General features: G+C 68.5%; 31 protein-coding genes, 2 tRNA genes, 1 pseudogene and 1 riboswitch. Of the genes and pseudogenes, 22 read left to right on the plus strand and 12 right to left on the minus strand.

Going from position 1 to position 45,469, the window contains the following annotated elements:
- A pseudogene (locus tag AC1D1W_RS10070) lies at positions 1-307 on the minus strand (glycosyl transferase); the annotation flags it as partial.
- A 367-nt stretch (positions 308-674) separates the two neighbouring features.
- Here AC1D1W_RS10070 and AC1D1W_RS10075 point away from each other — a divergent pair.
- Together AC1D1W_RS10075 and AC1D1W_RS10080 are read left to right on the plus strand one after the other, a co-directional pair.
- Entirely contained in the window at positions 675-1,478 is an 804-nt protein-coding gene (locus AC1D1W_RS10075) for a VOC family protein (RefSeq protein ID WP_476943581.1), read from the plus strand.
- 374 nt (positions 1,479-1,852) lie between these two features.
- Complete coding sequence (locus AC1D1W_RS10080; protein ID WP_476943582.1) at positions 1,853-6,406, plus strand: ExeM/NucH family extracellular endonuclease; 4,554 nt, start codon at positions 1,853-1,855, stop codon at positions 6,404-6,406.
- 183 nt (positions 6,407-6,589) lie between these two features.
- Here AC1D1W_RS10080 and AC1D1W_RS10085 read toward each other — a convergent pair whose 3' ends face one another.
- Complete coding sequence (locus tag AC1D1W_RS10085; protein WP_476943583.1) at positions 6,590-8,812, minus strand: FAD/NAD(P)-binding protein; 2,223 nt, start codon at positions 8,810-8,812, stop codon at positions 6,590-6,592.
- Positions 8,813-8,896: 84 nt separating this feature from the next.
- On the opposite strand from AC1D1W_RS10085, the gene AC1D1W_RS10090 reads away from it, so the two are divergent.
- The 4 genes from AC1D1W_RS10090 to AC1D1W_RS10105 all read left to right on the plus strand — a co-directional run bounded on the left by AC1D1W_RS10090 (position 8,897) and on the right by AC1D1W_RS10105 (position 14,788).
- Positions 8,897-11,191, plus strand: coding sequence for a prolyl oligopeptidase family serine peptidase (locus AC1D1W_RS10090; protein WP_476943584.1), 2,295 nt, complete (start codon positions 8,897-8,899; stop codon positions 11,189-11,191).
- Between the two features lie 148 nt (positions 11,192-11,339).
- A tRNA-Ser gene (locus AC1D1W_RS10095) sits at positions 11,340-11,427 on the plus strand.
- A 171-nt stretch (positions 11,428-11,598) separates the two neighbouring features.
- Complete coding sequence (locus AC1D1W_RS10100; RefSeq protein ID WP_476943585.1) at positions 11,599-13,245, plus strand: phytoene desaturase family protein; 1,647 nt, start codon at positions 11,599-11,601, stop codon at positions 13,243-13,245.
- Positions 13,246-13,318: 73 nt separating this feature from the next.
- A complete protein-coding gene (locus tag AC1D1W_RS10105) occupies positions 13,319-14,788 on the plus strand; it encodes an MFS transporter (RefSeq protein WP_476943586.1) in 1,470 nt (489 codons plus the stop codon).
- Here the strand turns inward: AC1D1W_RS10105 and AC1D1W_RS10110 are convergent.
- On the minus strand, positions 14,733-16,913 hold the full coding sequence (locus tag AC1D1W_RS10110; protein ID WP_028278123.1) for a RecQ family ATP-dependent DNA helicase: 2,181 nt from the start codon (positions 16,911-16,913) through the stop codon (positions 14,733-14,735). The two genes, AC1D1W_RS10105 and AC1D1W_RS10110, sit on opposite strands and share 56 nt — an antisense overlap.
- 124 nt (positions 16,914-17,037) lie before the next feature.
- Between AC1D1W_RS10110 and AC1D1W_RS10115 the strand changes: the two genes are divergently transcribed.
- From AC1D1W_RS10115 to AC1D1W_RS10135, 5 genes are all read left to right on the plus strand, one after another.
- The gene (locus tag AC1D1W_RS10115; protein WP_476943587.1) at positions 17,038-18,456 is read left to right on the plus strand and encodes a phosphomannomutase/phosphoglucomutase; all 1,419 of its coding nucleotides are present in this window, start codon (positions 17,038-17,040) and stop codon (positions 18,454-18,456) included.
- Positions 18,457-18,458: 2 nt separating this feature from the next.
- Positions 18,459-18,944 carry a hypothetical protein gene (locus AC1D1W_RS10120; RefSeq protein ID WP_028278122.1) on the plus strand — a complete coding sequence of 162 codons (486 nt, stop codon included), beginning with the start codon at positions 18,459-18,461 and terminating at the stop codon, positions 18,942-18,944.
- 20 nt (positions 18,945-18,964) lie between these two features.
- Positions 18,965-19,414, plus strand: a complete 450-nt coding sequence (locus tag AC1D1W_RS10125) for an RrF2 family transcriptional regulator (RefSeq protein ID WP_028278121.1) — start codon at positions 18,965-18,967, stop codon at positions 19,412-19,414.
- Positions 19,415-19,681: 267 nt separating this feature from the next.
- Entirely contained in the window at positions 19,682-19,903 is a 222-nt protein-coding gene (locus AC1D1W_RS10130; protein ID WP_476943600.1) for a CBM96 family carbohydrate-binding protein, read from the plus strand.
- 1,014 nt (positions 19,904-20,917) lie between these two features.
- Entirely contained in the window at positions 20,918-22,078 is a 1,161-nt protein-coding gene (locus AC1D1W_RS10135) for a globin domain-containing protein (RefSeq protein WP_243181823.1), read from the plus strand.
- A gap of 150 nt (positions 22,079-22,228) precedes the next feature.
- Here the strand turns inward: AC1D1W_RS10135 and AC1D1W_RS10140 are convergent, their stop codons facing one another.
- Positions 22,229-23,626, minus strand: a complete 1,398-nt coding sequence (locus AC1D1W_RS10140) for an FAD-binding oxidoreductase (protein ID WP_476943588.1) — start codon at positions 23,624-23,626, stop codon at positions 22,229-22,231.
- A gap of 258 nt (positions 23,627-23,884) precedes the next feature.
- A complete protein-coding gene (locus tag AC1D1W_RS10145) occupies positions 23,885-25,720 on the minus strand; it encodes a phosphoenolpyruvate carboxykinase (GTP) (protein WP_028275179.1) in 1,836 nt (611 codons plus the stop codon).
- Positions 25,721-25,997: 277 nt separating this feature from the next.
- Between AC1D1W_RS10145 and AC1D1W_RS10150 the strand changes: the two genes are divergently transcribed.
- A tRNA-Arg gene (locus tag AC1D1W_RS10150) sits at positions 25,998-26,071 on the plus strand.
- Positions 26,072-26,219: 148 nt separating this feature from the next.
- Here AC1D1W_RS10150 and AC1D1W_RS10155 read toward each other — a convergent pair.
- Positions 26,220-26,948, minus strand: coding sequence for a FadR/GntR family transcriptional regulator (locus AC1D1W_RS10155; protein ID WP_028275178.1), 729 nt, complete (start codon positions 26,946-26,948; stop codon positions 26,220-26,222).
- A gap of 165 nt (positions 26,949-27,113) precedes the next feature.
- On the opposite strand from AC1D1W_RS10155, the gene AC1D1W_RS10160 reads away from it, so the two are divergent.
- From AC1D1W_RS10160 to AC1D1W_RS10180, 5 genes are all read left to right on the plus strand, one after another.
- The gene (locus AC1D1W_RS10160; RefSeq protein ID WP_476943589.1) at positions 27,114-28,649 is read left to right on the plus strand and encodes a dihydrolipoyl dehydrogenase family protein; all 1,536 of its coding nucleotides are present in this window, start codon (positions 27,114-27,116) and stop codon (positions 28,647-28,649) included.
- A gap of 88 nt (positions 28,650-28,737) precedes the next feature.
- Positions 28,738-29,496, plus strand: coding sequence for an ABC transporter ATP-binding protein (locus AC1D1W_RS10165; protein WP_476943590.1), 759 nt, complete (start codon positions 28,738-28,740; stop codon positions 29,494-29,496).
- Positions 29,493-31,529, plus strand: coding sequence for a YhgE/Pip family protein (locus AC1D1W_RS10170; RefSeq protein ID WP_476943591.1), 2,037 nt, complete (start codon positions 29,493-29,495; stop codon positions 31,527-31,529). Before AC1D1W_RS10165 ends, AC1D1W_RS10170 begins: the two co-directional genes overlap by 4 nt.
- Positions 31,526-32,158: a TetR/AcrR family transcriptional regulator gene (locus AC1D1W_RS10175; RefSeq protein WP_243181818.1), complete on the plus strand. Its 633-nt coding sequence runs from the start codon at positions 31,526-31,528 to the stop codon at positions 32,156-32,158. Before AC1D1W_RS10170 ends, AC1D1W_RS10175 begins: the two co-directional genes overlap by 4 nt.
- A gap of 17 nt (positions 32,159-32,175) precedes the next feature.
- A complete protein-coding gene (locus AC1D1W_RS10180; RefSeq protein ID WP_476943592.1) occupies positions 32,176-32,832 on the plus strand; it encodes a hypothetical protein in 657 nt (218 codons plus the stop codon).
- 71 nt (positions 32,833-32,903) lie between these two features.
- On the opposite strand, the gene AC1D1W_RS10185 is transcribed toward AC1D1W_RS10180, so the two are convergent.
- The 5 genes from AC1D1W_RS10185 to AC1D1W_RS10205 form a co-directional block, all read right to left on the minus strand.
- Entirely contained in the window at positions 32,904-33,503 is a 600-nt protein-coding gene (locus AC1D1W_RS10185) for a hypothetical protein (protein WP_476943593.1), read from the minus strand.
- A 137-nt stretch (positions 33,504-33,640) separates the two neighbouring features.
- The gene (locus tag AC1D1W_RS10190; RefSeq protein WP_243181815.1) at positions 33,641-34,168 is read right to left on the minus strand and encodes a SixA phosphatase family protein; all 528 of its coding nucleotides are present in this window, start codon (positions 34,166-34,168) and stop codon (positions 33,641-33,643) included.
- A 55-nt stretch (positions 34,169-34,223) separates the two neighbouring features.
- Entirely contained in the window at positions 34,224-34,427 is a 204-nt protein-coding gene (locus tag AC1D1W_RS10195) for a dodecin family protein (RefSeq protein ID WP_018774263.1), read from the minus strand.
- Positions 34,428-34,654: 227 nt separating this feature from the next.
- Complete coding sequence (locus tag AC1D1W_RS10200) at positions 34,655-35,518, minus strand: winged helix-turn-helix domain-containing protein (protein ID WP_243181814.1); 864 nt, start codon at positions 35,516-35,518, stop codon at positions 34,655-34,657.
- 569 nt (positions 35,519-36,087) lie between these two features.
- Positions 36,088-37,104 (minus strand): hypothetical protein, encoded by a 1,017-nt coding sequence (locus tag AC1D1W_RS10205; RefSeq protein WP_476943594.1) that lies wholly within the window; start codon positions 37,102-37,104, stop codon positions 36,088-36,090.
- 240 nt (positions 37,105-37,344) lie between these two features.
- Between AC1D1W_RS10205 and AC1D1W_RS10210 the strand changes: the two genes are divergently transcribed.
- From AC1D1W_RS10210 to AC1D1W_RS10220, 3 genes are all read left to right on the plus strand, one after another.
- A complete protein-coding gene (locus AC1D1W_RS10210) occupies positions 37,345-38,085 on the plus strand; it encodes a response regulator transcription factor (protein WP_079551963.1) in 741 nt (246 codons plus the stop codon).
- 21 nt (positions 38,086-38,106) lie between these two features.
- Positions 38,107-39,717 carry a sensor histidine kinase gene (locus tag AC1D1W_RS10215; protein WP_476943595.1) on the plus strand — a complete coding sequence of 537 codons (1,611 nt, stop codon included), beginning with the start codon at positions 38,107-38,109 and terminating at the stop codon, positions 39,715-39,717.
- Between the two features lie 184 nt (positions 39,718-39,901).
- Positions 39,902-40,061: riboswitch (cyclic di-AMP (ydaO/yuaA leader) on the plus strand.
- Positions 40,061-40,912: an aggregation-promoting factor C-terminal-like domain-containing protein gene (locus AC1D1W_RS10220; protein WP_476943596.1), complete on the plus strand. Its 852-nt coding sequence runs from the start codon at positions 40,061-40,063 to the stop codon at positions 40,910-40,912. (Overlaps the previous riboswitch by 1 nt.)
- A gap of 158 nt (positions 40,913-41,070) precedes the next feature.
- On the opposite strand, the gene AC1D1W_RS10225 is transcribed toward AC1D1W_RS10220, so the two are convergent.
- Positions 41,071-41,673, minus strand: a complete 603-nt coding sequence (locus AC1D1W_RS10225) for a hypothetical protein (protein WP_476943597.1) — start codon at positions 41,671-41,673, stop codon at positions 41,071-41,073.
- Positions 41,674-41,879: 206 nt separating this feature from the next.
- On the opposite strand from AC1D1W_RS10225, the gene AC1D1W_RS10230 reads away from it, so the two are divergent.
- Positions 41,880-43,310 carry a bifunctional glycosyltransferase family 2/GtrA family protein gene (locus tag AC1D1W_RS10230; RefSeq protein WP_476943598.1) on the plus strand — a complete coding sequence of 477 codons (1,431 nt, stop codon included), beginning with the start codon at positions 41,880-41,882 and terminating at the stop codon, positions 43,308-43,310.
- A complete protein-coding gene (locus AC1D1W_RS10235; RefSeq protein ID WP_476943599.1) occupies positions 43,307-45,385 on the plus strand; it encodes a glycosyltransferase family 39 protein in 2,079 nt (692 codons plus the stop codon). The genes AC1D1W_RS10230 and AC1D1W_RS10235 overlap by 4 nt, the downstream gene beginning before the upstream one ends.
- The last annotated feature ends 84 nt before the right edge of the window (positions 45,386-45,469 follow it).

Consider the following 45,469-nt stretch of genomic DNA (forward strand, 5'->3'; position numbering starts at 1 on the left):
GCCGAACGTAAAACGTGGTTTTGCGGTCAATAAGGCGGAGGAGAAACACCTCCCGGACGGAGATGCCCTCGGGCAGCTCTACGTTGTGGACAGTTCGCACTATGGGCGTCCTAGCCAGTGCGAGCCTCCCGAGGAGAGCCAGCGTGAGCACCTGTCGCCCGAGTTTCTTCAGCGGACTATGACCGCTGACCAAGATTTCAGGCCAGTGGATGTGGAAGACGTCGTACTTGGCAAAGAGAGCAGCGCRCCAGCTGAAGTTAATGACGCTGATATCGGGCAGTTCTTGCAGGCCGCCGGCCAGTTGCACCAAATAGGGATTGGTCGTGGATCGCGGCGCTGGGAAAGACTGCAGGACTGTTAGCGAAGTGTTCAATGGTCACCTCTCGCATTCGAGCAACATTAATGCGACACCCCGCCATTGGCATGCGGCGTGGTCGTATCCTCTCACAATCTGGCCAAATTGCTAGACACTGCAGCGTCGGGCATCAAGGTGGCCATGGTTGGGTCCAGCGTCAACGACACGCCGGCGTTGGCCGATGCCCCAACCCCTCGCTCGACCCACCTGTTGAAACTATCCGTGCACCGTCATAGTCTCTGTGTCTCCACCCCATCTCCACACAAACCAGAGTCCGGCGGGGGCACGTCAACGGCCGCCACAGAGAGCAGGAGCTTCCATGCCCACACCCGAGCACTCCAACGGCGCACCATGTTGGATCGACCTCATGACATCCGATGCCGAGAAGGCCAAGGCGTTCTACGGTGCGCTGTTCGGTTGGACGTACCAGACCGGCGACGAAGCAAAATACGGCGGCTACATCACCGCCTGGAAGGACGGCAAGTCCGTCGCCGGCCTGATGCAGAAGCAGGAGGATCAGGCCGCGTGGCCGGACATGTGGTCCACGTACCTGCGCTCGGAGGACGCCGCCGCCACCGTCAAGGCTGCAACGGAACACGGCGGCCAGGTCTACATGCCGCCCATGGACGTCCCCGAACAGGGCAGCATGGCGATGATCGCCGACGCCACGGGCGCATCGGTCGGCGTATGGCAGCCGGCTGAGATGAAGGGCTATGAACTGGCGGCCGAGCCCGGTGCTCCGGCGTGGCACGAGCTCCACGCCAAGGACTACGCCGCCGCCGTCAAGTTCTACCAGGACGTGTTTGGCTGGGACACCGACGTCATGAGCGACACCCCGGAGTTCCGCTACACCACCCTGGGCGCGGGCCCGGCAGCCAAGGCCGGGATCATGGACGCGTCTGCCTACCTTCCCGCCGAGGTCCCGTCCAACTGGCAGGTTTACTTCGCCGTGGAAGACGCCGACGCCTCCATCGATACGGCAGTGTCCCTCGGCGCCAAAGTCATCGACGGGCCGGACAACACCCCGTTCGGCAGGCTCGCCACACTGACCGACCCCACGCGCGCGTTGTTCAAGATCGTGGCTGACACCGGACAGGGCGGGCAGTCCGCCACGGACGCCTAACCGGCCAGGACACCAGAGCTCTTCCCACCTAATTACAAAAATTGTTGTAGGAAATACCGGCCAGAGCCTTCCCTGAGGGCTACTGGCCGGTATTCTGCTGTGGAGCGTCCGGTGGAGGCACCCGGACACAACTCACCCGCATCACCAGTCACCATTGCCCGGGGCTTTCGAGCCGCTCCGGGAAGGCTGCGGCGCGTCCCGCTGGGGGGCGTCCCGCCGAATGCACGTTTAGTCCATACGTTGTTCATTCACCCCTGTTTGGATGGGCCCGGCACGACTTGACCAGGAGTTCTGGCCGGCCACTGTCCGCTGCACCCTGCGGACGCACTGCACCCTGCCCTTTACCCGGGGCACCCTAATGAGAGTTAGAGCGGATGAAACTAACACCCTGGAAAACAGCGCTGGGCTCAGCGCTGTCGGCGGCGCTGATAGCAGCCCCACTGGCGGCGGCCGTGCCGGCTAACGCCACCGAACCGTTGCCGGCAGCAGCCGGAACCTCGCCGGTGGTCATCAACGAGGCCTATCTCAGCGGCGGCAGCTCCGGCGCTGCCTTCAAGAACAAGTTTGTCGAGCTGTACAACGGCTCCGACGCGCCGGTCTCACTGGAGGGCTGGAGTCTCCAGTACCGCTCAGCCCCGGGCACCGGCGCGCCGAGCTCGGTGGCGGTCCTGGCCGGCAGCATTCCCGCCAAGGGCTACTACCTGCTCAAGGGCGGCAGCAACGGCACGGCCGGCGCCGACCTGCCGGCCGCCGACGCCACCGCTACCGGCTTCAACCCGGCCGGTGGCGGCGGCACGATCGTGCTGGCCAAACAGGCCGCAGCACTCAATCCGCTGCCGACAGGCTCGGTCATCGAACCGGCCAACGTCGCGGACCTCCTCGGCTACGGCACCTCCAACACCTTCGAGGCCCAGGCGGCCGCGGCGCCGTCGGGAAACACCGACGTCAAGAGCATGAACCGCATCAACGGCGCGGACACCAACAACAACGCCGCCGACTTCGCACTGAACGCCGCCATCACGCCGACGGCGGCCAGTGGCGCTGCCGGCCCCGTGGACCCGCCCGTGGACCCTGGCACTCCCCCGGCCGCCAAGACCATTGCCGAAATCCAGGGCACCGGCGCCGCAAGCCCGCTGGCAGGATCCTCGGTCACTACGCGGGGCCGGGTCACTGCGACGTTCCCCACCGGCGGCTTCGCCGGCTACTACGTCCAGACCCCCGGCACGGGCGGCGATCTCACCCCGGCCAACCACGCGGCGTCGGACGCGGTGTTCGTCTACTCCCCGTCCACGGTCGACTCCGTCAGGATCGGCGACTACGTCGAGCTCACCGGCGCTGTCAGCGAATTCTTCGGCATGACGCAGTTGAACGTCGCCGCGGCGGCCGATCTGAAGAAGCTCACCGAGGCCGCCCCCGAGGTCAAGGCCACCGGCTTCGCGCTCCCCGCCGACGAGGCCTTCCGTGAATCCCTCGAAGGCATGCTGCTCACCCCACAGGGCCCCGTCACCGTGGCGGACAACTTCTCGCTGAACCAGTACGGCGAGATCGGCCTGGCCGGCGGCACCACCGCGCTGGAGCAGCCCACCGCCGTCGCGTCCTTCGGTTCTGCGGAGTACACCGCCACGGCCGCGGCGAACGCCGCCCGCGGCATCAAGCTCGACGACGGCGCCACCACGAACTTCCTCAAGGACGCCGCCACCAAGGCCCAGGTTCTCCCGTACCTGACCACGGCCGATCCCGTCCGGGTCGGCGCGCCGGTGACGTTCAAAACCAACGTGGTGCTCAGCTACACGAACAGCGCCTGGAAGTTCCAGCCCCTGACGCAGCTGACGGCCGCCAACGCGGACACCGTGCAGCCGGCCAGCTTCGGCGCCACCCGGGCCGGGACCCCGGCCGCCGTGGGCGGCAATCTCAAGCTTGCCTCCTTCAACGTGCTGAACTACTTCCCCACCACCGGCGACCAGATCTCCGGCTGTACGTTCTACCCGGACCGGGACGGCAACCCCATCACGGTCAAGGGCGGCTGCGACGTCCGCGGCGCGGCGAACGCGGAGAACTTCAAGCGGCAGCAGGACAAGATCGTCGCCGCCATCTCCAAGTCCGGGGCCGACGTCGTCACGCTCATGGAGGTCGAGAACTCGGCCCAGTTCGGCAAGACCCGGGACGACGCGCTCGCCAAGCTGGTGGATGCGCTGAACATCGCCACCCCGGGGATCTGGGACTACGTCCGCACGCCGGCCAACGCACCCCCGCTGGCCGACGAGGACATGATCCGCACCGCGTTCATCTACAAGTTGGCTGCCGCCGAACCGATCGGCGAATCCATCATCCACAACGACACGGTCGCGTTCGCCAGCGCCCGCAAGCCGATGGCCCAGGTCTTCAAGCCCGTCGGCGCCGCCGATGACAAGAAGTTCATCGCGATCGCCAACCACTTCAAGTCCAAGGGCTCCGCCGCGACGCCGGAGGACACCGACAAGGGCCAGGGCGCCTCGAACCTGGCCCGCACCGCCCAGGCCAAGTCCCTGCTGGCATTCGCCGACGAACTGCAGAAGTCCAAGGGCACGGACAAGGTCTTCCTGATCGGCGACTTCAACTCCTACGCCAAGGAGGACCCGATCAACGTCCTCACGGGCGCCGGGTACGTCAACCAGGATGAGAAGGCCAAGAACGCCGACGGTTCCGCCAAGCACTCCTACCTGTTCGGCGGCCTCGTGGGCTCGCTGGACCACATCCTCGCCTCCCCGGCGGCCAACGCCGCCGTCACCGGCGCGGACATCTGGAACATCAACTCCGTGGAATCCGTGGCGCTGGAGTACAGCCGCTACAACAACAACGTCACCGACTACTACGCTCCGGACCAGTTCCGGGCGAGCGACCACGATCCCGTGGTGGTGGGTCTGAACTTGCCCGTCACCCCGGCCAGCGTGGAGCTGAACTTCCTGGGCATCAACGACTTCCACGGCCGCATCGATTCGAACACCGTGTTCTTCGCAGGGACCATCGAGAAGCTGCGCGCCGCCGCCGCCCCGGGCGCCACCGCGTTCATCTCGGCCGGCGACAACATCGGCGCCTCGCTGTTCGCCTCGGCCATCGCCAAGGACCAGCCGACCATCGACGTGCTGAACGCCCTGGACCTGCGCACCTCAGCGGTGGGCAACCACGAGTTCGACGGCGGCTGGGCTGACCTGCGCGACCGCGTCACCGCCGGCGGGACCAACGCCAAGTTCCCGTACCTGGGCGCCAACGTCTACGCCAAGGGCACCACCACCCCGGTCCTGCCGGAATACACGGTCCTGGACATGAACGGCGTGAAGGTCGCCGTGATCGGCACGGTCACGCAGGAGGTGCCGTCACTGGTCACGCCGTCAGGCATCGCGGACCTTGAATTCGGTGACCCCGTCGACGCGATCAACCGGGTCGCGGCGAAGATCAAGGCGGACAAGCTCGCCGACGTCATCATCGTGGAGAACCACGACGGCGCCGGGTCGGGCGCGCCCGACGGGGCCACTTTGGAGCAGGAAATCGCCGCCGGCGGCCCCTTCGCCAAGATGGTCCAGAAGGTCACCCCGGATGTGGCGGCGATCTTCAACGGCCACACCCACAAGCAGTACTCCTGGGACGCACCCGTCCTGGATTCGGCCGGCCAGCCCACCGGCAAGACCCGCCCGATCGTCCAGACCGGAAACTACGGCGAGTTCATCGGCCAGATCCAGCTGACCATCGACACCAGAACCATGTCGGTGACCGGGTACAAGGCCGGCAACGTCCAGCGCACCACGAGCGCCGCGCAACCGGCAGCGGATCTTGTGGCGCAGTACCCGCGGGTCGCGGCCGTCAAGGCCATTGTGGACAAGGCCCTGGCCGACGCCGCGGTGGTCGGCAACCAGCCTGTCGGCAAGGTCACGGCGGATATCACGACGGCGTTCGCCGGTTCCCCGGCTGTGCGCGATGACCGGAGCAGCGAGTCCACCCTCGGCAATCTGGTGGCGGACTCCCTGGTCGATGCGCTGAAAGCGCCGGACCTCGGCGCCGCCGAAATCGGCGTCGTCAACCCGGGCGGCCTGCGCAACGAGCTGTACTACGCGCCCGACGGCACCATCACGTACGCCGAGGCCAACGCCGTGCTGCCGTTCGTGAACAATCTGTGGACCACGTCCCTCACCGGTGCGCAGTTCAAGACCCTGCTGGAGCAGCAGTGGCAGACCAACCCGGACGGCACGGTTCCCAGCCGTGCCTACCAGCAGCTGGGCCTGTCCAAGAACGTGAACTACACCTACGACGCCGCCCGCGCCGCCGGTGACCGGATCACCTCGATCCGGGTCAATGGTGCACTGATCGACCCGGCGAAGTCCTACCGGATCGGGACGTTCAACTTCCTGGCCACCGGCGGCGACAACTTCCGCATCTTCAAGGAAGGCGCGGGCACCAAGGACTCCGGGCTCGTGGACCGCGATGCCTGGATCAAGTACCTGCAGACCCACAACCCGGTCTCGCCGGACTTCGGCCGCCGCTCCGTGGCTGTCGTGAACACGACGGCGGCCGAGGTCAAGGGCGGCGAATCCATCACACTGGCGGTTTCAAAGCTGGACCTCACCTCGCTGGGCAGCCCGGTGAATGCCTCGCTGCGCGCCGAGTTCACCGACGCCGCGGGCACGGTGACGGCCCTGGGCACGGTACCAGTGACCGCCGGCGCCGCTCAGGTGGACGTGAAGGTTCCGGCCGGAGCCGCCGCCGGCGCGGGCACCCTGGTGCTTACCGCCGTCGAATCCGGCACTGTAGTGAAAACGGCGGTGAAGGTCGCGGCCAGCGTCCCCGTCCCGCCGAAGTGCACGCCGCCGGTCAAGCCGACCAGGCCCGAGGATCTCGTGGGCCAGGTGAACTACGGGACAGCCATGGCCGCCTACCGGAAGTGCCTCAAGGGCTGATGCCTTAGCCCGGGATCCCCGGTCCCCACCACGGCACATGCCCTCCCCTGGCCCGCAGCACTGGACATAAGCACCACGCATCCACTGCCCGGCCCCAGGGGAGGGCCTGTCCATTCTTGGAGGCAGGCAAGCCGGAGGGCATGCCCACTTTTGAGCGGCTCCTGAGCGGCGGGCGGGTGCGGGCTAGGGGGCCAGGATGTCGCGGGCGATCTCGTCGGCGTCGCGCAGGGTGCGCTGTCCGCTGCGGTAGACCGGGCCGGTCTTCGGCCGGGCCTCGGCGGCGATGGCCGTGCCCCATTGCGTGGCGGAGAGCTGAAGCCCGAGCACGTAAAGCCCCGGCGTCACGGACCCGTTGGCACCGAGCGGGCGGTACGGATGCGGGACGACGTCCAGCCCCGAAGTCTGCACCGGGGTCCCCTCCACGCTCATCATGAGGCGCGGCCGCACCAGCCCCTCGGCGAGCAACTGCTCCAGCAGGGGCGAGGAGTTGACGGCCACCCGGTTGGCCGGTGCCAGCGCCTCGATCATCGCCGCCGCGGACACGGCCCCCGCCCCGGAACCGGTCACAGCCACCGCCCCTGAACCGGACACAGCGTTCTCCGTCCGGTCCCATATCGCACCGGCCTTCGCCGTCCCTGAGGCAGCACCGAGCACGCCGGCACTGCCCACAAAGCCGCGGACCCCAGCACCGCCCGCGGCAGCACCACCGACGCCGGCAGGCTCCATCGCAGCACCTTCCGCCCCGCCGTCGGCGCTTTCATCCATTCCGCCGCCCACCCATGGTGACGTCGCGGTGAACATCCGGGCCCGCCGGTCCACGCCGAACTTGGGGTCAGGGCCCACGAAGCGCACGATTCCCGCCCGGGCCAGTGCCGCGAGCTGCGCGGAGCGCAGCGCGGGCGGGCCGCTCGCCAGGCCTTCCACGAATGATTCGAACCAGCCCCGGAGGCCCGCGACCCAGGATTCGTCCGTGATGCCACTATCGGCCACAGCGGTCTTGAGCACGGCCCGGCCGTGGTGCAGGGCGCCGATCGCCATCTTCACCGGATCGTCCTCGCCAAGGGCCGAGCGCCGGGCGTCGTCGAGCAGGTAGTCGACGACGGCGGCGTCCAGCTCGGCTCTGGAGTCAAACGAGCGCCCGGCCAGGGGCGCCGCGAGGCCGAGCAGGTCCAGGCGGTGGGATGCCCGGACATGGACGGCAATCACCGATTGCGCGGTGTGCTCCCACTTGGCGGTCGAGTGGGCGTGCGGCCGCAAAGACTCGTCCAGGGCGCGCAGGAACTCGGCCGGGCCGGTCAGGATGGCATCGGGCTGCGAGCGCGCGAGCGTGGAGTAGTAGGCCCAGACCGCGTCCCGGTGCAGGAGCGGCCAGAGGTCGTAGTCAAAGGAGGGCCGGATTCCGGAGTCGGCGAACTTCGCGATCGCGCCCTCAGTGCAGTAGCGCAGCCGGACCGTTCCGGGGTAGTAGCCGGTGAGTGTCGCCTTCGCCCGGTAGGGGGTGCCGCGGCGTGAGGCGGCGATGATGAGCGGTTCGCGGCCGGACGGCAGATACGTCAGTTCAGCGGTGCCCTCCCCGGCAACGAACCGGCCGCCGCGCCCTTCCGTCAGCTGTCCCATCACGTCAAAGAAGTTCAGGCCCATGCCGCGCACCAGGACAGGTTTGCCTCCCGGCACCCGGGACCAGTCGACGTCGGCGGGCGCCGCCGGCGGCACGTACAGGAGACCAAGTTCCTCCGCCGCGGAAAGCAGCTCCCGCTGTTCAGGGTTCAACCGCGCGTCGAGGTGGCCCACGGCCAGCACCACGGAGTCGACGGTAAGTATGGTGCCGTCGTCGAGCACGACGTCGAACTGCACCGAAGCGTCCTCCGCGCCGGCCGGCCCGGAGGCGGCCAGGTCCGGGCCCGGCGCCGCGGCGGCCTCCGCGCCGGCGTGGCGGACGGACGTCGCCGTCGCCGCGTGGAAGTCCACGCTGACGCCGGCCGGCAGCACGGTGAGCAGTTCCTCGAGGGTGGACCGCAGGTAACGGCCGTAGAGGGCCCGGCTGGGGAAGTCCGCCTCGCCGAGCCGTGAGAGCTCGGCACGTTCGTCGTCAGTGAGCGAAGGGTGCGGGTGGGCCTGCTGGAGTTCGCGCCACTGGTCGAATGTGCGCCCGGCCAGGGGCGGCACGAGTTCCGGGTCTTCGGGGACCACGGTGGGATAGAAGGACTGCGTGTTCATCAGGTACAGCCGCGACTGTCCGGGCTGCCAGACGTGCCCCGGGCCTGCCGGGTAAGGGTCGACCACGTCGATGTGCAGGGTGCCCGCGGAGCCGGCGGAGGCCCAGTTGGCGAGGAGCCGTTCCAGCACGCTCGTGCCCCGGGGACCGGCGCCTATCACTGCCGTCCGGATGCTTCGAGATATGCCCACGGCATCCAGCGTATCGGCATCCCGGCCGCCGGCTTGACCTCCGTGTGACTTGCCACTGCCGCACCGATGTTCTTGGATGGGAAAATGACCACCACAGAAGCTGACCACCCGTCCGCGTCCGGCGAGGCCACCGGCGCCCTCCCGGCTGGAGGGACTTCCCCCGAACCCGTCGACGAGAACATCTGGCTGGAGGACATCTACGGCCAGGAGCAGCTGGCGTGGGTCCGTGAACAGAACGCCCGCACCGAGGAGCTCCTTGAGGACGCCGACTACGCCGATCTGGAAGGCCGGATCCTGGAGGTCCTCGACTCCACCGACCGGATCCCCATGGTGGGCAAGCACGGCGAGTGGTACTACAACTTCTGGAAGGACCGGGACAACCCCCGGGGCCTGTGGCGGCGCACCAGCTGGGACAGCTACCGGGCCGGGACCCCCGAGTGGGATGTCCTGCTGGATGTCGACGCCCTCGCCGCCGCCGAGGGCCAGGACTGGGTCTTCCACGGCGCCAACTTCCTCCGCCCGGCCCCGGGTGAAGCCCACCGGCGGGCCCTGCTGGCGTTCTCCCCCGACGGCGGGGACGCCAACCGCCACCGGGAGTTCGACGTCGAGGCCCGCGGCTTCGTGGACCCGGCCGACGGTGGCTTCGACCTCCCGACCGGCAAGGGCAACGCCTCCTGGCTGGACGGGGACACCCTGCTGGTCGCCACCACCGCCCACGATCTGCCGCGGACCACCTCGTCCTATGCCCGCACCGGGGTGAAGCTGCGCCGCGGCGAGTCCCTGGCCCAGGCCGAGCAGCTGTTCGACATTCCCGAGGACCACATGATGGCGATCGTGGCCCACGACTCCACACCGGGCTTCGAACGCACGTTTGCCGTCGACTGGATCAGCTTTTTCGAGAAGAACACCTCGGTGCTGCGCGATGGTGCGTGGGTGCAGATCGACGTGCCGGCGGACGTGAACCTGAGCTCGCACCGTGAATGGCTGTTGTTCCGCCCGCAGCGTGACTGGACCGTCAACGGCACCACCCACCCGGCGGGCTCCCTGCTCGCGGCCGGCTTCGAGGACTTCCTCGCCGGTTCCCGGGACCTCGCCGTGCTCTTCACGCCCGATCCGCACACCTCCCTGCAGTCCTGGAGCTGGACGCGGGACTTCCTGCTGCTGAACCTGCTCCGGGACGTGTCCTCGGAGATCCACGTCCTGGATCCGCGGCGCCCCGGCACGGACGCCGCCTGGGCGGCCACCGTGCTGGACGCCTGCCCGCCCCTGCACGACGTCAATGCCTTCGCGGTGGATGACGAGGACGACGCCGAAGGCTCGGACGACGACGGTACCGGCGGCGCCGCCTCGGTCGCCGAAGGCGAGGCGCCGGGCGCAGGGAACGACTTCTGGCTGGTGGCCACCGGCTTCACGACGCCGACCACCCTGACCCGCGGGACACTCGCCCGCGACAGTGACTGCGGGGCTGCCGAAGGCGTGACCAGCACGCACGAAGTGATCCGGACCTCGCCGTCGTTCTTCGACGAGGCCGGCTACGAGGTCCAGCAGCACTTCGCGGCCTCCAGCGACGGCACGAAGGTTCCGTACTTCCAGGTGGCCGCCAAGGACCTGGTGCTGGACGGCCAGAACCCGACCCAGCTTTCCGGCTACGGCGGCTTCGAGATTTCGCGGACGCCGGCGTACAGCGGCGCGATCGGCCGGGCGTGGCTGGAGCGGCGCACGGCGGAGTCCAGCGGCGTAGAGGGCGAGGGCACACACCGCCGCGGCGGCGTCTACGTGGTGGCGAACATCCGCGGCGGCGGCGAGTACGGGCCGGACTGGCACCGCGCCGCGCTGCAGGGCAACCGCCACCGGGCGTACGAGGACTTCGCCGCCGTCGCGAAGGACCTGATCTCCCGCGGCGTTACGTCCCGTCAGCGGCTCGGCTGCGTGGGCGGCTCCAACGGCGGACTGCTGGTGGGCAACATGCTCACCCAGTACCCGGAGCTTTTTGGTGCCGTGTCCTGCGGGGTCCCGCTCCTGGACATGCGCCGGTACACCAAACTGTCCGCGGGCTATTCCTGGATCGGCGAATACGGCGACCCCGACGTGCCCGAGCAGTGGGAGTTCCTGAAGACGTTTTCGCCGTACCACCTGCTCAAGGACGGCGTGGACTACCCGGAGACGTTTATTTGGACGGCGACTTCGGATGACCGGGTGGGGCCGGTCCAGGCCCGGAAGATGGCGGCCCGCATGCAGGCCATGGGCATCCCCAACGTCTGGTTCCACGAGGCCCTCGAGGGCGGCCACGCGGGGGCTTCGGACAACCGGCAGGCGGCGGCCCTGCAAAGCCGCAGCCAGCATTTCCTGTGGCGGGCCCTCGCCGGCACCGAGGAGTAAGGCCCGCACCCAAGCAACGCGGAGTCACTTAGCGCCCATCCGGAGGGCCCCGCATGGGCCGGATCTGACCCCGCGTTGCTCTGGAGCGGGCCGTTTTGCACTGCGTGGCACCTTCTGCGTATCCTTGGTTGGCTAGTTATTAGCAATTGGAGACGTGCCAGAGCGGCCGAATGGGCTTCACTGCTAATGAAGTGTGGGGCACAACTCCACCGGGGGTTCAAATCCCCCCGTCTCCGCGTTTGGCCCCGGTCCTCGGACCGGGGCCTTTTGCGTTCCCGGGCAGATCAGGGCGGATCGACGTCGTTCATTCGCGCTGGTCTGCCCCCGGCAGTCACGTCCCCCGCCCCGGCCCGTCCGGTGGCCGGACGCCTCACGCCGCCGGCGGATCCGGATGGCAGGATAGGCCCATGTCGAGCAACACGGAATTTGACGCCATCATCGTCGGCGGCGGCCACAACGGACTGGCCGCGGCCGCGTACCTGGCCAAGGCCGGGCGGGACGTCCTGGTCCTGGAAAAGCTGGAACACGCCGGCGGCGCAGCGGTATCCGCGCACGCGTTCGACGGCGTCAACGCCCGCCTCTCGCGCTATTCGTACCTCGTCAGCCTCCTGCCCCGGCAGATCATCGACGACCTCGGCCTGCGCATCACGCTGGCGCGGCGGCGCTATTCCTCTTACACCCCGGACCCCGCGGATGGCAGCCGGGCCCTGCTGGTGGACAACGGCGACGAGGCCGCCACGGCCGCTTCGTTCGCCGCCGTCGGCGCCCCCGACGGCGAGTTCGGCGCCTTCACCGCGTTCTACGCCGCGTGCCGGCAGCTCACGGAGGCTCTTTGGCCCACCATGACCGCGCCGCTGCTGGCGCGGTCCGACGCGCGGGCCCTCGCCGCCCGGGCCGGGGCCGACGCGGCGTGGGAGGCCATGATCGAACATCCCATCGGACAGGCGATCCGCCGGGAGCTGGGCAGCGACCTGGTCCGCGGTGTGGTCCTGACGGATGCGCTGATCGGTACCTTCGCCCGGGCTGACGATGAGGACCTGCAGCAAAACATCTGCTTCCTCTACCACCTGATCGGCGGCGGGACGGGGGACTGGGACGTACCGGTCGGCGGCATGGGCGCGGTCTCCGGCGAGTTGGAGCGGGCCGCGCGCGACGCCGGTGCGACCATCCTGACCTCCGCGGAAGTCACCGCCGTCCGGCCCGGCGGCGCCGTGGGCTACCGCCACGGCGGGCAGGACCACTCGGCAACTGCCCGGTGGGTGCTGTCCAATGTGGCGCCGGTGGTCCTCGACCGGCTGCGCGGCCTGCCTGCCGCCGGCTTGTCAGCCATCGCCCCGGCCATTTCAGCGGTCGCCGCCACCAACCCGAACCACCGCCGCGAGGGCGCGCAGGTCAAGGTCAACCTGCTGCTCAAACGCCTCCCCCGGCTGCTGGACGGTTCCGTGAGCCCCGAGGCCGCGTTCGGCGGGACGTTCCACATCAACGAGACCTGGTCCCAGCTCGACGCCGCCTACAGCACCGCCGCGGCCGGATCCGTGCCCTCGCCGCTGCCGTGCGAAATCTACTGCCACTCGCTGACCGACCCCAGCATCCTGTCCCCGGAGCTGCAGGCCGCCGGCGCCCAGACGCTGACCGTCTTTGGCCTGCACGTCCCGGACCGGCTGGTCACGGCGGAGAACAATGAGGACCGCCGCGCCGAACTGCAGGCGGCCGTCCTGGCCTCCCTGAACTCCGTCCTGGCCGAGCCCGTCGAGGATCTGCTCCTGACCGGTCCGGACGGGCGGCCCTGCATCGAAACCAAGACCACCCTGGACATTGAACGCGCCGTCGGGATGCCCCGCGGCAATATCTTCCACGGCGGCCTCGACTGGCCGTTCGTGGAGGACGGCGAACCGCTGGACACACCGGCGCGCCGCTGGGGCGTGTCCACGGACGATCCGCAGATCCTGCTCTGCGGCTCCGGTGCCCGCCGCGGCGGCGCCGTCAGTGCGATCGGCGGACACAACGCCGCCATGGCCGTGCTGGAATCGGAACAACCGCTGAGCCATGGGTGAACCAGTGCAATGGGTGAAACAGTGCAATGGATGAGCCGGCGCTATGGGTGAACCGGACCGTGGGGACACGCGCATGAACGCCTCCCAGCGGGGCGCGGACCCGGCCGGGGGCAGCTGGAGCCCGCGGCTGGCCCTGCTGGTGGCCGCGACGTTCTTCATGGAATTCCTCGACGGGACCGTCCTGACCACCGCCATACCCAGTATCGCCGCCGATTTCGCGGTGCCTGCCGCCGACGTGAACATCACCATGACCGCCTACCTGATGACGGTGGCGATGGGCATCCCGCTCAGCGGCTGGCTCGCGGAGCGGCTCGGTGCCCGCCGGGTGTTCTGCCTCGCCATCGCCATCTTCACGGCCGCGTCACTGCTCTGCGCGCTCAGCCAGGACCTGACCATGCTCACGCTGAGCCGTGTCCTGCAGGGTGCCGGCGGCGCCATGATGGTCCCGGTGGGCACGCTGGTGGTGCTCCGCGGCACCCCGAAGAAGGATCTGCTGCGCGCGACGGCCTACCTCGTGTGGCCCGGGCTGCTGGCCCCGGTCCTCGCCCCGCTGGTGGGCGGAGCGCTGACGACCTACCTGTCCTGGCACTGGATCTTCCTGGTCAACCTCCCCCTGGGCCTGGCGGCCTTCCTGGCCGCGCTGCGCCTGGTACCCCGAGTCCGCGGCGACAGCACGCGGCGCCTGGACTGGCTCGGACTGGTCCTGACCACGCTCGGGGTGGGATCCCTGCTGGTTGGCCTGGAATTGATGGGTGGCCGGGACGCCGGACTGCTGGCGGCCGCGGCGATCGCTGCGGGCCTGCTGTTCCTGGCCGCCGCCGCGGCCTGGATGCGGCGGACCAGCACGCCGCTGTTCAATCTGTCTGTCTTCGGCACGCGGACGTTCCGCGCGACGGCGACGGGAGGCTTCGTGTACCGCCTGACCATCAGCGCGGTGCCGTTCCTGCTGCCGCTGATGTTCCAGGTCGGTTTCGGCTGGGACCCGCTGCGCGCCGGGGCGATGGTGTCGGCCGTGTTCGTGGGGAACATCGGGATCAAGCCCGCCACGACGCCCCTGATCCGGCGTTTCGGGTTCAAGCCCGTCCTGGTGTTCGCGTCTCTGGCCTCCGCAGCCACTTTTGCGCTGTGCGCGCTGCTCGACGCCGGCACGCCGGAACCGCTGATTGTCGCGGTGCTCGTGGCCAGCGGGGCGTTCCGCTCGATCGGATTCTCGGCGTACGCGTCCGTGCAGTACGCCGACGTCGTCCCGGCCCAGCTGCCGTCCGCCAACGCAGTCTCCGCGACGCTCGTGCAGCTCGCCACCGCGGCCGGGATCGCGGTCGGGGCACTCCTGTTGCGGGTCTTCGAGGCAGGCAGCCGCGCGGGATCCACGGGGGTCGCCGGTGATCCGGCGGCGCCGTACCGGGCGGCGTTCCTGGCCATCGCGGTCCTGATGCTCCTGAGCACCCTGGACAGCCTGGCGCTCCCCCGCCACGCCGGTGCGGAGGTCAGCCGGCCTGGCCCAGCACCAGCGGCAGAACGGCGCCGGCGCCCGCGAGCCTGAGGGCCCGCCCGGAGACGGTCAGGGTCCAGCGGCTGTCCACGAGGTCGTCCACCAGCATGACGCTCTGGCCACGGATTCCGGCCAGGGCCTCCTCCAGCTCCGGTCCCACCACCAGGCGGTCCCAGACGCCGGCGAGCCGGTAGGCGCTGTTCCCGCCGCGGCCGCCGGTGGGTCCGCCGTGGTTGAGCTGCAACTGGCCCAGATATGGGATGCGGCCGATCTCCGAGATCCCGCGGGCCAGGGAATCCACCAGCAACGGCTTCCCGCGGGAGGGCAGGCTGATGATCGCGGCAGGCCGGCCGGCCCCGCTCCAGCCAGCGGTCCGGGCATCTCCGGTGCCCCACTCCCGGAGCACCTGGACGCAGGCCTGCAGCATACCCGGGTCCACGGGCCGGTCGGGCGCACCGGCGGCGAAGGCCTCCCGCAGGGCCCCGCCCCAGCCAAGGTCCGTCAGACGCGCCAGCACCCGGCCGTCCGCGAGGGCCTCATCCGGCTTGATCTTGCCCTTGACCGGCACGCCAAGGCGGTCCATGCCGCTGGGCCACTGCAGCCGCGGTTCCAGGGCGACGCCGGCCCGGCGCAGGGTTTGCCCGGCGGTCTCCGTGGCGTCCTCGGCGATGTCGGCGCGGAACCAGCGGCCCGCGCAGTTGTCGCAGCGGCCGCAGGCGCGGGCCGTTTCGTCGTCCAGCACCGAGGTGATGTATTCCATCCGGCAGCCGGCCGTGTCCTGGTAGATGACCATCGAGTCCTGTTCATCCACCCGGGCCTCGGCGATCCGGCCGTACCGCTCGGCGTCGTAGTTCCACGGCTGTCCCGTGGAACGCCAGCCGCCGCCGACGCGTTCGACGGCGCCGTCCACGGCCAGGACTTTCAGCAGCAGCTCCAGCGGGGTGCGGCGGAGGTCCACCCGGGCCTCGAGCGCCACCGTGGACACCGCCGTGCCTGCCTCGGCGAGGGCCGTCAGGACCGCGGCAGCCTTCTCCTCGGACGGCATGGACGCCGTGGCGAAGTACTGCCAGATGTCGCGGTCCTCGGATCCCGGCAGCAGCAGGACGTCGGCGTTCGCCGCACCACGGCCGGCACGGCCCACCTGCTGGTAGTACGCCACCGGCGACGACGGCGCGCCCAGGTGCACGACGAAGCCGAGGTCCGGCTTGTCGAAACCCATGCCGAGGGCGGAGGTGGCCACGAGCGCCTTGACCTGGTTGTCCTTCAGGAGCTGCTCGGCGCGTTCCCGGTCCGCGGGGTCGGTGCGGCCGGTGTAGGCGAGGACCTCGTGCCCCGCCTCGGCCAGGAGGCGGGCGGTGTCCTCGGCGGCGGACACGGTGAGGGTGTAGATGATGCCGCTGCCCTGCAGATCCTGCAGGTGGGTCAGCAGCCAGCCGAGGCGTTCGCGGGAATCGGGCAGGGTCAGGACACCGAGCCGGAGCGAATCCCGGCCCAGGGCGCCACGGATGGTGAGCACGTCCTTGCCGAGCTGTTCCTCGATGTCATGCACCACCCGGGAGTTGGCCGTGGCAGTGGTGGCGAGCACCGGGACCGTGTCCGGGAGCTGCGTGATGAGGTCCGCGATGCGCCGGTAGTCGGGGCGGAAGTCGTGGCCCCAGTCCGAGATGCAGTGGGCCTCGTCAATCACCAGCAGCCCGGTCCGGCGGACGAGCTCGGGCAGCTGGTTTTCCCGGAAGGACGGGTTGGTGAGTCGTTCCGGCGAGACCAGCAGGACGTCCACTTCATCGGCGGCGAGCTGCTCGCGGACAGTGTCCCAGTCCAGCTGGTTTGCGGAGTTGATCGCCACCGCCCGCACCCCGGCCCGCGCCGCGGCCGCGACCTGGTCCCGCATGAGGGCCAGGAGCGGGGACACGATCAGGGTGGGCCCGGCGCCGCGGCGGCGCAACAGCAGGGAGGCGACAAAGTACACGGCCGACTTCCCCCAGCCGGTGCGCTGCACCACCAGGGCCCGCCTGCCGCCGTCGACCAGGGCCTCAATGGCCTCGAACTGGCCGTCATGGAACTCGGCTTCAGGATGGCCCACGAGCTCCCGCAGTACGTTCTGGGCCTGTTCCCGGGTAGAGGATGTGGTGCCGGCTAGGGCAGTGCTGGAAAGGGCGTTCTGGTTACTGGCCATTGCTTCAGTATCCCAGCCCCCTCCGACAGCCACGAAGCCGGTACCCGCTATGTGCACAATCCAGGCGTGCAGACAACGGTGCGGACAGGCCGGCGCGTCAGGGCCGCAACGTAAGATAAGACGCGTGAATACGGATAAGACAAAGACTTTTGACCTCTCGACCTCGTTCAAGGCCTACGATGTGCGCGGAATCGTGGGGCAATCCATCACCGCGGAGATCGTCGAAGCCGTCGGTGCCGCCTTCGTCGACGTCCTGGAACTCACAGGGCAGACCGTGCTGGTGGGCGGGGACATGCGCCCCTCTTCCCCCGAGTTCGCCAAAGCCTTCGCGAACGGCGCAGCCACCCGCGGCGCCAACGTCCAGCTGCTGGACCTGATCTCCACCGACGAGCTCTACTACGCGTGCGGGGCCCTCAACGCCGCCGGCGCCACGTTCACCGCGAGCCACAACCCGGCCGAATACAACGGCATCAAGATGGCCAAGGCCGGCGCCGTGCCGATCTCCTCCGAAACCGGGCTCATGGAAATCCAGGCCCGCGCCGAGGAATACCTCAACGCCGGCGCCATCCCCGCGGCCGGCAGCACTGGCCTGATTGGCGTGCAGGACGTCCTCAAGGGCTACGCGGAGTACCTGCGGTCCCTGGTGGACCTGCGCGGTTCCCGGCCGCTGAAAGTTGTGGTCGATGCCGGCAACGGCATGGCCGGTCTCACCACCCCGGCCGTGCTTGGCGATGCCCTGCTGCCCAAGCTTCCGCTGGAGATCGTGCCGCTGTACTTCGAGCTCGACGGATCCTTCCCGAACCACCCGGCCAACCCGCTGGAGCCGGAAAACCTGCGCGACCTGCAGGCCGCCGTCGTCGAATACGGCGCGGACATCGGCCTGGCCTTCGACGGCGACGCCGACCGCTGCTTCGTGATCGACGAGAAGGGCGAGCCTGTCTCGCCGTCGGCCATTACCGGCATGGTGGCCCGCCGCGAAATCGCCCGCGCCCAGGGCCTCGGTGAAGACACGCCCACCGTCATCCACAACCTGCTGACCTCCCGCGCGGTTCCCGAACTCGTCGAACGCCACGGCGGCCGGCCCGTCCGCACGCGCGTGGGGCATTCCTTCATCAAGGCCGTCATGGCCGCGGAAGGGGCCATCTTCGGCGGGGAACACTCGGCCCACTTCTACTTCCGCGACTTCTGGAATGCCGACACGGGCATGCTGGCCGCCATGCACGTCCTCGCCGCCCTGGGCGAACAGGAGGGCCCGCTCTCCGAACTCGGCCGCGAATACGAGCCGTACCGGTCATCCGGCGAGATCAACTCGGAAATCGAGGACAAGGCCGCCGCGGTCGAGCGGGTCCGCGAGGACTTCCACGACGAGGACGTCGAGGTCGACTACCTCGACGGCAGCACCTTCATCGCCACCGACGGCAGCTACTGGTTCAACCTGCGCCCGTCCAACACAGAACCGTTCCTGCGCCTCAACGTTGAAGCCACGGACGCCGCCACCATGGAACGCGTCCGCGACCGCGTCCTGGCGCTGGTCCGGGGCTAGCGGTGGCAGTACACCCGGAAGAATCCGCCAACACCGGATCCTGGCGCGAGTCCGTGCCGGACGCCAGCGCCACGGACCTGGAGAACCTGCTCGGCACCGGCGTCGGTGCCGCGCAGGAGCAGCTGGAACGCAACGGCGGCTTCCTGCCCTTCGCCCTGGTGGTGCAGAACGACGGCGAAGTCCGGCTGGTGGCAGTCACACCCGCGGACGCGAGCGACGGATCGGACGCCGACTTCGACGCGGACGCCATGATCCGGGACCTCCACGAGTTGCTCCGGCAGCACCGGGAGGAGTTCCGGGCCGCCGCCGTCGTCTGCGACATCACGCTGCTCGAGGAAGACTCGGACGCCATCCACGTCGCGGCAGAGCACCAGGACGGCTCTCTCTTCGCCGCCGTACTGCCCTACGCCGCGAACGCCGGGACGCACGAACTCGAATTCGGCCAGCTGGCCGCCGATACCAACGAGCCCGCCGTCTGGGTGGACTAGACCGCCCTTAGGCTGGGGATATGAAGATCAATGCGTTCGCCGATGTGAGCCTTCGCGCTTTGCTGGTGCTCGCGGCCGTTCCGGACGGCGGGCTCCTGACCACCCAGAGCATCGCCGACGCCGTCGGCACGCCGTACAACCACGTCAGCAAGGCGATGGCGAAGCTGCGCGCACTGGGCCTGATCGACGTCGAACGCGGCCGCAACGGCGGATCCCGGCTGAGCAGCGCCGGCCGGACCGCAACGGTCGGCCAGCTGCTGCGGCAACTCGACACCCGTTTAGACCCGGCCGACTGCGTCGCCACGGGCGGGACGTGCCCGCTCATCACCGAATGCCGGCTCCGGGCCGCGCTGGCCCGAGCCCGCGAAGCCTTCTACGGCGAACTCGACGGGATCGTGATCGCGTCACTGCCGACCTCCCGGCAGATGGCGCCCGTCTTTGCAGCGATCGGGCTGCGCCCGGGGCTTTAAGCGGCCCGGCAGGTTCGGGCCGCTTACCGGCGGGAATCCGGCCCAATCTGGGGAAAACCTTTGGTTTGGCGTCCAAACGCCCTTCCTGGCGGGCCTGCCCATTGACTTCAAGCAGGCACGGGGTGACAAAGTACCCCTAGGGAACGTCACCAAGCCGGTATTTTTTGTCTTTCCGGCCAGTCGAAGGCCGCTGATGAAAAGTATCCGCTGGTTTGGCGCTGCCGGCGCCGCGGCGCTCCTACTGACGTTCATCACCGCCCCCAAACACTGACCGGCGCGATCCTGCGCATCCGCACCACCAGCCTGGCCTCCGCCGGCTCCGCCAACACCCTCAACGTCCGCTCAGCGGCCGACTCCTGGTCCGAGACCGGCACCCTCTACGCCAACCGCCCCGCGGTTTCCGGGCCCACCCTCGGGTCCCTGCCCGGCGGCACGGCCGCCGACACGGCCTACTACATTCCCCTGGACACCAGCCTGATAACCGGCTGAACCGGGTCCCGGACCCTGGCCCTGACCGGCACCGACAGCTCCTGGTTCTGGTCACGCCAGGCCTCCGCCACGCTGCGCTCCACCCTCACCTACACGGACGGAACCCCGCCCGACACCACCGCACCCGGCGCGCCCGGGACCCTGGCCGCCACAGCCACCGGAACCACCATCGCCCTGTCCTGGACCGCGGCGACCGACAACACCGGCGCCACTGGCTACACCGTCCACCGCTCCACCGCTCCACCGCGGCAGGCTTCACCCCCGCCACCACCAGCAGAATCGCCGACACCACCGGGCTCAGCTACACCGACACCAACCGCCCCGCCGGAACCTGGTACTACCGCGTCACCGCCACCGACGCCGCCGGCAACACCGGCCCCGGCTCCAACGAAGCCACCGCCACCACCCAACCCGGTGCCGGCGGGACTGCGACCGTGCTGGCTGTCGGCGACATCGCCTGTGCCCCCGGCTCAGTTGTCACCACCTCGGCGTGCCGCCATGGCGACGTGGCCGCGGTGGTCGCGGCCCAGTCGCCCGACAGGTTCATCGCCCTTGGGGACCTTCAGTACCAGAACGCCACCCTTGCCGAGTTCATGGGGGCCGGCGGCGGCGCTCTCCCCCGACCGGGATCCGGTCCTTTACCGCGGGCGCCGGCGGGGCGGATCTCCAGGCGTTGTCGGCCAACACCGACCCCCCCTCCTGACCGCAATGGTGGCCCGTGGCCGAAGCGCCTTCGGGCCGCTCAAATTGACCCTGAACGCGACGTCCTACTCCTGGCAGTCCCTCCCCCTTCCCGGCATGACGTTGACGAACGTGGGCACTACCGGTTCCTTTTCCGGCAGCGACACTTGCCACTGACACCCGCCTGCGCCCGCCGCCGCCACGCCCGGAAGCCCGTCGATTTGGAATAGATTTCTACGCAGTGTAGAACTGAGGCATAGATATTTGTATTTGAAATGCAAGTATCGTCGCGGGCCCGACTGAAGAAGCCGGGCCACTACCTCAGGAGTCAACATGCTCTCGGACAAGTCCTTCCCCGTCATCGAGGCCACCCTGCCGCTGGTCGGTTCCCGGATCGGGGCCATCACCCCCAAGTTCTACGCCCGCCTCTTCGCCGCCCACCCCGAACTGCTGGACGGCCTGTTCAGCCGCTCCAACCAGCGCTCGGGCAATCAGCAGCAGGCCCTGGCCGGAAGCATCGCCGCCTTCGCCAGCCACCTGGTGAACAACCCGGACACCCTGCCGGAGACCGTGCTGTCCCGGATCGCGCACCGCCACGCTTCCCTCGGCATCACCGAACCGCAGTACCAGGTGGTCTACGAGCACCTCTTCGCCGCCATCGCCGAGGACCTGGCCGAGGTCATCACCCCGGAAATCGCCGAAGCCTGGACCGAGGTCTACTGGCTCATGGCTGACGCCCTCATCAAGCTCGAGAAGGGCCTCTACGCCGCACAGGCCAACGCCAAGATGTGGACCCCCTGGAAGGTTGCCGCCAAGACCCCGGCCGGCACCGGTTCCATGACCTTCACCCTGGAACCGGCCGACGACACCCCCATCACCGCGGCGCTGCCGGGCCAGTACGTCAGCGTCAAGGTCACGCTTCCGGACGGGCTCCGCCAGGTCCGCCAGTACTCCCTCTCCGGTGACGCCGGCACCAGCCGCAGCTTCACCACCAAGCTCGACGACGGCGGCGAGGTCTCCCCCGTGCTGCACAACAACGTGGCCGTGGGCGACGTCATCGAAATCTCCAACCCCTACGGCGAAATCACACTCGCGGCGGGCGACGGCCCCGTGGTCCTGGCCTCGGCCGGCATCGGCTGCACGCCCACGGCGTCCATTCTGCGCTCCCTGGCCGAGTCCGGCTCGGACCGCCAGGTCCTGGTCCTGCACGCCGAAAGCACCCTGGACAGCTGGGCGCTGCGCTCCCAGATGACGGACGACGTCGAACGCCTGGACGGCGCCGACCTGCAGCTCTGGCTCGAGCAGCCCGAAGCCGGTTCCAACGCGGGCTTCATGTCCCTGCGCGAGGTGGACCTCCCGGCCAACGCCTCGCTCTACCTGTGTGGCCCGCTGCCGTTCATGAAGAACATCCGCAACGAGGCCATCAACGCCGGCATCCCGGCCACGAAGATCCACTACGAGGTCTTCGGCCCGGACATCTGGCTCGCCAGCTAAAGCACTCATCGGCTGCTCCGCAACGGCCCTTTTGAGGGGTCAAAAGGGCGTTTTCGGAGCGATCGATGAGAGTTCGACGGCGGCCCGGCATCTTTCGCAATAAAGGTGCCGGGCCGCCGTCGTGGTTAACCTGGCCAGGCCTGTCCAGGCTCAGCCTGCGGCGGGCACCCCGGTGATCGCGTGGCCGAAGCGCAGGAGGTTGCCGGGGTCGTACGTGGACTTCGCGGACCGCATCCGCTCATATACCTCAGGAGACCACGCCCGGGCCCGGTCCTCCTCGTCGCCCGGCTCGCCATCGAAATTGACCAGCGTGTACCCGGTGGAGTGGGGAGCCATCGCGGCCAGGATCCCGCTGATGGAGGCCGATACGGCCTCGGCAAGGGGCGGTATCTTGAACCCGACGAGGAACAGCAGGAAGGCCGCGTCCCGCCCCGACACGGCGTCCGGCAACGCATCCGGCACTGCAGCAGTCCGCGCCAGCGCGCCACCGAGCGGCCGGACCTCCACCAGCAGCAGCGGGCAGTCCGAACCGTCCCCGGTGAGCTCGAGCAGGTCAGCCACGGCATCGTCGCCGAAATCCTTCAGGAGCGCGCCGCCGTCCATGAAGGGCAGCGGGTCCGCCGGGTCCATGTGGATCTGGTCAACGTCGAGGTAGCTCATGGGCCCGGCCGTGTCCATCAACGGGGTCGAGACCGCCCGCATCGGGGCCAGCAGCGCGTCGCCGGCCTCGCGCTTGCCCAGGAAGGCAAAGCGCAGGTGCACGACGAACTGGTTCCGCAGCGGCTCGGGAACGAAGTCCATATCCGGAAGCCGCAGCAGCGAGATCGAGGGTGAGGCCTCTTCGGGCAGCGTGGGCAGCCAGTGGCGGAAGGCAGCCAGGACGGTGGCCGCATCTGCCCCGGGATAGATGATGCCGCCGCCGTAGAAGTCACTGAACGGAAAGAGACTGAACTCGAGGGCGGTCACGATCCCCAGGTTGCCCTTGCCGCCGCGCATCAGTGCAAACAGCTCGGCCTCGGCGTCGGCGTCGATCCGCCGCAGCGCGCCGTCGGCCGTGACAATCTCCATGCTGCGGACATGGTCCGCCGCGAAGCCGTGCGCGCGGCCGAGCACGGGCAGCCCGCCGCCGAGCGTGTAGCCGACGACGCCGACGTCGGTGCTGGAACCGTGCAATCCGACGAGCCCGTGCGGCACGCTGGCCTCCAGGAGGGTGCGCCACTTCACCCCGGCGCCGACGCGTGCGGTGCGTTCATCCGGATCGATCTGCAGGTCCTGCAGCCTGCGCGTGTTGATGAGCAGGCCGCCATCGATCGCCGATTCGGCGCCGTGACCGGTGGACTGGACGGACACGGGAAGCCTGCGCTCGGCCGCCCATTTAACCGCGGCCACGACGTCCCGGGCATCTGCGGCCCCCAGAACGACGTCGGGCCGGTGCACTGTTGCGACGTTGAAGGCGAACGTCTCCTCCGCGAATTCGGGGCTGTCCGGCAACGCGACCGGGCCRCTGACAGCGCTGGACAAAGCATCGATGTCGTCGTTGACAAGCATGAGGAACTCCTGAATCTCGCTTACCGCGAGCAGGTCGGGGGCGCGGCCGCACCCGCCCGGAATGCCCCCAGCGCACGCTCCAATCGGCGGCCGGCCCGGCTGATGGAATGCGGACAAGCCTAGGGATCCGGCCTGACGCGGCCTAGGGACCTAAGTCCCGGCGTCACGCACCCAACGAAAACGGCGGCCCCGCATCTTCCSGGAAGATGCGGGGCCGCCGTCGCTATTGCACTGTTATAGGTGCTGTTGTGCCGGCTGCTACTGCTCGGCAGCCATGCGCTCCTTCAGCCCTGCGAGTTCGGCGCGCAGCGCCTCGGGCAGCGAGCTGCCGAAGTTGGCGAACCACTCCTCGATCGAGGCCAGCTCGGTGGTCCACTCCGCGGGGTCGACGCGGACGGCCTCTTCAACCTGGGCCGGGGTCATGTCCAGGCCCTTGAGGTCGATCGCGTCAGCGGTGGGGACGAACCCGATGGGGGTCTCCACGGCGTCGGCCTTGCCCTCGAGGCGTTCGATGGCCCACTTCAGGACCCGGGCGTTGTCACCGAATCCGGGCCAGGCGAATCCGCCCTCGGAATTGCGGCGGAACCAGTTGACCAGGAAGATCTTGGGCAGCCGCTCCGGGTTAGCCTTCGCGGACAGGTTGACCCAGTGGTTCAGGTAATCGCCTGCGTCGTAGCCGATGAAGGGCAGCATGGCCATCGGATCCCGGCGGACAACGCCCACGGCACCGGCTGCCGCGGCGGTGGTCTCCGAGGACAGGGTGGAGCCCATGAAGATGCCGTTGGACCAGCTGCGCGCCTCGGTGACCAGCGGGATGGTGGTCTTGCGGCGGCCGCCGAACAGGATCGCGGAAAGCTCCACGCCGTTCGGGTTGTAGTACTCCTCGGCCAGCATGTCGATCTGGTCGATCGGCGTGCAGAAGCGGGAGTTCGGGTGGGCGGCGGGCTTGTCCGAATCCGGGGTCCAGGAGTTGCCCTGCCAGTCGGTCAGGTGCGCGGGCACCTCGTCGGTCATGCCCTCCCACCACACACCGCCGTCGTCCGTCAGGGCGACGTTGGTGAAGATGCTGTGGCCCTTGGCGATGGCGCGCATCGCGTTGGGGTTGGTGCCCCAGCCGGTGCCCGGAGCCACGCCGAACAGGCCGGCTTCGGGGTTGACGGCGCGGAGCTCGCCTTCCTTGCCGAACCGCATCCAGGTGATGTCGTCCCCGAGGGTTTCGACCTTCCAGCCCTCGATGGTCGGATCCAGCAGGGCGAGGTTGGTCTTGCCGCAGGCCGACGGGAAGGCGGCGGAGATGTAGTAGTTCTTCTGCTCCGGCGAGGTCAGCTTGAGGATGAGCATGTGCTCGGCAAGCCAGCCTTCGTCCCGTGCCATCACCGAGGCGATGCGCAGGGCGTAGCACTTCTTGCCGAGCAGGGCGTTGCCGCCGTAGCCCGACCCGAAGGACCAGATGGAGCGCTCCTCCGGGAAGTGGACAATCCACTTGTCCGGGTTGCAGGGCCACGGGACATCGGCCTGGCCGGGGGCCAGCGGGGCGCCCAGGGAGTGCAGGGCGGGGACAAAGAACGCGTTGGTCGCGGTGATCTTGTCCAAGACCTCGGTGCCGATGGTGGCCATGATCCGCATGGAGGCGACAACGTAGGCGCTGTCGGTGATCTCGACGCCGAACTTGGGGTCCTCGGCGTCGAGGTGGCCCATCACGAAGGGGATCACGTACATGGTCCGGCCACGCATGGAGCCGGCGAACAGGCCGCGCAGCTTTTCCTTCATCTGCGCCGGGGCCATCCAGTTATTGGTGAAGCCTGCGTCGTGCTCGTTCTCGGAGCAGATGAAGGTCTGCTCTTCGACCCGGGCCACGTCGGCGGGGTCGGAGAAGGCCGCGAACGACTTGGGGAAGAGGTCCTCGTTGAGGCGGGTCAGGGTGCCGGCGGCAACGAGCTCGTCGGTCAGCCGGGTGTTTTCCGCTTCCGACCCGTCAACCCAGTAGATCCGGTCCGGCTGGGTCAGTTGAGCTACCTCTTCTACCCATGCCAGTAGACCGGCATGTGTGGTGGGTGCTTTTTCAAGCAACGGCAGTCGCGCCAGATCTCCCATTACGGTTCCCTTCCTCGGGTTCAGTGGTGTGTCCTAAATGCTAGGGCTCGGCAGGGGGCCCATTTCGGGCCCGGACGTGGGATGACCGGGGCGGAGCAATTCAAAAACCGCGGAAATTCAAGGAACTGGCCGGCCATCATCCCTCCTTTTTGTGACTAAGGTCACGTAGACCGGTCTAGTCGGCTAGATTACATCCGTTTCGATTTGTAACTGGGCCCGGGCTCGCGTAAAGTAATTCGAGGTTCGGGGAGAGAGAAGTTCTCCGAGAGCCGAGAATGCGCCCATAGCTCAGCTGGATAGAGCGTCTGTCTACGGAACAGAAGGTCAGGGGTTCGAATCCCTTTGGGCGCACAGATGAAGATCCGCCCCGGTTCGCCGGGGCGGATCTTTTGCTTTAACCGCCTACTGCCCGAGGCGCCAGGGCGCCGGGCTGGCTGCCTTAGGCGCCGGGCTGGGCGCCGGCGGCAGCCGTTGGGCCGGAGCGGCCCGGCCGCAGGGCTCAGGCCGTGGTCCGGACGATGATGGTGCGGATGTCGTCGAAATGCGTGCTGAGCCGCTCGGAGGCGAGGGCCTTGTCCGCCGTTGCGACCGCCTCATAGATCCCCCGGTGCACTGCGGCCGTTGCCTGCAGGTCGACGGCGTACGGTCCGCCGAGTTCGAGGTGGATCCGGCGGTAGACCTTCCAGAAAACGTCCATCAGGCTGATCAGCAGGTCGTTGTTCAGCGGCTCGAAAAGCCTGCGGTGGAACTCCGCGTCGGCCTCGATGAAGGGCTCCCCCGCGTCGGCCAGCGCTTCCATGCGGTTCACGGACTCCTCCACGGCGGCCAGCTGTTCTGCGCTGATCCGGTCCATGGCGGCGCCGACCAGGCCGGATTCGAGTGCTTGCCGGACCTCCACGAGCTGCAGGGCTTCCTCGCCCTGATGGCGCAGCGACAGCCGGGCGCGGAAGGTGAGCCCATCGGTCAGGGCCTCGAAATTGCTCGGCGCCACGAACATGCCGAATCCGTGGCGGATCTCAATGACGCCCAGCGCCTGGAGCGCCTTCAAGGACTCCCGCAGGGTGTTGCGGCCGACGCCAAGTGCCGCCGTCAGCTCGTTTTCGGTCGGCAGCGGGTCGCCGGGAACCAGGTCGCGTTCCAGGATCAGCTCCAGGATGTCCGACTGGAGCGCCCGGAGCCGGGCCTGGGCGCTGAACCTTGCCAGCGGTATGGCCGGGCCTGTTGTCATGTTGCGTGCGGCCATGGCCGCCTCCTCCCCCAAGTATGGTCCCAACAGTATCGACCGTCCCCCGTCCTGCAAAGGGTTCGGCCCGGCACATTACGCCGGAAGCCCGCATCGCCGGAGCCCGGAGCTCCCCCGGATCCGGCCATGGCCCCGGCGTAGGCTGGTGCCATGACGGCACAGATTGAGCGGGAATTCGATGTCATTGTGATCGGCGCCGGGGCCGTGGGCGAGAATGTGGCAGACCGTGTGGTCCGCGGCGGCCTGACAGCAGTGCTCATCGAGGCGGAGCTGGTCGGCGGCGAGTGCTCGTACTGGGCCTGCATGCCTTCGAAGGCGCTCCTGCGGCCGGGCACTGCGCTGCATGGCGCGCAGACGGTCCCCGGCGCCCAGGAAGCGGTCACCCGCACCCTGGATCCGGCAGCCGTGCTGAAGCGCCGGGATTACTTCACCTCGAACTGGCAGGACGACAGCCAGGTCAAGTGGGTGGAGGAGACAGGCATCGAACTGATCCGCGGCCACGGCTGGATCACCGCCCCGCGGCACGTCGAGGTGGCCGGGCTGGACGGCAACAGCTACGCACTCACGGCCCGGCACGCCGTGGTGGTCGCCACGGGCTCCGCCCCGAACCAGCCGCCGGTCGAGGGGCTTCACGACGTCGAGTACTGGACCACCAGGGAGGCGACCTCAGCCCGCGCGGTTCCCGCGCGGCTTGCGGTCCTCGGCGGCGGCGTTGCCGGCGTCGAACTCGCCCAGGCCTATGCCCGGCTTGGTTCGTCCGTGACGCTCGTGGCCCGCGGCGGGCTCCTGGGCGTTTTCCCGGAACAGGCCGCAGACCTGGTCGCTGCCGGCCTGCGCGCCGATGGCGTGGACCTGCGCCTGCACACCGGTACGCGGAGCGTGCATGAGAACGACGACGGCTCCCTTACCGTAATGCTCGACGGCGGCCCCAAGAGCGGCCCCACGGGCGGCCCCACGGACGGCCCGGGCGCCGGTCCCGCTAACGGCACGGCCCATGGCGCCACGATCACGGCGGACAAGCTGCTCGTCTCCACCGGCCGGCACCCCGCCCTTGAGGGACTCGGCCTGGACAGCGTCGGCCTCCCGGCACCCGAGGGCGGGACCCTGCGGCTCACCACCGATTCCACCGGACTAGTCCACCACGCCACCGAGAACGATGTGTCCGGCAACCCCTGGCTTTACGCAGCCGGCGACGCCGCCGGACGGGCCATGCTGACGCACCAGGGCAAGTACGGTGCCCGGGCCACCGGAGACGCCATTGCCGCCCGGGCCAAGGGCGAACTCCGCGGCGAGCCGGCACCGTGGAGCCGTTTTGCCCAGACGGCCTCCGAGCACGCTGTGCCGAACGTGGTGTTTACCGATCCGGAACTGGCGAACGTCGGCCGGACCATGGCGCAGGCGGAGCAGGACGGCTTCCGGGCCTCCGCCGTGGAACTCCCCATCCAGGTGGCCGGCTCCTCCCTGCATGCCGAACACTACGAAGGGTGGGCGCAGCTGGTCATCGACGAGGACCGAAAGGTGCTGCTGGGCGCCACGTTCGCCGGCCCGGATGTCGCTGAACTCCTGCACGCAGCCACCATTGCCGTGGTGGGGGAAGTCCCGCTGGACCGGCTGTGGCACGCCGTGCCCTCCTATCCGACCATCAGCGAAGTCTGGCTCCGCCTGCTGGAAAGCTATGGCCTGTGATCCGTTGATCACAAGCGACTATTTCTATTTGAACTGACCGGTCAGTTCGGTTAGCCTTGAAGCAGACTAGACCCTGCGAAAGGCTTACATGCTCTCCGTGCAACAGCTCCGTGTGAACGGGCGCCGGAATGACCTGCTCCCACCCACGTCCCTTGAGGTACGTGCCGGGGAGATGCTCTTGGTTGAAGGCGACGGCCAGGACCAGCGAACAGCCCTGGCCCTCACACTCAGCGGCCGGATGAAGCCCTCCGGGGGGGTGCTCAGCTGGGACGGAAATTCCAGGATTAAGCGCCTCCGGTTGGCCAGTGCACTGGTGGACTCCCCCGGTGTCAACGAGCCCGAACAGCATCTCAGCGTGGGCGACCTCGTCACCGAGGACCTCGCGCTCATCCCCCGGCGCTATCGGGGTGCTCTGCTGAGCAAACCCTGGCTCAAGGTCAACCGCTTCGAGGACATTGCCGGCCTCTGGACCGAACAGATTCCGGCCCGGCGACGCGTCGAACTGCTCACCGCCCTTGCCCTGGCCAACCCCGGAACAGATCTGCTGGTGGTCGATTCTCCGGACAGGCACAGCGCAGATCCCGCGGACTGGCTTCCCAGGCTGGAAGACCTGGCGCACGACGGCGGCCGGCCGCTCGCCGTCGTCGTCACCGTCGCGGCACTGCCGGACGGCTGGACCGGGCCGTCCGCCGCAATCGGGAACGCCGTTAAAGCTGCCGCCGCAACGGGTTCCATCGTTGACGCATCCGCGGACTCCGCCCAGCCTGATGCGCAGGAGACAGAAGGCCATCCCGCGAAACACCGGAACCCTGAACCCATCCCGTTCGAAACCGAGGCCTTAAAGTGACTGTTCTGCGGCTGGCCCGCTCCGAGCTCAAGCGCATGACTGGCGGGCTCCTGCCCAAACTGACCATCCTGGCGCTGACCATGGTGCCTTTGCTGTACGGCGCGGTGTACCTCTACGCCAACTGGGATCCGTACGGGAACCTGGACCAGATCGACGCCGCCTTGGTAGTCGAGGACACCGGCGCGTCCGCCAGCAACGGGACCCGGCTCGAGGCCGGGAAAAAGGTCGCCGACAGCCTCGTGGACGGCCACGTCTTCAACTGGCAGAAAGTCACCACCGCCGCGGAAGCGGACCAGGGTGTAAGCAGCGGCAAGTACGCGTTCGCGCTCAAAATTCCCAAGGACTTCTCGGCCAACCTGGTCTCCCCGGGCAGCTTTGACGCCGCGAACCAAGCCATGCTGAATGTCACCACCAACGATGCCAACAACTACGTCCTCAGCAACATCGTGGACAAGCTGACCGCTGCCGTGCATTCGACGGTTGCCAAGGAGGTGGGCGAGGAGACTGCGAACCAGCTCCTGACGGGCTTCGGCACAATCCATACTCAGATAGTCCAGGCCGCCGACGGGGCCGGAAAACTCTCCGACGGCATTGCCAGGCTCCGGGACGGGGCAGTCAGTTTGCATGCCGGAACGAGCCAGCTGAACGGCGGAGTCGCCGAACTCGCCGCCGGTCAAATGAAGCTGCGCGATGGCGCCAACCAGCTCAATTCCGGCGCCGGCCAGCTCAGCGCCGGCCTGACGCAGCTGAAGGACAGGACGGCCACACTCCCTGCCGACTCGCAGAAACTTGCGGACGGCGCCGCGCAGGTCGCGGCGGGAAACGCGGCACTGAACACGAAAGTCCAGGACGTCGTCGGGCAACTCAGCGCTGCTGACAAGGGCCTCCGGGACCGTGTGGTCCAATCCAACAGCCGTCTGATTGCCGCCGGGATCATCACCCCCGACCAGGCCGGCAAAATCCTGGCCGATTTCGATACCGCCGCAGCCTCAAGCCCAGTGGCCGATGCGAAGTCCAGAATCCAAACGGATGCAGCCCAGATCCAGCAGCTTGCCGACGGGTCCGCCGCCGTAAGTTCCGGGGCGGCCAAACTTGCGGGAGCAACGCCGGCTCTGACTGATGCCATCTCAAAGGCTTCAGCCGGCGCCAACCAGCTCTCAGCTGGCTCGGCCGCGCTGGCCGCGGGCGAGCAGAGCGCCGTTGACGGCACTGCCAGGCTCGCAGATGGCGCCCGGCAGCTCGACGACGGGGCGGCCCAGCTGGAAGACGGCGCCCGCACGGCCTCCGACGGCGCCGCCACCCTGGCCTCGGAGCTGGACAAGGGAGCCGGGAAGATCCCCAATCCCGATGACGCCCAGAAGAACAGCCTGTCCAAGGTGATCGCGGACCCTGTCGCCGTCAGCGACGTCTCTCAGGCCAAGGCAGCGTCGTACGGTGCCGGCCTGGCGCCATTCTTCCTGACCCTGGCCCTGTGGATCGGCGTATTCATGCTGGTCCAGGCCATGCGGCCCATCACCCAACGCGCACTGGCGTCCAACGCCCCGTCATGGAAGATCGCCGTCGGCGGCTGGCTGCCGTTCTTTGCCGTTTCAGTCATCCAGGCCACGCTGCTCACCCTCGTGGTGGACCTGGGCCTGGGCCTCAAGCCCGCCCACCCGGTGCTGATGTGGTTGTTCATGTTGGCGGCCGCCATGGCCTTCAGTGCCATCATCCAGGGCGTCGTGGCCCTGCTGGGAACTCCCGGGAAATTCGTGGTGCTTATCCTGCTGGTCCTGCAGCTGGTTTCCTCCGGCGGAACCTTCCCGTGGCAAACCACCCCGCAGCCGCTGCACTTTGTCCACGAGGCGCTGCCTATGGGTTATGTGGTGGCCGGCATGCGGCACCTGATCTACGGCGCGGACCTTTCCTTGATCGTGCCCACGGTGGTTGGCCTCCTTGGGTACACTGTGCTCGGGGCGGCGCTTTCCACGCTGGCCGTTCACAAGCACAAGTTCTGGACCCTGAAGTCCCTAAAACCGGAGATCGCCGTATGAGCACAGTGGACGCCGGGAAAAAGCTCCGTCCGGCCCGCACGAACGCCACTAAACAGAAACTGTTCGAGGCGTCCATGGAACTGATCGGGGAGCGCGGCGCGGCGGGCGTAACGGTGGACGAGATCGCCACGGCCGCCGGGGTGTCCAAAGGCACGGTGTACTACAACTTTGGCAGCAAGTCGGACCTGATCGCCCAGCTGCTGCGCCACGGCGTGGACATCCTGCTGGCGCGGCTGCTGAGTGTCCGCGACGGCTCCGCCGACCCCCTCGCCGCCATGGAGGAAATGATCGGCCAGGCCATGGACTTCATGGCCGAATACCCGTCCTTCGCCCGGCTTTGGGTCAGCGAGAGCTGGCGCACCCCCAGCGAATGGCAGGACACCTTCGCCGAGCTCCGCGGGCGCCTGCTCGCGGTGATCGGCTCTGCCATCGACGGCGTCGCCGCCGTCTACCCCGTGGATTCCGCCGTTTCCCGGGGCAGCCTGGAAACGGCAATCTTTGGGGCCTGCTTCGTGGTCGGACTGGACCGCCAGACGTACAACCCGGAGCGCACCAGGGAGCAGAGTGTGGCCGCAATCATGGCCTCCATGCGCGGCTACGTCGTGAAGCAGCCGCCAGCTCAGGCATGATTGTTCACATGCGTCACATGGGTACCAACGGGAAAGTCGCCATCGGAGCGTTTCTCACTGCCCTGGCACTTCTGGTCCTGACCGGAATCACCCTGCAAGAGTGGGTGCTGGTGTGGTTCGTCGGGGCTGCCGCGACGGCCTATGTGGCCTGCGTGGCGGAGGTGGTGGTCCGGCGCCGGCACAAGACTTTGGCCGCGAGCGGGGTCGGCAGCATCCTCTTCATCGCGTTCGGGGTCGCTTTCCTGCGTCAGTGGGGGCTGGCCTTCAACCCCGATCCCGACGCCCTGTCCACGCGCGTCGATTCTGAGCATCCGGATTTGTACTTCTATCTGGCCGTGGCCGCCGGAGCCGTCACCTTACTGTTGCTGTTTGCCGGCACCGTCCTGCCCGGCAGGAGCCACGGCCGGCGTTCCCCGGGCCGTGCTCCGCGACGCCGCCCGTCGCCCGCCGCGCGGGGAGCGGGGGCCAGGTCTGCGAATCCGAGGCCTTCCACACCGCGGCCGACGCCGAGAGGAACCGCCGCGCGTCCGGCGGCTCCGCGCGCGGCTTCTCCGCGGTCCACTGCCCGGCCCGCGGCCAAGTCACCGGCGAAGACACCGCTCAAGCCGGCAGCGAAGACACCGGCCAAGTCGCCTGCCCCCAAATCACCCGCCCGGGCCTCGGCCCGCCGCTGAGTCCCGCGCATCACCACCCGGCGAAACGTTCAGCACAGGATTTTCCGCCTGGGCCAGTTCAGGAGTTCAGCTCAGAGGTTTCGAGGCTTGTCTTCCCGCGGGGTGGCATCCGGGCCCGGGGCCGTGTCGGTCCGGGTTACGTCCTCGCCGCTGCGCTGGTCGGCTGACACTTGCTGGCCGGACGCTGGCTCGCCGGACGCTTGTTCGCCGGAAGACACTTGCTGGCCGGACGTTTGCTGGCCGGGGACGTGGCTGCCCGTTGCGGGCTCGGCGGCGGCCCTCTCGGCGCGCAAATCCCCGCGGGACGGCATCTGCCCGCTTTCGCCGCCGCGTTCAGATGTGACTACGTCAGGGTCCACTTCGTCGGCTTTGCGCAGTTGCTCCTGCGCGCCGGAGCGGACGCTTTCGGCCTCTTCCTGGCGCTTGCGGGCTTCCTGCCGCAACCGCTCGGCCTCGAGGTCAGCCTCCTGCGCGTCGGCCTCGGCACGGGCCGCCTTGGCGTCGCGTTCCCGCGCAGCGAATTCGTCGGCCTTGGCCTGTTCACGCATCTCGGCCGCACGGTTCCGGTCCGCCGCCACCTTGCGTTTGCGGCTGACCATGACCGCCACCGCTACGATCGCGAGCACCACGACGATGCCGACAATAATTCCTATGAGCTGCCCTGAATCCACGTTGATCACCTTTTCTCCGGGTTGCAACAGATGCCCCAAAACCACTGGAAAAAACCACATGACTAAACAGCATCAGTAAACCGCAGATCGGCGCAGGTTGCTATGGATTCCGCAGCCCTCGCCGGGCGGACCTGCGGCTATTTGGCGCGGGGGACCTTGAAGTGGGTCAGCTTGGCGTCCTGCCCGTCCAGTTCGGCCCAGGACTTTTCCGTTTCCAGGACGGTCAGCCCGCTGGTCGGATAGCGCGTGGCGGCGTCCATGTAGGCATCGTGGTCGGAGTCGCGCGACGCCAGATGCATCGCAAGGTCCTGCACCCCGGGCATGTGGGAAATCACCATGAGGGTGGTGACGGTGTCAGGGACGTGGTTGATGACGGCCAGCATGCGCAAGGCGGAGGCGGCGTACAGCCCATCCTCGAGCTTGGGCGTCGGCGCCTTGTCTCCGAGGGCGTGGCACACCCACGTGCAGGTCTGGCGGGTCCGCAAAGCGCTGGAGCAGAGGATGAAATCAGGGACCACGCCGTGCTTGAGCAGCCACTTTCCGGCGACTGGGGCGTCCTTGTGGCCGCGTTCTTCGAGCGGCCTTTCGTGGTCGGCAACCCCGCCGGGCCAATCGGACTTGGCGTGCCGCATGATCACCAGCCGTTTGATGTGATGCGCGCTCATGCCCCAATCCTAGTGCGGCGGCTGGCCCACGGGCGCGCATCCCACCAGCGTCCGTTCAGTCTTCAAGGACAAAGGTCACTTCCAGCACGACGTGCCAGGCAACGACGGCACCGTCGCTGATTTCGACCTTCTGTTCCTTCACCCATGCCCCCGTGACATTGCGAAGGGTCTTATTGGCCCGGTCGATGCCCTCCTTGATGGCGGCATCGAACGAGGTCTTGGAGTTCGCGCTCAGGGTAGTAATCCGTGCAACAGACATGTCTTCCTCCCAATAGTCGGCTCAACGGTCCGAGACTACGCCGGACCCCCAAAAGGCAACAGAGTCTAACCGCGACCCACCAGCAGCGGCGGCAGAGGCCCGTCAGCCAGCCCACCCAATGCGCCCGTCGGGGAATGTGGCTGCCGGCGGAAAGCCACTGAAGCTTCCGGAAACGCGAAAGCGCCCGCTCCCTGGGCAGGGAACGGGCGCTTTGCGTGGGCTGGAAGCTAGATCGAGTATTCCGGAGCGGCCCAGACAACCACCTCGGGGTGCTCGTAGAACCGGTAGCCCTGGCCGCGCACGGTGCGCACGGTGTTGGCGAGGCGGCCGAGCTTGGAACGCAGGCGGCGGATGTGGACGTCGATGGTCCGCTCGTTCGGGACCTCTTCGGCGTTCCGCCACAGGCCTTCGAGGAGCTCGTCGCGGCCCACGGTGCGGGTGCCGTTCTCCACGAGGTAGTTCAGGAGTTCGAATTCCTTGAACGTGAGGTTCAGGGATTCGCCGTCGAGGTGCACCTCACGGCGGGCGAGGTCGATCAGCACCCCGGAAGGCCGCGGATCCTGCGGCTGCTGCAGGCGGGCGGTCTCGGTGCGCTGGCGGGCCCCCGCGGTGGGGTCACCGAAGGTCGAGCGGACGACGTCGAGGGCGGAACCCGGGGCACTGGCCGGCGCGACGGCGACGGCGGCATAGCTTTCGGCACCGGCCACGAGCGACTGTGCGTAGGCCCGGATTTCCTGGGCAAGCTTGGCGATGGATGTGCCGGCTGCAGCCGCGGTTTCCTCGTCGATGCCCATGTACAGCACGAAGCCGCGGGCGACGTTGTCGCTGGGGGCCGGACGGACCGGGCTGCCGGCACCCGGGGCGATCACCGGGGTGGGTGCCGTGGCGGGGGCGGGGGGGACGGCACGGAGCTGGCCGTAGGAGTCAGGGTTGTAGCCCTGCGCTGCATATCCGGGGGCGGGGAAGCTGCCCGCGGATCCGGCGGGGGCGAACGCGGAGCGCCCGCCAAAGCCCTGGCGGATCCCTGAGGCCTGGCCGGCCTTGCTGGCGTTACGGACGGAGATGTGGACGTATCCGGATGCAACTGACATGGAATGCTTACCTCAATGTGAATGGCCGTCATCGCGGCTCGAATGCTTCTTTCCCCGCAATGAAATTGGGGAGGGGCGCCCGACTCTGGGCTTGGGGGCGAATGCCTAGAAACCTTTAGGGGTGTAAAAGTTAGGCGTGCATTCGACAACAGCGCATCTCGGTACCAGCGGGTGTGCTGATCCAGGAAGCTGCGGCTGCAGGTGCTGTTGAGTTCTTGTTCACAATTGAAGTGTGCAACGTAACAATGTAAACGTGCAAGTAACAATGGACCCCAGGTTCCACATAGTGAGACAGATCGAGGATTTGTAGCGCAAGTCACAATTCTGTAGCGGCAATAAAATAACAAGTGTTTTACTGACCGAAAGGTCAGCAAGTGCGCTTTATCGAATATTATTCGGTCAACGTCGATGACGTCGGGTAAATCATTCACAGCACGGCAAGTTGGGCCAAACCGCGCCTGCCCACCGCTGCCTGCGAGGCGGTCCACGGAGTGGGCAGCCGGCATCGCCGCCCGCAAGGCACGGCGGCGATGCCGGCCAGCCACGGTTGCGATGCCGGCCGCGGCGGTTCAGTTCGACTGGCCGGTGGCTGTCGCCGCGACCAGCATGACGGAGGCCGCCGTGTAGCCGGAACCGTCCTTGGCCGCCACGATCCGCACCGTCCCGCCCGCGACGATGTCCGCGACGCTCAGCTGCGTGCCCGTGCCGCCGGCCTGCTGGCGCCGCTGTTGCAGATTACTCACCACCACGTCGCTGCCCAGCGCATAGCTGCGCGTGAAACCGTCGCTGCTCTTGACCGTCACGGAGGACGAGCTGACCTCGCTCACTGTGCCCAACTGCTCGGCCATCGTGGTGTATGCGCTTCCTTGCAGCACCACGTATTCGGCGTGCACTGCCGCGGAAAGCCCGCTGCCCATGCCACCGGCAGCGAAGTCGCCGGGACCGCCCTGCCCCGGCATGCCGCCGCCCGCGAAACCACCTTGCGCGGAACCGTCTTGTGCTGAACCTGGCACGCCTGGGGCGACACCCTGGCCGCCGGGTCCGCCGGCTGCCGCCCCGCCGGCCGCACCGGTGGCTGCCGTTGCGCTTGAGGTGAGGGCATAGACGCCGGCCCCGGCGCCGACGGCCAGGACTGCGGCGGCGCCGGCGACGGCGAGCCCCCGCTTGAGGGTCCAGGGCTTCGCCGCCGAGGCCGTCTTGGCGGAAGTTCCCGGCGCGCCCCAGCCTGTGGCTGCGGCGGGGACAGGTTCCTGCCGGGGCATGCCCCAGGCAGGTTCCGATGCCGGAACCTTCCAAACCGGAAGCGCGCCCCAGCCCCCGGCAGCGCCTGCTTCCGGCCGCCCGGCCTCGGCGTGCCCGCCGCCGGTGCGTCCGGCGTCAGCCTGTCCGGCGTCAGCGTGTCCGGCATCGGCGTGCCCGGTTTGGACTGTTCCGCCGTCGGTGTGTCCGGCGCCGGACTGCCAGGCAGTACGGGGTGTGGTTACGGGCGCGGGCGCCGCTGGCGCGCCGGTGGTGGGCGTGGGGGCGGGTACAGGGGCTGACTCGGGGGCTGCTCCGGAACCGGCTCCGGGATGCTGACCGCTCATGGTATTTCTCCTTTAGGGTGCGGATCGGTGTTCACCCCAGCGTGGTGAGCGATCCTGTGCTTGGGCTGTGCGGGCCGACAGCCCGGCCTGTGACGTTGCCGGACGGGAAGGGCGGATTGAACATGGCCGTTGCGGCCCGTACGGTCCCGCAACGGCATCCAGCTCGCTAGGCTGGGATTCACAGGTGCCGCACAGGGTCCCCAAAGCCCCGCCTAACCGGCAGATCGGAGAGTTGTGCCCATGGCCACTTCGCACTCCATGACCAACAACCTTCCCCAGCTCACGCATCCGGACGGCTCCCCCATCCGCGCCCTCGTGGTGGATGACGAGCCCAGCCTCTCCGAGCTCATGAGCATGGGGCTGCGGATGGCCGGCTGGTCCGTGGCCGTGGCCGAGGACGGGCCCGGAGCCGTCCGGCTCGCCAAGGAGTTCCGCCCCGACGTGCTGGTGCTGGACGTGATGTTGCCCGGGTTCGACGGCGTCGAACTGCTGAACAGGATCCGCGCGTTCGCGCCTGAGGTGCCGGCGCTGTTCCTCACCGCCAAGGATGCCGTTCAGGACCGCATCACCGGACTGGCGGCCGGCGGCGATGACTACGTCACCAAGCCGTTCAGCATGGAAGAGGTGCTGCTGCGCCTGCACCGGCTGGTCCAGCGCTCCGGAGTGGCCGCCATGGACACCGCCGAACTCGTGGTGGGAGACCTCGTGCTCAACGTCGACACCCGCGAAGTCACCCGGGCCGGTGAGGAAATGCACCTGACCGCCACGCAGTTCGAGCTGCTGCGCTACCTCATGGAAAACCCGAAACGGGTCATCAGCAAGGCCCAGATCCTGGACCGTGTCTGGGACTACGACTTCGGCGGCCAGGCGAACATCGTGGAACTGTACATTTCCTACCTCCGCAAGAAGGTCGACGCCAACCACGCTCCCATGATCCACACGGTGCGCGGAGCCGGGTACGTCCTGAAACCGGCGGACTGATCCGTGCCCTCACTTTCCGGCATGACCCGCGTCCCCGGACACGACTGGCGCAACCCGTCGACGTGGCATTTGCGCACCCGGCTGGTCCTGGTCGCCATGGCGCTGCTCGTGGCCATCTGCGGCGCTGTGGGCTTGTTCAGCTACGCCTCCATGGACCTCTTCCTCACCCGGCAGCTCGACACCCAGCTGGACCAGGCCTCCCACCGTTCGAGCGAGTTCGGCCGGCCCTCCTCGGACGATTCGGGCAGGCGCCCCGACCCCCTCGAAGCCCGGGGACAGGGCGTCGGGACGCTTAACGCACGGATAGTCGACGGCGAAGTCAGCAGGGCCGGATTCCTGGCCGGGGACGGCGCGGTCAAGAGCCTCTCCCCCTCCGACAACAAGGTTCTCCTGGCCCTGACCCCGAGCGGCGTGTCCGTGGACCGCAGCCTTTCGGCCGGCGCCTACCGGCTCACGGCCGCGCGTACACCGTACGGCGACGTGATTGTGACCGGACTCCCGCTGGCTGAAAAACAAAACACCTTGGCCTCCCTGGTCTGGACCATGGTGGTGGTGTCCGCAGGCGGGCTCGTGCTGATCGGGCTCGCCGGCACGGCCCTGATCCGGCGGACCATGAAGCCGCTGGAACAGCTCTCCGAGGTCGCCACCAACGTCTCCCGTCTCCCGCTGGACGCCGGCGAGGTGGCGCTCGGGGTCCGCGTCCCGACGTCGGCTGCCCATCCCGGAACGGAAGTGGGCAGCGTGGGCTACGCGCTGAACAAGATGCTGGACAACGTCTCCAACGCTCTCGAGGCGCGGCAGGAGAGTGAGATGAAGGTCCGGCAGTTCGTCGCCGACGCCTCACACGAGCTCCGCACCCCGCTGACGGCCATCCGCGGCTACACGGAGCTGATGCGGATGACCGAGCATTTCACCCCCGACGGCGAGAGGTCCCTCGCCCGTGTGCAAAGCCAGTCCGAGCGGATGACCACGCTCGTGGAGGACCTGCTGCTGCTGGCGCGCCTGGACGAGGGGCAGCCGCTCAAAATCTCCGACGTCGACCTCACCCAGCTGGCCATCGAGACGGTCAGCGATGAGAAAGTCATGGCCCCGGACCGCATCTGGCAACTGGAACTTCCGGACGAGCCCGTGGTGGTACGCGGTGATGCGACCCAGCTTCACCAGGTCCTCGCCAACCTGCTGTCCAATGCGCGCAAGCACACGGAACCCGGGACCAAGGTGGTCACGGGCGTTATGCGCTCGGCTGACGGCAGTGCCGTGGTCACCGTGACAGACAACGGCAGCGGCATCGCCCCGGAATTTATCGGCCGGGTCTTCGCCCGTTTCGCCCGGGCCGACGCCTCGCGCACCAATCCGGCGTCGAACCCCGCAGCCGTCCCCGCCGATTCTGCCGTCGCGACGGCGAGGGTCGGGTCCGGGGCTCCCGCACGCTCGTCCTCCGGCGCCGTTTCCGGCAGCCGCGGAGGTCACGGCACGGCGACCGCCGCGCCGACGTCCGAGGGCACCAGCGGGTTGGGCCTGTCCATTGTCCAGTCGATCGTGGAGGCCCACGGAGGAACAGTCGAGGTCACGTCCCGGCCGGGCCGCACGGAGTTCGCCGTGCGGCTGCCCCCCGCGCCGCCGCCGGCTTAACCGGAACGGCCGCCGTCGGCGCAAACGGCCCGGACCGGCCGGCCCGTGAACCCGGCGCAACCCGACACCCCGGCACTGTGACTCCTGTTACCAAAATGTGACTTAAGCGGCCAGGTCCTGTAGCGTCGTTAGCGTGCGCCGCCATCGGTGCCGCATATCCGGACGGACGCCAAACTCTGCCGCTTCCCGGATTCCGCTGGACCAGGCAGAGGCGGGGGACCCAGAGTTCCCGGGCATTCTGCTTTCATGCGCCCTCGGGGTGAAGCCGACACGTGATGTTCCGTGCGGCCGGATGACCTCATCCGAACCCGACAGCTAACTCCGCCGGCGTTGAGAGGCCACCATGACTGAATTCCAGGTACAAACACGCCCTGACGGCGGTTCGCATTCCCGCTCAGTTGGCGCAGCCAAGTCGCGCCACCGCGCCGAACCGGTCAAGCAGGCATCCGCCCTGTCGCGGTTCGCCGCCGGGCTCGGTGTAACCGGCCGCCGTGCCGCCGTCGTCACCGCCGCGTGCGCACTGCTGCTGGGTGGCGGCGCCGCCAGCCAGGCGGCAGAGCCGGGCGCCCACACGGCGAATGTTGCGAGCCAGGCGGCCACGATCGCCGACCCGCTGGCCAAGCTCAACTTCGAGCGGGTCCAGGTGGCTGGGCCGGGCGCTCCAGCGGAAAAGAACGTGGCTCCCCAGATCTCGGAGGTTAAGGCAGCCGAAGCGCTGATCCCTGCCCCAGCTGCTGCCGCGCCGGCAGCAGCGGCAGCCCCCGCACCTGCTCCGGTTCCCGCGGCAGCCCCCGCTCCCGCTCCGGTTCCCGCGGCAGCTCCCGCTCCCGCTCCGGCACCGGCAGCCGCTCCGGCCCCCGCACCGGCACCCGCACCGGTCGCAATCGACGACCCCGCCGGCGCGCAGGCCTACGCCGCGTCCCAGCTGGGAAGCTATGGCTGGGCACCCGGCCAGATGCAGTGCCTGCACAAGCTGTGGACCAAGGAATCCGACTGGAAGACCACCGCCACGAACGCCAGCAGCGGCGCCTACGGCGTGGTCCAGTCCCTGCCCGCCTCGAAGATGGCGAGCGCCGGCGCCGATTACATGACCAACTACCGGACCCAGATCAACTGGGGTCTGAACTACGTCAAGTCGCGCTACGGCTCCCCCTGCGGCGCCCTGAACTTCCACTACGCACACAACTGGTACTAAACCGGCCCTAACCAGCCCGGACAGGAGGCCACGGATCCACGTGGATCCGGGGCCTCCTGTGTGTGACTGCTAGCCGAGAATGGCGGTTTTTTCACAGCTCGGTTTGGCGGCCTCCACATGGCTAAGTGGACCTACGCCAACTCCAGCACGCACCTGAATCATCCTCGGCGCGCCAGTCTGGGCCGCACATCATTGACCTCGTCCTCTGCAGGGAGTGCCGTGTAGACGGCATTCCCTGCAGAAATTTGCCGCTTGACCTGCTCAAGCTCATCCTTGAGGAGGTCAACGGTGGCACGGTATTTCTCGAAGTCCGCTGTTCGGCGCCTGGCCACGGCGAAACTGATGCCGGCGGCGAGAACGGCAAGCGGGAACGACACCAGCAGGGCCCAGCCGGATGCGGCAAGGAAGTCCAGCGCTACGGGAAGTGCCTGCTTGAATGCCAGGAACTCGTTCACCCCACCAACCACTCCGTTCAGAGCGGAGTCCAGTGGGCCCAGAAACTGCCCCACGACTGGCGTCCCGGAAAACGACGGAGCGCTCAGCGGCGGTTCTCCCCCTGCAGACCAGCGCGAATCACCGAAATGGTTCAGGACGTAGATCCCGGCACCCGCGTTGAGGGCCGCGAAGAGCAGGACGGAACCAAGGGCAGTCCAATAAAGCCTGCGCGGACGCCAGACGCCGGCCACAAGCGCGAAGACGGTGGCCGCAACCCACGAAAAGATGCGGAGCTCGTCGCGGCCCATGCCGCCCAATAGATCCAAGGAATTCCCCGCCCCTTACAGTTGGAATCAATGCTCGTTTCGGTCCCAAGAGCCTATCCCAGCCGCCCCCCGGGTATGCCGCGGCAGATACTGGCGCGCTCCCTTTGTGCGTAGCCGGGCCCGACCCGCCCGGCTGCCCCGACTTCCACAGCCCCCGCACAGCTTGACCCTAAAGCCTTCATATGGGCCGCCGGGAAAGTTGAGCCATGACATTCACAGACCAGGCCACAGGAACCCTGCCCCGCTCCACGGCGACGCCGGCCGGCCCGGCGGCCCCCGAGGCACCCTCGGGGCTTGCGCTGGCCGGCGCACCCGTCCCGGGCCCGATCGCCGGGGCGCTGACCGGCCCCGGCGGCCGGCGCACGGCCATTGATACGCGCGCCAGCACGCCCCTGCTGGACGTCACCATCCCGGTCTTCAACGAGGAACGGGACCTCGAGGCCTGCCTGCGCCGGCTCCACGCGTACCTGCTCGGCGCCTTCCCGCATTCCTTCCGGATCACCGTGGCGGACAACGCCAGCACCGACGAAACGCTCAAGGCCGCGGAACGGGTAGCCCGCGAGCTGCGCGAAGTGACGGTGGTCCATATGGCAGAAAAGGGCCGCGGAAACGCGCTTCGCAAGGTGTGGCTGGCCTCGCCGTCACCGGTCCTGGCGTACATGGATGTGGATCTCTCCACTGATCTGGCGGCCCTCGGCCCGCTCCTTGCCCCGCTCATTTCCGGGCACTCCGACCTGGCGATCGGGACGCGGCTGACCCGCAACTCCCGCGTGGTCCGCGGACCCAAACGGGAATTCATCTCGCGCAGCTACAACTTCCTGCTCCAGGCCCTCATGGGCGCCCACTTCAGTGACGCGCAGTGCGGCTTCAAGGCGATCCGGGCGGACGTGGCCCGGCAACTGCTTCCGCACACGCTGGACAACGCCTGGTTCTTCGACACCGAGCTGCTGGTCCTGGCAGAAAAGTGCGGCCTGCGCGTCCACGAAGTCCCAGTGGACTGGACCGACGACCCGGATTCCAGCGTGGACATCGTCCAGACGGCCCTCGCGGACTTGCGCGGCATGGCACGGTTGAGCCGGGACCTGGTCTCGGGCCGGATCCCGGTTCCCGACCTGCGCGCGGCCCTCGCCCGCGGACCGCTGCCGGCCGCCTCCCGGGCCCAGGAACAAAGCCCCGGCGGAAGCCTCTTCGGACAGCTCGTCCGCTTCGGCAGCATCGGGGTGGCCTCCACCCTGGCCTACCTGGCGATCTTCCTGCTCTGCCGCGGGTTCATGGACCCGCAGCTGGCAAACTTCCTCGCGTTGCTCACCACCGCCGTGGCCAACACTGCGGCCAACCGGCGCTTCACGTTCGGCATCCAGGGCAGCAGCCAGGCGGCTCGCCACCATTTCGAGGGGTTGCTGGTCTTCGGCATCGGGCTGGCCCTGACCTCGGGCGCACTCGCCGTCGTTCACGCCGCGTCGGGAGCGGCACCGGACCGCTGGCTTGAACTGCTCACGGTCACCGCCGCCAACCTGGCCGCCACGGCCGTCAAGTTCCTGCTCTTCCGGCTGGTGGTTTTCCGCCACAGGGCCGCCGCTGCCGTTCCGGCGCCCCCGACCCTTCCCTCCCCCGCACAGAAAAGGCCAAGTAAATGACGGCAACCATCAGCCCCACCGCCGGAGCCCAGGGCGGTTCCCCGGCCGGCAGGCCGCCGGCCGCCGAGGAACAGCCACACCCGGTTCCCGGAGACGGCGGGACGGCCCCCCATCTGCCCGCGTCCCCGGCGCCGGCCACCCAAGGCCGCTGGGACCGGCTGCTGTTCGGACCGCAGCCCCGCTGGGTGCGGCCTTCGGCAGGGCTGCTCCTGGTGGTCACCGCGGCGTTGTACCTGTGGAATCTGGAGGCCACCGGCTACGCCAACTCGTTCTATGCCGCGGCGATCCAGGCCGGGACCAAGGACTGGACCGCGCTGCTCTTCGGCTCCCTCGACGCCGGCAATGCCATCACGGTGGACAAGCCCCCGGCCGCACTCTGGATCCCCGCCCTCGCGGGACGGATCTTTGGTTTCTCGGCCCTGAGCATGCTCATTCCCCAGGCGCTCATGGGAGTGGCCGCCGTCGGGCTTCTCTACCTGACCATCAAGCGGGTGTCCGGGCCGGCCGCGGGCCTGCTCGCCGGCGGCGCCCTGGCACTGACCCCGGTGGCCGCCCTCATGTTCCGGTTCAACAACCCGGACGCGATGCTCACCCTGTGCCTGGTACTGGCGGCCTACCTCACCACCCGCGCCATCGAGAAGGCCGGCTGGAAGTGGCTCGCCGCGGCCGGCGCGGTCATCGGCCTGGCCTTCCTGAGCAAGATGCTGCAGGGCTTCCTGATCGTTCCCGGGCTGGCCCTGGCCTACCTGTGGGCGGCGCCCGCCACCCTCGGCCGCCGGCTCCTGCACCTGCTGGCCGCCGCCGCCGGGATCGCCGTCGTGGCCGGAAGCTACGTTGTCCTGTTCCAGCTGACCCCGGCCTCGGTCCGGCCGTACATGGCAGGGTCGGAGACCAACAGCTTCCTGGAACTCACGTTCGGCTACAACGGCCTGGGCCGGATCACCGGGTCAGGCGGGGGCATGCCCGCCGGAGGAAACCTGGGAGGCAACGCCGGCGGCCCGGGAGGCACCGGAAACGTCGGCTTCGGCGGCGCGGCCGGGATCACCCGGATGTTCGGGACGAGCTTCGGCGGCGAGGTGTCCTGGCTGCTGCCGGCGGCCCTGATCCTGCTGGCCGCCGGGCTGTGGTTCACCCGGCGCGAAGCCAGGACCTCGAAAACCCGGGCGGCGCTCCTGCTGTGGGGCGGCTGGCTGGTCATCACGGCCGGAATCTTCAGCTTCATGAGCGGCACCGTGCATCCGTACTACGCCGTGGCGCTGGCCCCCGCCATCGCGGCGCTGGCCGGCATCGGTTCCCTGGAACTGTGGCGGGGCCGGACCTACTGGGCCGCCCGGGTTGTCCTGGCCGTGACGGTGCTGGCCACCTCAGTCTGGTCCGCCGTGCTCTTGGGCCGCGACCCGTCCTGGCTTCCCGGGCTCCGGGTGATCGTGGTGGTCCTGGGCGTCCTCGCCGCCGCGGCCCTGCTCCTGCTCCTGCGGGCGGACGGCATGGCGGCTCTCCCGGCGCGGTTCCGCAAGGCCGCCACGGCCGGCGTCGTGATCCTCTGCCTGCTTGCCGGCGGGCTCGGAAGCACCGCGTGGACACTGGCGACCGTCGCCCAGCCGCATTCCGGTTCGATCCCCACGTCGGGCCCCACCGCGTCCGCGATGGGCGGCGGCTTCGGGGCAGCAGGCAGGACCGGCAGTGACGGAACCGGCACTGACGGCGCGGGCAGTGCCGGCATGGGCGGTGGCCCCGGCGGGGAAACGTCCTCGCCGGAGTTGACCGCGCTGCTGAAGTCCTCCGGCGCCAAGTGGTCCGCGATTGTCTCCGGCGCCACCCAGGCCGCGAGCCTGGAACTCGCCACCGGCACCAGCGTGATCGCGCTCGGCGGCTGGAACGGCGGCGACCCCTACCCGACGCTCGCACAATTCCAGGCGATGGTGGACCGCGGCGAGATCGGCTACTTCATTTCCGGCGGCATGGGCGGCATGGGCGGGGGCCGCGGAGGCAACTCCGAGGTCGCCACCTGGGTCGCGGCCAACTACCAGGGCCAGACCGTGGGCAACGCCACCATCTACAAACTGGGAGCGTAGACCGCCATGACTGACACCCTGAGCCCCCGCCCCGACACGGCGCCGGCCCGCACGCCGGGGCGGCCGCGGCCGCAAGCCCGGGAC

The sequence above is a fragment of the Arthrobacter sp. P1_B4 genome (assembly GCF_056406555.1).

What these genes read in the sequence shown, in the direction of transcription:
- AC1D1W_RS10075 (WP_476943581.1), top strand. Translation starts at nt 675, where the DNA reads ATGCCCACACCCGAGCACTCCAACGGCGCACCATGTTGGATCGACCTC.
- AC1D1W_RS10080 (WP_476943582.1), top strand. Translation starts at nt 1,853, where the DNA reads ATGAAACTAACACCCTGGAAAACAGCGCTGGGCTCAGCGCTGTCGGCG.
- AC1D1W_RS10090 (WP_476943584.1), top strand. Translation starts at nt 8,897, where the DNA reads ATGACCACCACAGAAGCTGACCACCCGTCCGCGTCCGGCGAGGCCACC.
- AC1D1W_RS10100 (WP_476943585.1), top strand. Translation starts at nt 11,599, where the DNA reads ATGTCGAGCAACACGGAATTTGACGCCATCATCGTCGGCGGCGGCCAC.
- AC1D1W_RS10105 (WP_476943586.1), top strand. Translation starts at nt 13,319, where the DNA reads ATGAACGCCTCCCAGCGGGGCGCGGACCCGGCCGGGGGCAGCTGGAGC.
- AC1D1W_RS10110 (WP_028278123.1), bottom strand. Translation starts at nt 16,913, where the DNA reads ATGGCCAGTAACCAGAACGCCCTTTCCAGCACTGCCCTAGCCGGCACC.
- AC1D1W_RS10125 (WP_028278121.1), top strand. Translation starts at nt 18,965, where the DNA reads ATGAAGATCAATGCGTTCGCCGATGTGAGCCTTCGCGCTTTGCTGGTG.
- AC1D1W_RS10135 (WP_243181823.1), top strand. Translation starts at nt 20,918, where the DNA reads ATGCTCTCGGACAAGTCCTTCCCCGTCATCGAGGCCACCCTGCCGCTG.
- AC1D1W_RS10145 (WP_028275179.1), bottom strand. Translation starts at nt 25,720, where the DNA reads ATGGGAGATCTGGCGCGACTGCCGTTGCTTGAAAAAGCACCCACCACA.
- AC1D1W_RS10155 (WP_028275178.1), bottom strand. Translation starts at nt 26,948, where the DNA reads ATGACAACAGGCCCGGCCATACCGCTGGCAAGGTTCAGCGCCCAGGCC.
- AC1D1W_RS10160 (WP_476943589.1), top strand. Translation starts at nt 27,114, where the DNA reads ATGACGGCACAGATTGAGCGGGAATTCGATGTCATTGTGATCGGCGCC.
- AC1D1W_RS10165 (WP_476943590.1), top strand. Translation starts at nt 28,738, where the DNA reads ATGCTCTCCGTGCAACAGCTCCGTGTGAACGGGCGCCGGAATGACCTG.
- AC1D1W_RS10175 (WP_243181818.1), top strand. Translation starts at nt 31,526, where the DNA reads ATGAGCACAGTGGACGCCGGGAAAAAGCTCCGTCCGGCCCGCACGAAC.
- AC1D1W_RS10180 (WP_476943592.1), top strand. Translation starts at nt 32,176, where the DNA reads ATGGGTACCAACGGGAAAGTCGCCATCGGAGCGTTTCTCACTGCCCTG.
- AC1D1W_RS10190 (WP_243181815.1), bottom strand. Translation starts at nt 34,168, where the DNA reads ATGAGCGCGCATCACATCAAACGGCTGGTGATCATGCGGCACGCCAAG.
- AC1D1W_RS10195 (WP_018774263.1), bottom strand. Translation starts at nt 34,427, where the DNA reads ATGTCTGTTGCACGGATTACTACCCTGAGCGCGAACTCCAAGACCTCG.
- AC1D1W_RS10200 (WP_243181814.1), bottom strand. Translation starts at nt 35,518, where the DNA reads ATGTCAGTTGCATCCGGATACGTCCACATCTCCGTCCGTAACGCCAGC.
- AC1D1W_RS10205 (WP_476943594.1), bottom strand. Translation starts at nt 37,104, where the DNA reads ATGAGCGGTCAGCATCCCGGAGCCGGTTCCGGAGCAGCCCCCGAGTCA.
- AC1D1W_RS10210 (WP_079551963.1), top strand. Translation starts at nt 37,345, where the DNA reads ATGGCCACTTCGCACTCCATGACCAACAACCTTCCCCAGCTCACGCAT.
- AC1D1W_RS10215 (WP_476943595.1), top strand. Translation starts at nt 38,107, where the DNA reads ATGACCCGCGTCCCCGGACACGACTGGCGCAACCCGTCGACGTGGCAT.
- AC1D1W_RS10220 (WP_476943596.1), top strand. Translation starts at nt 40,061, where the DNA reads ATGACTGAATTCCAGGTACAAACACGCCCTGACGGCGGTTCGCATTCC.
- AC1D1W_RS10230 (WP_476943598.1), top strand. Translation starts at nt 41,880, where the DNA reads ATGACATTCACAGACCAGGCCACAGGAACCCTGCCCCGCTCCACGGCG.
- AC1D1W_RS10235 (WP_476943599.1), top strand. Translation starts at nt 43,307, where the DNA reads ATGACGGCAACCATCAGCCCCACCGCCGGAGCCCAGGGCGGTTCCCCG.